54 protein-coding genes and 5 pseudogenes (1 of these 59 running past the window's edge) are annotated in these 56,564 nt (G+C 69.5%); 18 read left to right on the plus strand and 41 right to left on the minus strand.

Annotation, left to right across the window (positions count from 1 at the left end; translation table 11 throughout):
- The 3 genes and pseudogenes from SSP08S_RS55845 to SSP08S_RS64555 all read left to right on the plus strand — a co-directional run.
- Positions 1 to 372 (plus strand): annotated as a pseudogene (locus tag SSP08S_RS55845) (cation:proton antiporter); the annotation flags it as partial.
- Between the two features lie 252 nt (positions 373 to 624).
- A complete protein-coding gene (locus SSP08S_RS25735; RefSeq protein WP_019070513.1) occupies positions 625 to 888 on the plus strand; it encodes a hypothetical protein in 264 nt (87 codons plus the stop codon).
- Positions 889 to 1,052: 164 nt separating this feature from the next.
- A pseudogene (locus tag SSP08S_RS64555) lies at positions 1,053 to 1,253 on the plus strand (transposase family protein); the annotation flags it as partial.
- A gap of 641 nt (positions 1,254 to 1,894) precedes the next feature.
- Here SSP08S_RS64555 and SSP08S_RS55850 read toward each other — a convergent pair.
- Positions 1,895 to 2,128: pseudogene (locus SSP08S_RS55850) on the minus strand (nitroreductase family deazaflavin-dependent oxidoreductase); the annotation flags it as partial.
- Positions 2,129 to 2,252: 124 nt separating this feature from the next.
- Between SSP08S_RS55850 and SSP08S_RS25750 the strand changes: the two are divergent.
- Positions 2,253 to 2,789, plus strand: a complete 537-nt coding sequence (locus SSP08S_RS25750; RefSeq protein WP_026178824.1) for a MarR family winged helix-turn-helix transcriptional regulator — start codon at positions 2,253 to 2,255, stop codon at positions 2,787 to 2,789.
- A 917-nt stretch (positions 2,790 to 3,706) separates the two neighbouring features.
- On the opposite strand, the gene SSP08S_RS25755 is transcribed toward SSP08S_RS25750, so the two are convergent.
- The 3 genes from SSP08S_RS25755 to SSP08S_RS25765 form a co-directional block, all read right to left on the minus strand.
- Positions 3,707 to 4,447, minus strand: coding sequence for a DUF4142 domain-containing protein (locus tag SSP08S_RS25755; RefSeq protein WP_019070517.1), 741 nt, complete (start codon positions 4,445 to 4,447; stop codon positions 3,707 to 3,709).
- A 117-nt stretch (positions 4,448 to 4,564) separates the two neighbouring features.
- Entirely contained in the window at positions 4,565 to 5,338 is a 774-nt protein-coding gene (locus tag SSP08S_RS25760) for a DUF4142 domain-containing protein (RefSeq protein WP_019070518.1), read from the minus strand.
- 196 nt (positions 5,339 to 5,534) lie between these two features.
- Positions 5,535 to 7,226 (minus strand): chloride channel protein, encoded by a 1,692-nt coding sequence (locus SSP08S_RS25765; RefSeq protein ID WP_019070519.1) that lies wholly within the window; start codon positions 7,224 to 7,226, stop codon positions 5,535 to 5,537.
- 574 nt (positions 7,227 to 7,800) lie between these two features.
- On the opposite strand from SSP08S_RS25765, the gene SSP08S_RS25770 reads away from it, so the two are divergent.
- Positions 7,801 to 8,550: a DUF4118 domain-containing protein gene (locus SSP08S_RS25770; RefSeq protein ID WP_019070520.1), complete on the plus strand. Its 750-nt coding sequence runs from the start codon at positions 7,801 to 7,803 to the stop codon at positions 8,548 to 8,550.
- A gap of 520 nt (positions 8,551 to 9,070) precedes the next feature.
- Here the strand turns inward: SSP08S_RS25770 and SSP08S_RS55855 are convergent.
- Positions 9,071 to 10,269, minus strand: a pseudogene (locus SSP08S_RS55855) (IS110 family RNA-guided transposase).
- A 640-nt stretch (positions 10,270 to 10,909) separates the two neighbouring features.
- Between SSP08S_RS55855 and SSP08S_RS25780 the strand changes: the two are divergent.
- From SSP08S_RS25780 to SSP08S_RS25790, 3 genes are all read left to right on the plus strand, one after another.
- Complete coding sequence (locus SSP08S_RS25780; protein ID WP_019070521.1) at positions 10,910 to 11,179, plus strand: hypothetical protein; 270 nt, start codon at positions 10,910 to 10,912, stop codon at positions 11,177 to 11,179.
- A gap of 191 nt (positions 11,180 to 11,370) precedes the next feature.
- On the plus strand, positions 11,371 to 11,667 hold the full coding sequence (locus SSP08S_RS25785; RefSeq protein WP_019070522.1) for a hypothetical protein: 297 nt from the start codon (positions 11,371 to 11,373) through the stop codon (positions 11,665 to 11,667).
- Positions 11,664 to 11,897 carry a hypothetical protein gene (locus tag SSP08S_RS25790; RefSeq protein ID WP_019070523.1) on the plus strand — a complete coding sequence of 78 codons (234 nt, stop codon included), beginning with the start codon at positions 11,664 to 11,666 and terminating at the stop codon, positions 11,895 to 11,897. The genes SSP08S_RS25785 and SSP08S_RS25790 overlap by 4 nt, the downstream gene beginning before the upstream one ends.
- A gap of 173 nt (positions 11,898 to 12,070) precedes the next feature.
- Here the strand turns inward: SSP08S_RS25790 and SSP08S_RS63550 are convergent, their stop codons facing one another.
- Positions 12,071 to 13,633 (minus strand): hypothetical protein, encoded by a 1,563-nt coding sequence (locus tag SSP08S_RS63550; protein WP_019070524.1) that lies wholly within the window; start codon positions 13,631 to 13,633, stop codon positions 12,071 to 12,073.
- Between the two features lie 43 nt (positions 13,634 to 13,676).
- Here SSP08S_RS63550 and SSP08S_RS55865 point away from each other — a divergent pair, with 43 nt between their 5' ends.
- The 6 genes and pseudogenes from SSP08S_RS55865 to SSP08S_RS25815 all read left to right on the plus strand — a co-directional run bounded on the left by SSP08S_RS55865 (position 13,677) and on the right by SSP08S_RS25815 (position 23,015).
- Positions 13,677 to 14,231 (plus strand): SMI1/KNR4 family protein, encoded by a 555-nt coding sequence (locus SSP08S_RS55865; protein ID WP_026178825.1) that lies wholly within the window; start codon positions 13,677 to 13,679, stop codon positions 14,229 to 14,231.
- Between the two features lie 354 nt (positions 14,232 to 14,585).
- Positions 14,586 to 14,744, plus strand: a pseudogene (locus tag SSP08S_RS63555) (transposase); the annotation flags it as partial.
- Between the two features lie 315 nt (positions 14,745 to 15,059).
- Positions 15,060 to 15,191, plus strand: coding sequence for a hypothetical protein (locus tag SSP08S_RS64225; protein ID WP_281176152.1), 132 nt, complete (start codon positions 15,060 to 15,062; stop codon positions 15,189 to 15,191).
- A 403-nt stretch (positions 15,192 to 15,594) separates the two neighbouring features.
- Complete coding sequence (locus SSP08S_RS25805) at positions 15,595 to 21,810, plus strand: RHS repeat-associated core domain-containing protein (RefSeq protein ID WP_019070527.1); 6,216 nt, start codon at positions 15,595 to 15,597, stop codon at positions 21,808 to 21,810.
- A 103-nt stretch (positions 21,811 to 21,913) separates the two neighbouring features.
- Entirely contained in the window at positions 21,914 to 22,087 is a 174-nt protein-coding gene (locus SSP08S_RS62570; protein WP_019070528.1) for a hypothetical protein, read from the plus strand.
- 97 nt (positions 22,088 to 22,184) lie between these two features.
- The gene (locus tag SSP08S_RS25815; protein ID WP_019070529.1) at positions 22,185 to 23,015 is read left to right on the plus strand and encodes a glycoside hydrolase domain-containing protein; all 831 of its coding nucleotides are present in this window, start codon (positions 22,185 to 22,187) and stop codon (positions 23,013 to 23,015) included.
- A gap of 67 nt (positions 23,016 to 23,082) precedes the next feature.
- On the opposite strand, the gene SSP08S_RS63560 is transcribed toward SSP08S_RS25815, so the two are convergent.
- Positions 23,083 to 23,241 carry a hypothetical protein gene (locus SSP08S_RS63560; RefSeq protein ID WP_019070530.1) on the minus strand — a complete coding sequence of 53 codons (159 nt, stop codon included), beginning with the start codon at positions 23,239 to 23,241 and terminating at the stop codon, positions 23,083 to 23,085.
- Between the two features lie 15 nt (positions 23,242 to 23,256).
- Here SSP08S_RS63560 and SSP08S_RS63565 point away from each other — a divergent pair, with 15 nt between their 5' ends.
- Both SSP08S_RS63565 and SSP08S_RS25830 read left to right on the plus strand, forming a co-directional pair.
- Positions 23,257 to 23,619, plus strand: coding sequence for a hypothetical protein (locus SSP08S_RS63565; protein ID WP_245607949.1), 363 nt, complete (start codon positions 23,257 to 23,259; stop codon positions 23,617 to 23,619).
- Positions 23,620 to 24,204: 585 nt separating this feature from the next.
- Entirely contained in the window at positions 24,205 to 25,101 is an 897-nt protein-coding gene (locus SSP08S_RS25830; protein ID WP_019070532.1) for a DUF5655 domain-containing protein, read from the plus strand.
- An 815-nt stretch (positions 25,102 to 25,916) separates the two neighbouring features.
- On the opposite strand, the gene SSP08S_RS61840 is transcribed toward SSP08S_RS25830, so the two are convergent.
- Positions 25,917 to 26,183 (minus strand): hypothetical protein, encoded by a 267-nt coding sequence (locus SSP08S_RS61840; protein WP_158697201.1) that lies wholly within the window; start codon positions 26,181 to 26,183, stop codon positions 25,917 to 25,919.
- A 129-nt stretch (positions 26,184 to 26,312) separates the two neighbouring features.
- A complete protein-coding gene (locus SSP08S_RS61845; RefSeq protein WP_158697202.1) occupies positions 26,313 to 26,486 on the minus strand; it encodes a hypothetical protein in 174 nt (57 codons plus the stop codon).
- Positions 26,487 to 27,098: 612 nt separating this feature from the next.
- Between SSP08S_RS61845 and SSP08S_RS64230 the strand changes: the two genes are divergently transcribed.
- Entirely contained in the window at positions 27,099 to 27,332 is a 234-nt protein-coding gene (locus SSP08S_RS64230; RefSeq protein ID WP_051105980.1) for a DUF397 domain-containing protein, read from the plus strand.
- 251 nt (positions 27,333 to 27,583) lie between these two features.
- Positions 27,584 to 28,411 (plus strand): SAM-dependent methyltransferase, encoded by an 828-nt coding sequence (locus SSP08S_RS25850; RefSeq protein WP_019070536.1) that lies wholly within the window; start codon positions 27,584 to 27,586, stop codon positions 28,409 to 28,411.
- A 25-nt stretch (positions 28,412 to 28,436) separates the two neighbouring features.
- On the opposite strand, the gene SSP08S_RS25855 is transcribed toward SSP08S_RS25850, so the two are convergent.
- The 32 genes from SSP08S_RS25855 to SSP08S_RS55900 all read right to left on the minus strand — a co-directional run.
- On the minus strand, positions 28,437 to 29,420 hold the full coding sequence (locus SSP08S_RS25855) for a helix-turn-helix domain-containing protein (protein WP_245607950.1): 984 nt from the start codon (positions 29,418 to 29,420) through the stop codon (positions 28,437 to 28,439).
- Positions 29,421 to 29,834: 414 nt separating this feature from the next.
- Positions 29,835 to 31,199: an SPDY domain-containing protein gene (locus SSP08S_RS25860; RefSeq protein ID WP_019070538.1), complete on the minus strand. Its 1,365-nt coding sequence runs from the start codon at positions 31,197 to 31,199 to the stop codon at positions 29,835 to 29,837.
- A gap of 66 nt (positions 31,200 to 31,265) precedes the next feature.
- The gene (locus SSP08S_RS25865; RefSeq protein ID WP_019070539.1) at positions 31,266 to 32,375 is read right to left on the minus strand and encodes a DnaB-like helicase N-terminal domain-containing protein; all 1,110 of its coding nucleotides are present in this window, start codon (positions 32,373 to 32,375) and stop codon (positions 31,266 to 31,268) included.
- Positions 32,375 to 33,643, minus strand: coding sequence for a DNA cytosine methyltransferase (locus SSP08S_RS25870; protein ID WP_026178827.1), 1,269 nt, complete (start codon positions 33,641 to 33,643; stop codon positions 32,375 to 32,377). Before SSP08S_RS25870 ends, SSP08S_RS25865 begins: the two co-directional genes overlap by 1 nt.
- 5 nt (positions 33,644 to 33,648) lie before the next feature.
- Positions 33,649 to 34,530 (minus strand): adenine nucleotide alpha hydrolase family protein, encoded by an 882-nt coding sequence (locus tag SSP08S_RS55875; RefSeq protein WP_026178828.1) that lies wholly within the window; start codon positions 34,528 to 34,530, stop codon positions 33,649 to 33,651.
- A 110-nt stretch (positions 34,531 to 34,640) separates the two neighbouring features.
- The gene (locus SSP08S_RS59535) at positions 34,641 to 35,153 is read right to left on the minus strand and encodes a hypothetical protein (RefSeq protein ID WP_019070543.1); all 513 of its coding nucleotides are present in this window, start codon (positions 35,151 to 35,153) and stop codon (positions 34,641 to 34,643) included.
- Complete coding sequence (locus SSP08S_RS61850) at positions 35,150 to 35,311, minus strand: hypothetical protein (RefSeq protein ID WP_158697203.1); 162 nt, start codon at positions 35,309 to 35,311, stop codon at positions 35,150 to 35,152. Before SSP08S_RS61850 ends, SSP08S_RS59535 begins: the two co-directional genes overlap by 4 nt.
- A gap of 175 nt (positions 35,312 to 35,486) precedes the next feature.
- Positions 35,487 to 36,200, minus strand: coding sequence for an SPDY domain-containing protein (locus SSP08S_RS25890; RefSeq protein WP_102133420.1), 714 nt, complete (start codon positions 36,198 to 36,200; stop codon positions 35,487 to 35,489).
- Positions 36,197 to 36,916, minus strand: coding sequence for a hypothetical protein (locus tag SSP08S_RS25895; protein ID WP_019070546.1), 720 nt, complete (start codon positions 36,914 to 36,916; stop codon positions 36,197 to 36,199). The genes SSP08S_RS25890 and SSP08S_RS25895 overlap by 4 nt, the downstream gene beginning before the upstream one ends.
- Before the next feature lie 165 nt (positions 36,917 to 37,081).
- Entirely contained in the window at positions 37,082 to 37,846 is a 765-nt protein-coding gene (locus SSP08S_RS25900) for a hypothetical protein (protein WP_019070547.1), read from the minus strand.
- Complete coding sequence (locus tag SSP08S_RS55885) at positions 37,843 to 38,313, minus strand: hypothetical protein (protein ID WP_019070548.1); 471 nt, start codon at positions 38,311 to 38,313, stop codon at positions 37,843 to 37,845. Before SSP08S_RS55885 ends, SSP08S_RS25900 begins: the two co-directional genes overlap by 4 nt.
- Positions 38,314 to 38,555: 242 nt before the next feature.
- Entirely contained in the window at positions 38,556 to 39,161 is a 606-nt protein-coding gene (locus SSP08S_RS63575) for a hypothetical protein (protein ID WP_019070549.1), read from the minus strand.
- 60 nt (positions 39,162 to 39,221) lie between these two features.
- Complete coding sequence (locus SSP08S_RS25915) at positions 39,222 to 41,006, minus strand: type IV secretory system conjugative DNA transfer family protein (RefSeq protein ID WP_019070550.1); 1,785 nt, start codon at positions 41,004 to 41,006, stop codon at positions 39,222 to 39,224.
- A gap of 33 nt (positions 41,007 to 41,039) precedes the next feature.
- Positions 41,040 to 41,813 (minus strand): SPDY domain-containing protein, encoded by a 774-nt coding sequence (locus SSP08S_RS25920; protein ID WP_019070551.1) that lies wholly within the window; start codon positions 41,811 to 41,813, stop codon positions 41,040 to 41,042.
- A complete protein-coding gene (locus tag SSP08S_RS63580; protein ID WP_245607951.1) occupies positions 41,810 to 42,118 on the minus strand; it encodes a hypothetical protein in 309 nt (102 codons plus the stop codon). The genes SSP08S_RS25920 and SSP08S_RS63580 overlap by 4 nt, the downstream gene beginning before the upstream one ends.
- 286 nt (positions 42,119 to 42,404) lie before the next feature.
- Positions 42,405 to 43,232, minus strand: a complete 828-nt coding sequence (locus tag SSP08S_RS25930) for an SPDY domain-containing protein (RefSeq protein WP_019070553.1) — start codon at positions 43,230 to 43,232, stop codon at positions 42,405 to 42,407.
- 160 nt (positions 43,233 to 43,392) lie between these two features.
- Complete coding sequence (locus SSP08S_RS25940) at positions 43,393 to 44,193, minus strand: SPDY domain-containing protein (RefSeq protein ID WP_019070555.1); 801 nt, start codon at positions 44,191 to 44,193, stop codon at positions 43,393 to 43,395.
- Positions 44,190 to 44,573: a hypothetical protein gene (locus SSP08S_RS25945; RefSeq protein WP_019070556.1), complete on the minus strand. Its 384-nt coding sequence runs from the start codon at positions 44,571 to 44,573 to the stop codon at positions 44,190 to 44,192. The genes SSP08S_RS25940 and SSP08S_RS25945 overlap by 4 nt, the downstream gene beginning before the upstream one ends.
- A gap of 25 nt (positions 44,574 to 44,598) precedes the next feature.
- On the minus strand, positions 44,599 to 44,823 hold the full coding sequence (locus SSP08S_RS61155; RefSeq protein ID WP_019070557.1) for a hypothetical protein: 225 nt from the start codon (positions 44,821 to 44,823) through the stop codon (positions 44,599 to 44,601).
- The gene (locus SSP08S_RS25955; RefSeq protein WP_026178830.1) at positions 44,820 to 45,575 is read right to left on the minus strand and encodes a hypothetical protein; all 756 of its coding nucleotides are present in this window, start codon (positions 45,573 to 45,575) and stop codon (positions 44,820 to 44,822) included. Before SSP08S_RS25955 ends, SSP08S_RS61155 begins: the two co-directional genes overlap by 4 nt.
- Before the next feature lie 700 nt (positions 45,576 to 46,275).
- The gene (locus tag SSP08S_RS25960) at positions 46,276 to 47,136 is read right to left on the minus strand and encodes a hypothetical protein (RefSeq protein WP_019070558.1); all 861 of its coding nucleotides are present in this window, start codon (positions 47,134 to 47,136) and stop codon (positions 46,276 to 46,278) included.
- Positions 47,133 to 47,912, minus strand: a complete 780-nt coding sequence (locus tag SSP08S_RS25965) for a tetratricopeptide repeat protein (RefSeq protein WP_019070559.1) — start codon at positions 47,910 to 47,912, stop codon at positions 47,133 to 47,135. Before SSP08S_RS25965 ends, SSP08S_RS25960 begins: the two co-directional genes overlap by 4 nt.
- Positions 47,909 to 48,346, minus strand: coding sequence for a hypothetical protein (locus SSP08S_RS25970; RefSeq protein ID WP_019070560.1), 438 nt, complete (start codon positions 48,344 to 48,346; stop codon positions 47,909 to 47,911). The genes SSP08S_RS25965 and SSP08S_RS25970 overlap by 4 nt, the downstream gene beginning before the upstream one ends.
- Before the next feature lie 100 nt (positions 48,347 to 48,446).
- Positions 48,447 to 49,001, minus strand: coding sequence for a hypothetical protein (locus SSP08S_RS55895; RefSeq protein WP_245607954.1), 555 nt, complete (start codon positions 48,999 to 49,001; stop codon positions 48,447 to 48,449).
- Positions 49,002 to 49,144: 143 nt separating this feature from the next.
- Positions 49,145 to 50,944 carry a vWA domain-containing protein gene (locus SSP08S_RS25980; RefSeq protein ID WP_019070562.1) on the minus strand — a complete coding sequence of 600 codons (1,800 nt, stop codon included), beginning with the start codon at positions 50,942 to 50,944 and terminating at the stop codon, positions 49,145 to 49,147.
- Positions 50,941 to 52,083, minus strand: a complete 1,143-nt coding sequence (locus SSP08S_RS25985) for an AAA family ATPase (protein WP_019070563.1) — start codon at positions 52,081 to 52,083, stop codon at positions 50,941 to 50,943. The genes SSP08S_RS25980 and SSP08S_RS25985 overlap by 4 nt, the downstream gene beginning before the upstream one ends.
- A 194-nt stretch (positions 52,084 to 52,277) precedes the next feature.
- Positions 52,278 to 52,499, minus strand: a complete 222-nt coding sequence (locus SSP08S_RS25990) for a hypothetical protein (protein WP_019070564.1) — start codon at positions 52,497 to 52,499, stop codon at positions 52,278 to 52,280.
- Between the two features lie 242 nt (positions 52,500 to 52,741).
- Complete coding sequence (locus SSP08S_RS25995) at positions 52,742 to 53,932, minus strand: hypothetical protein (RefSeq protein WP_019070565.1); 1,191 nt, start codon at positions 53,930 to 53,932, stop codon at positions 52,742 to 52,744.
- Positions 53,929 to 54,390, minus strand: coding sequence for a hypothetical protein (locus SSP08S_RS26000; protein ID WP_019070566.1), 462 nt, complete (start codon positions 54,388 to 54,390; stop codon positions 53,929 to 53,931). Before SSP08S_RS26000 ends, SSP08S_RS25995 begins: the two co-directional genes overlap by 4 nt.
- 38 nt (positions 54,391 to 54,428) lie before the next feature.
- A complete protein-coding gene (locus tag SSP08S_RS26005; protein WP_019070567.1) occupies positions 54,429 to 55,535 on the minus strand; it encodes a hypothetical protein in 1,107 nt (368 codons plus the stop codon).
- On the minus strand, positions 55,528 to 56,271 hold the full coding sequence (locus tag SSP08S_RS26010) for a glycosyltransferase family 2 protein (RefSeq protein ID WP_026178831.1): 744 nt from the start codon (positions 56,269 to 56,271) through the stop codon (positions 55,528 to 55,530). The genes SSP08S_RS26005 and SSP08S_RS26010 overlap by 8 nt, the downstream gene beginning before the upstream one ends.
- 48 nt (positions 56,272 to 56,319) lie before the next feature.
- Positions 56,320 to 56,564, minus strand: the final stretch of a protein-coding gene (locus SSP08S_RS55900) for a hypothetical protein (RefSeq protein ID WP_019070569.1). 268 nt of this gene lie beyond the right edge of the window; the window shows 245 of its 513 coding nt (coding positions 269-513); its start codon lies beyond the right edge, outside the window — the gene reads right to left on this strand; its stop codon occupies positions 56,320 to 56,322.

Below are 56,564 nucleotides of genomic sequence, written 5' to 3' on the forward strand. Positions count from 1 at the left end.
CCGGTCCTGCTGCCCGCGCTGGCCCTTGCGGTCGTCACCGCCGGCACGAAGATCGCCACGGGGTACTGGGCGGCCCGACGCGCGGGGATCTCGGCGAAGGGCCGCTGGCGGACGGGCGGCACCCTGGTCGCCCGGGGCGAGTTCTCCATCGTCATCGCCGGACTCGCCGTCACCGCCGGCATCGAACCCTCCCTCGGCCCCCTGGCCACGGCGTACGTGCTGATCCTGGTCATCGTCGGCCCCCTCACCGCCCGCTACACCGAACCCCTGGCCACCCGCCTGACCGGACGCAGGCGCGACAAGATCGCCGTTGCGGCGGACACGGGAGGCACCAGGGAGAGCACTGCCGAGGAGCCGTACGAGGTGGGCTAGGACGCAAGGGGGCCAGCGCCCTGGCCCGGTACGAGTGCGATCCAGATCTCACTTGGGTCCGCGCGAGAGGGTGTGGCGGAGCCGCGTCTCGGATCGGGTCGGGGACTCGTCCCGGCTGTCCCGTGCGAAGGAGCCCGCGTGCGGTCCACCAGCATGGACGTAGAAGGCCACAAGACGGAGACCGTCGAGGTCGAGCCATCCGTTCCGCCCGCGCACTGACCTGACGGAGACGCCGGAGAAGAAGGGCACCGTATGAGCAGGCTGCTGGAAGCGGTGTGTGCGCTGACCGTCGGTGTCCTCGTTGCGCTCCTTGTATGGGGAGCTGACCCTGGCGCCGTGCGGGTGGCGTGGCGGGACGGCGAGCTGAGCGGTGTGACGGTCGTGTTCGTGGCGGCGTGTGCGCTGTGGCTGGTGCTGTGGCGCAGGCGTACCGGGCGCGGCTGGCCGGCATGGCCGCTTGTGGTGCTGCTGTGCGGTGCGGCTGTTGCGCTAGTCGTGGCGGCCATGGCCGGTTGACCGGCGCAGCAGGCAGGTGGGGCTTCCCATTCCTGTGGACGGGGAGCCCCGCTGGCGTTTACGGGCTCGGGCTACTGTTAAGGATCTTGGTAGGAGGGGCAAGGTGTCCCTGCGGCACGGCTGTTGGTCGCCGACCCGGTCCGATTCCGGGGCGCTGCGATGACAAGGCCGTCCGGAACCGGTCCCTGACGCGAGGTCAGAAGCTGTCCAACACGGTACTGGCGGCCGTCCGGGCACCCGTGGAGCACGGCTTCGCCCATCTCAAGAACTGGTGCGTCCTCGGCAAGGTACGCACCGACCCCGCCTGGGCGACTGCCCTGGTCCGGGCCCTGCTGGTCCTCACGAACCGCGAAGTCGCCCGATGACCGACGATCTTCACCGAAGTCACCTGCCGGCGACCAGCGCGAGCATCCCGATGCCCACGTACACCAACCCTGTGACCAGCGACTTCAGGCTGCACGGCTCCTCATTGTCGCCCCCACCCTCTGGGATTCCGCTTCTCGGTGCTTCATCGGCCGCTGCCCCTCGTCTCCTTCTGGAGGCGGCTCACTGGCTCACCGAGGGCCGGTCGCGGGTTCCGTGGAAGGCGATGTCCACGCCCTGCGCGGCTGCACGGCGGGGCCGCCGACGGTCGGTGTGCCACCCAAACCCCTGACAAATGCCGGTCACTCCTGGGCGCCGGGTGCTTGTCGGCCGTCGGCTCGGCCCCCGATATGAGTCTTGCGCAGTGCAAAATCTGTTCGCCAGCGCTTCGGGAAGGTCTCGGCCCGGCCGCGTTGCCGCCACTCTCCTGAAGGTGCCTGCGTCTTACGAGACTCTGACGTGGCGGGCGCATGCTGCCGCCCCGGCCGTGTCATGCGCGACTCTGGTCTTGTTCGGCACCCGAGAGGGTGCCGCCGCGGTATGGGAAGCGGCTGCCGTGGAACAGCGCCCCGGGCCGATCCCGGGGCGCTTGGCCGTGTCCGGTCTCCCGGCACGGCGATGAGCGCACCGTGGGTCGGGCCAGTCGGGGATCGGTGTCGGCGTCCAGGCGCACGAAGGGGATGCTCCCGCCGGCCTCTCGGAAGCCAGCCTCGCTGCCGTCGCTGGGCAACCCCATTAACGTGCACAGGCGTTGGGCGGTTCGGGGGTGCCGTTGCGCGTAGCCAGCCATGATCTCGGCGCCGTCGTCCGGCGTGAGGAAGTGTGCCGTGACGGCGCGGTGGCGGTTTCCGACCTGGATGACGGTCTTCGGCTCGGCGCAGCCGCCGGGCCACTGCACGACGACGCCGCGATGCTCTTGCTGCGCTACCACGGTCATGGGGAAGGAAAATCTGTTCCCATCACGTGAGTGAGCAGCGACTTCGGCACGGTAGAAAGGACACATGCCGGAGCGAGAGACCCCAGCGGGGGCCATGGATGATGTCGACGAGGTCACCCGGGCGGTGCTGACCGCATCCCGGCTGCTGGTGGCGGTCTCCGCCCGCTCGCTCGCCGCCGTCGAGGAAGGGGTGACCTTGCCCCAGTTCCGGATGCTGGTCGTGCTCTCCACCCGGGGTGCCACCAAACTGGTCGCGCTCGCCGAACTGCTCCAGGTGGCACCCTCGACCGCCATGCGCATGGTCGACCGGCTGATCGCCGCAGGTCTCGCCGACCGGCAGACCAACCCCGGCAACCGTCGCGAAACGATGTTGCAGCTCACCGAGGAGGGTCGGCGCACGGTCGAGGACGTCACCGCCCGGCGCCGTACCGAGATCGCCGCCGTCGTCGCACGGCTGCGGCCAACAGAGCGGCTGGCGCTCGTCGAGGCCCTCAACGCCTTCAACGAGGCGGGCGGAGAGCCCCCGGCCCCCGCCGCGGACGACCCGGAGCCGCACCCGCTTGGATGGGTCGTGGACGGCGCGATGGCGCACGACGTGTGACGGTTTGCGGCTGAGCCACCCGTTTTCGAGCGGTCGACCCTTCTCCGCGCCCGACATCTTTGCGTAATGCAAGGAAACGGCGCGCGAGGCGCTCGGCTGCCGGATTCTGGCAACGGGCGCCGGGCAGACGTGCCCGGTCAGAGGCACGGCGGTCGCGGCGCGGCGGCACCATAGGTGGTCGCCGACGGACCGGGAACGACGCAGGTTGTAGGGGGTATGCGCGGATGGCGCCGTCTCAGGACCCCTGCCGAGTCGCACCTCATGGCGCACCTGCGTATGTCGGTGTGGGGGCCCGCGGAGTTCGTCGAGACGCTGCCCCGCCGGCTTGTCGGCGAAGGGCTCCTTGCGGGAGTCCTCGGTGCCGCCACGATCATCGGTACGACGCTCTTCGGGGCCTGGACGGGGTCCTCTCTTGCCGGCGGTGAGTGCGTCCCGTGTGTGTCATGGCCCTCGCCCTGTACCTGCCCGTAGTGGGGGCCGGACGTGCACTGCTCGGCATCGTGGCGGTGCTCGGCATGTGCCTCGCCCTCCGGACGCCGCAGGCCGCCGCGGGCATCGTGCTGGCGGAACGCGGACGGGTGCAGCCTGTGGTGATGACGTCGGTCGAGAGCAGCCGGGCAGCGGATGGCGGACGCGACCGTTACCTCTGCTCGTGGCTCGCTGGGACGGTTCGCCGCTCACGGTGCGCATCTGGCGCGGGTGCGGGCAGGCGACCCGTCCAAGGGACGCACTCACAGTCGTCTACGACCCCCAGGGGCACGTGGCCCCGCACGGAATGGAAGCGGGCGCCGGGATGGCGGGAGCGTTGCATGACCTGGCCCGCCCGCGGGCCGTCGCCCGTCGTCTGCTCCTACCGGCTCTCCGTGCCTCCCATCGCCTTGGCGTCTCCCGGGCGGGGCGCCACCACGCATCGTTGATCATCCGGCCGTTGGGCTGGGTGTGGGCGAGGTGGTGTTGACGTTCAGGTCGGGGCGGGGGGTGAGGGCGACGAGGGGTGCGCCGGCCTGCGGCGGGGGCGGGGTGACCTGGTCCTTGGGGAGTTTGGGCGGGGTGCTCTGCTGGAAGTTGACCTGGTCGAAGTTGACCACGCCGGTCTTCTCCAGCACGGTGATGTGGTCCAGGACGGTGTCGTTGGCGAGGTCGGCGAGCGCGCGGACCATGGTGTTCGTGGTGGTGGCGCGGATCTTGGCGATGGCCGGGAAGATCTGGCCGTGGGTGACGCGCATGATGTTGGCGGCGGTGGAGTCGAACTGTGTGCCCGACTGGGCCGCCGAGGTTGCCACGAACTGCTGCTGCTGAGGGCTGGCCTGGTTGGGCAGGGTGATGTTCAGCTCGGGCGCGATCTTGCGGCACAGCTCGTCGAGGCCGGCGTGCCCGACGATCAGGTGCCGGCCGGCTTCCCGCATCTCCTCCGTGGAGCCCTTCTTCAGCGCCAGTTCGCCCAGGGGGTACTCCCACAGCCCTGCGGAGCGGACCTTGACGACGAAGTCGCGGTCGGCCTCGGTGAGCGGGCCGTAGCGGGTGTTGGCGATGATGCGTGAGGGGTTGCCGGAGGTGTTCTGCACGCCGAGCATCGCGGGGTAGGCGAGGGCACTGAGGGTCACGCCCAGGGCGCCGACCACGAAGACGGTTCCTGCCATGTTGCGGGAGAGGGGCATGCGGCCTCCAGGTGTGAGCGGCTCGTATGCCAGGGGGTACGGACAGGCCGGAGCATCCGATCATTGCTCTAGGTAAATTTTGCATGCTGCCGAGTGGTGTGCGTCACATGCGTGAGGTCATCCGCTGGTGGGGGAGGCGGACGGTGAGGGTGTCGCGGCAGGGTCCGCCGGGCCGGTCGGTACTCCGGCGGTCGGCAGTCCGGGAGGCACGGTGAGGGCGACCATGGGTGCCCCCGGTTGCGGCACCGGTGGTGTGACCTGGCTGGCGGGCAGCTTCGGCGGGGTCGTCTCCTGGAAGTTGACCTGGTCGAAGTTGACCAGCCCGGTCTTCTCCATCTGGGTGATGTGGTCCAGCACCACGTCGTTGGCCTGGTCGGCCAGCGCGCGCACGAGGGTGTTCTTGGTGGTGGAACGGATCTTGGCGATGGTGTTGAAGATCGAGCCGTGGGTGATGCGCAGGGTGTTGGCGAAGTCGGTGTCGAACTGCTTGCCCGTGTCCGACTGGAACGTCGCCAGGAAGCCCTGCTGTTGTGGGGTGGGCTGGTTGGGGATGGTGATGTTCAGCTCGGGGGCGATCTTCCGGCAGGAGGCGTCGAGTGCGGCGTGCCCGATGACCAGGTGCCGGCCGGCCTCGCGCACGGCCGCGGTCGTCCCCTTCTGTATGGCCAGGTCCCCGGAGGGCCCCTCCCACAGTCCGGCCGAGCGCACGAAGACCACGAAGTTGCGGTCGGCCTCGGTGAGCGGACCCCACTGGGTGTTGGCGATCACGCGCGCCGGGTTGGTCGACACGTTCTGGACGCCGAGCATGCTCGGGTAGGCCAGGGCGGCGAGCGTGACGCTCAGGGCGCCGCCCACGAAGACGGTTCCGAGCGTGCTGCGCGAGATGGGCATCGTGCCTCCTGGAGCGGACAGCGGGTACGTCGGCAGGTACGGGCCCGCAACGGAAAGAGAACCCTTGCTCCAGGTAAAGGTTGCACTATGCCAAGCTCTTGATGGGTCCGGGAGTCATGGATGCCCGACGCCGTGACCGAAAGCAATCACCGGAGTGCTGGGGCGGGCCGGGGAAACGGCAGCCGCGAGCGGTCGGCTACGCGGTGGCCGGTGCTGTCGAGTGCAGGGCGCGCAGCGCACTCTGGTGGCTGAGCCAGCCGACCGGTTCGCCCTTCTCCCCCTCCAGGACCGGCACGCCCGCGCCGCTCGCGGACACCAGGTGGTGCAGGGCCGTGGCCAACGGCTCGTCGGCCGTGACGGAGGCCGGCGGTTCGGCGAGTTCGCCGACCCGCGTGGGCGCTCCGTCCGGCTGCTCGGCCAACGCCTCGGCGACCGCCTGAGCGGTGACCATGCCGAGGTAGCGTCCCGAGGCGTCCCGCACGGGCAGTGCGCCATGGCCGGAGAAACTCAACAGGTCGGCCGCGTCGCCGAGTTCGATGGTGGCGGGCAGGGCCGAGGGCAGCGGTTCCATGACGTCGGCGACCCGCTGCCCACCGAGTCGGGCGCCGGATGCGGGGCCCGCCAGGTCGATGCCGCGACGGCGCAGCTTGAGCGTGTAGATCGTGTCGTGGGACAGCAGCCGGCTGGTGGCGGTGGCCAGCACGATCGCCAGCATCAGCGGCAGGATGATCGAATACTCGCCCGTCAGCTCGAAGAGGATCACCACGGCGGTGATCGGAGCCCGGGCCGCGCCGGCGAACACGGCACCCATGCCGACCAGTGCGTACGCGCCGACCGCGCCGGCGGAGTGGGGCAGCAGGTGGTGGACACCGATGCCGTACGCGGAGCCGAGCATCGCCCCGATGAACAGGCTGGGGGCGAAGACCCCGCCGGAGCCGCCGATCCCGATCGTGAGGCTGGTCGCGAGCATCTTGCCCGCCAGCAACAGGAACAGGAAGCCGACTGCGTAACCGCCCTCGGTCGCCTTCTGCAGCACGGGGTAGCCGACACCGTACATCTGCGGCAGGGCCAGCAGGAGCAGGCCGAGCGCGAGGCCGCCGACGGCCGGGCGCAGCCACTCAGGGCCGCGCCAGACCCAGTCGCAGACGTCCTCGATCAGATACAGGAACCGCGAGAAGCCCACCCCCACCACGGCGGCGCCGACGCCGAGCGCGGCGAACAGACCGTACTGGGCGAGGTGGTCGACGTGGAAGTCGGGGAGGCTCAGGAAGGCGGCGTTGCCGAACGCGGCCCGTCCGATGACGCTCGCGGTCACGCTGGCCAGCACGGTGGCACCGAACGCCTCCGCGGTGAAGGTGCCCAGGATCAGCTCCATGGCGAAGAACACGCCGGCCAGCGGTGCGTTGAAGGTGGCCGCGATGCCGCCCGCCGCACCACATGCGACCAGCAGCTTCATCCGGCCCTCGGTCACCTTCGTCACCCGGCCCAGGGTGGAGCCGAGCGCCGAGCCGATCTGCACGATCGGCCCCTCCCGGCCCACCGAACCACCCGAGCCGATGCACAGAGCGGAGGCGAGGGTCTTGACGACGGCGACCTTGGGGCTGATCCGCCCGCCACGCTGGGCGACCGCGAGCATCACCTCGGGCACCCCGTGCCCGCGGGCCTCCTTGGCGAACCGGTTCACCAGCGGCCCGTACAGCAGACCACCTACCACCGGCGCCAGGAGTACGAAGTACGGGCCCAGCCACGGCACGTGCGGATTGCTCGCGCCGGGGGCTGCCGCGTAGTCGCCATGGCCGGAGAACAGGCGGGTGAACGTCTTGATGCACCAGCGGAAGACCACCGAGCCCGCTCCGGCTCCGGCGCCCACCACGACGGCCAGGGCCATCAGACCCCAAGGGGCGGTACGCAGCCCCGCGATCCTCGGTGTTGGCGGGAGACCCCTCAGTGCGGTGCTGGGCACGTGCTGCTCGTCCCTTGCTGCCGGAATGGCACTCATCGCTTCCCCTTCCATACCTTTGCATTATGCAAAACGAGTCAAGGGTGCACGTCACAGGGGTGAGCCGGGTGGTGCTCTGCCGGGGAACGCCGAGCGTGTGGCGCCGTCCTCTCTGTGGGCGGTCAGCCCGCGTCGGCGCGGGTGGGTCGGACCGTCGCCCCGCACCGGAGCTGTCGGCGGCAGCCGTGTGAGGTCGCAGCGCATGGCGCGGCCTCTTCCTGGCACGCCACTCGCGTTGTCACCTCAAAATGCCCGTCGTTCAAGGGGTAGGGGCGCGTCAGGATTCCCGGTCGCCTGATGGCCTCGGGCGAGCGGCGTCAGAAGTCCGTCAAGATCGTGCGCGGTGCTGGCCGGGAGAGAGCGGCAGAGGGATTCTTGCCTCGTCGGCGCAGTGACGCGTCGCGCCCGTATGGGCGGCCTCTTCGGGCATGGGCCGCCCCTTGCTTCCGTGAGGTGGTGGATCATGCGGATCACCCTGCGCGACCGGATCGCCCTGGCAGCCGCCCTGCTGGCTCCGTTCGTCGTCGCCCTCGCTCTGGCTCCGGTCCGCTCCCGTATGACGTCCGCGAACCTGGCGCTGATCCTCGTGGTGGTCGTCGTCGCGGTCGCCGCGCTGGGCAGCCGGACGGCCGGGGTGGTGACCGCGCTGTCGGCGGCTGCGTGGTTCGACTTCTTCCTCACCCGTCCCTACCAGCGGTTCACCATCGCCGACAGCGACGACATCATCACCACGCTCCTGCTGCTGGCGGTGGGCGTGGCCGTCTCCCAACTGGCCGCCCACGCCCGCACCCTGAAGCTGGTCACCATCACCGACGCGGCTCATCTGGCGCGGATCCACGAGACGGCGAGCATGGTCCAGGCCGGAGCCTCGCCGTATGCCGTCGTGGACCAGGTACGGCTGCAACTCGTCGAGATCCTGGGGCTGAGCGGCTGCCGCTTCGAACACGGGACGCTGCTGGGCAGGCACCCCCGTCTGGAACAGGACGGCATGTTGACCGTCGCCCGGGCCCACTGGGACCTGGACAAGGACGGCTGGCCCGGTGAGGAGATCGAACTGCGCGCCTCGGTCGGAGGCCGCTACATCGGCCGGTTCATGATGCAGCCGGAGCCAGGCACGCCGCCGCCACCTCTGCAGGCACGTCTCGTGGCCGTGAGCCTGGCCGACCATGTCGGCGCCGCGCTGGACACCGCAGGACCGGTGCTCGACCGCTGACCACCTGCACGCCCCGGCCGCCGGCAGGGTACGGCCGACGCGAGCCCGCTGTCTGTACCTGGTGCTTCATCCTGGGTCTCTCGGGCAGCCTTCGAGCCGTGCTGCGGCGTGACGATCACGACCCGTCAGGCCGTCCGACCGGCGCGAGGCACCTGCCTCATGGTCCCCGTGGGCCCCAGCCCCAGGCTCCCTGTTCCGATACCGCAGAGCGGTCGGTGGCGGGCGCGGGCTGGGCACGAAGGGCTGCCGGCGATAGTGTGCAAAGAACGCGTCAAGTGATGCGAGGTGTGCCGGGAAGTCTGCTCGGCGTGAAGGGGCCGTGTGCCCGATGTCGCCGATGTCCCGGAGGCTTTGCTGCCATGGCCACTGCGCGTTCGTGCCCGCTGTTGCTGGGCGTTGTCGTCTTCCCGCGAGCGGCTGGCCGTCTCTCGCGCCTCGCGTACGGACAGAGCCGGCGGCCTGGTGCTGCCGGTCGCCGTAGCGACGGCTCGGGTACGGGGGGGTGCCCCTATGACTTTGGTCAAGGGGTTGTCGGGGTTGGTGGTTGGTAGAAGGTGCCGTCGCGGAGCATCGCGAAGAGCACATCCGCTCGGCGTCGGGCGAGGCAGAGGATGGCCTGGGTGTGGTGCTTTCCCTGAGCGATCTTCTTGTCGTAGTAGATGCGGGAGGCCGGGTCGGCCAGCGCGGCGAACGCCGAGAGGAAGAAGGCTCGCTTGAGCTGCTTGTTTCCTCTCCGCGAAGGCTGTTCGCCGCGCTGGCCGACCCGGAACTTCGGGTCGCCGGGGCGAGGCCGGCATAGGCGGCGAGGTGGGCGGCGGACGGGAAGGCGGTGCCGTCGCCGACCTCGATGAGGATGCGGGCTCCGGTCCTGATGCCGATGCCGGGCATGGACGTCAGGACCTTGGAAAGAGGGTGGGCCTCCAGTAGTTCCTCGATCCGGTGGGCGAGGATTTTGCGCTGGTCGAGCACCGTCTGGAGTGAGTTGGCGAGGCTCGGGACGATCAGCGCGGCAGCGTCCGTGCCCGGAACGACGACGGTCTGCTCGTCCAGTGCGGTGAAGACGTCGTTGATCAGGCGCTCGGCCATGCGGGGTGCTTTTGGGCGGATCAGAGTGACCAGTCGTCGGCGTCCGGCCTTGCGGATCTGTGCCGGCGAGCCGAACTGGTCCAGCAGCCTGAGCACGGCCGGGTGCTGCATGCGCGGGCCGATGACTCGTTCCAGGTGCGGGTGGATCTGGGTGAACAGGCCGCGCAGCCGGTTGGAGAGGCGGTTCGCCTCGGCAGCGAGGTCGTCGTCGAACCCGACGATCATCTGGAGCTCGGCGATCGTCTCGTCGTCGAGGTCGACCGAGCGAAGCGTGTGCGGCATCGCCCGGGCCGCGTCAGCGATGATGAACGCGTCTTTCGCGTCGGTCTTGGCCTCGCCGGGATAGAGGTCGGCGATCCGCCGCATCGTCAATCCGGGCAGGTAGGCGACGTGGCAGCCCAGGTCCCGGGCGACTGCCAGCGGCAGGGCCCCGATCGATGCCACCTGGTCAACGACCACGAGGACGGTGCCGTGTTTGGCCTGCAGCCTGGCAAAGACCTCGCGGAGCTTGGGTTCGCTGTTGGGCAGCCGCTTGTCGAAGGTCTTCTTCCCGGCCGGGGTGAGCGCGGTGGCGTGGTGTTCGCCCTTGCCGACGTCCAGTCCGAGGTAGACGTCGATGTCGCTGGTATCGATCACGTCGTGGTTCCTTCGGTGCTGTTCACCCGGCCTGCCACGGCACTGATCGCCACATCCACATTACGAAGAGCCTCCCGACCTACGAAGAAGCCGGTGCTCATGCCCCTAATCAGCGGTCTGTCAGTGCCTTCGGAGCTGGTGACACCACCCCCCGGGCCATGCACTCGACAAGGGGAGGTAGTCATGCCAACTCCGAAGGCCGGTAACCCCGTTGCGGGGCTACGAAGACGGTAATGGGGGGGGGAACAGGTCCTTGCGCAGTGCGGATGAGCCGATACGCGACGTCCGCTTCGGTGTATCGGGCTTCGGGCTCGGCCTGGCTGCGATCATCGGCCGGCGGGCGGGTTGCTGGCCGCGTTCTTTCCGGTCGCCGGAGTCGAGTTCAAACGAGAACTCGTCCTCGGGGAACCGGCCTGCCCCAGGCCGCGTGGGGTGAGCACGGCAAGGCCACTGTTCTCCTCGCCTCTCTGGCCTCCGCCCTCCTTTCGGCGCCGCTCCTGTGGGGACACGCCCGCCTCTACCAGCGCGGGCACGAGGAGGAGTACACCCACGCGGAAGCTGACGGCATACCGGATGCATACGAGCAGGTACCTCCAACCTCCGCGCGGGCGGACCGGTATGACGGGAGGTCCGGCTGATGGCCGCCGACACCTCCCTCCTGGCACCCGCGATCTTGGCTGCCGCACTGGTGATCAGAGCAGCGCTCGGCGAGCTGCAGCGCCCGGGCAGCGCCCGCGAACAGTGGGCCTGTGTCGCCAACCGCCAGGCTGTGGTCGCCGGAACGACGGTGTTGGGTGCCGTCATCCTGCTCGGTTGGCACCAGGCCGGCCTTGCTTCTCTCGCCTGGGGCCTGCTCATCGGGGCGCTCACCGCTCATCTGGTCCACGGCGGCAGGCGTCGCCCATGACCATGACCATGACTAGGACCCTGGGCCTGCGCCGTCGGTGCGCGGTGGTCTCGGGCAGTCCCGACGCGTCGTTCGGACGAGGCGTCGCGTGGCCTGTCCCGGCCACGCCACGTCGGCTGCGGACGCCCTTGTGGCCTGCACCGTACGCCTTGCCTGACCCTGTCCCGCCCACCACAGGAGCCCTCGCACCCATGAATTGGCACTGGACCGGTCTCGTCTTCTTCTCGCTCACGTTGCTCCCGGCCGGGCTGGCCCTGGTCACTGGCCGGATACCCCGTCGTCTGCGGTACTGGCTGGCTCCCATGCGCCCGCGTGGCTGGGCCCTTCTCGCTCTTTACTCCGTCGCCCCCCTCAACGCGATCCCGCGCCTGGCCGACGCTCCGTCGTTGATCATCCTGGTCGCTACGGCAGCCGCAGGTGTCGTGGCTGCGGTGGGCTGCACGTACGCAGCCCTTGCCCCACGCCGAACCAGGAACGCCACCACGTGACCGGCCGGCAAAGCCTGCGGCGCCTCGCCGTCTCGCTCGTCGTCTGGTGGATGCTGATCGCCGTCATCCTCTGGTCCCTGGGTGCGATGCTCGACCAACCCGCCTCACTCGCCCAGTGCACGGCCTCGTCCGCCTTTCTCGTCGCCATCGGGGAAGTCGGCGACTGGCTGCGGCGGCGTCGGCGGGCCGACTCAGCGGCATCGCCGCACGACACCAGCCGCCCGACGTGAGGACGCCGACCACGGATCCATGACGACGCCACCCACCACAGGCGTTACTGCTCGACTCCCAGGGCCCGTACGCCTGCCAGGGGCGGTCGGCTGAGTCACCGGTGACGAGGGGTGGAGTGGTGAAGCGCGCGACGACCACCCTGCACAGCCTGCCGAGCTTGCCCGGTTCACTGTCACCAGCCCGTCAGCAGCAGGTGGTTGATGAGCAGGGCCAGAACGGCCTGTGCGGCGAGCCAGGCGCGGGGCCGGGGGAGGAACGCGCAGGCGGGGAGCAGCCACATCGCGAACGGCAGCCAGATGCGTTCCGTCTCCGCCTTGCTCATGCCGGAGAGGTCGGCGATGAGGAGGGCGAGCAGTGCGGCGAACACGAGGAGGGCGAGCCGGTGTTCGGGAGCGGTGGTACGGAGACCGCCCCGGAGGTCCCGGAGTTCGGGACGTGCGGAAGCGGTGCCCGCGCGTCGCAGCCCCGCCGCTGTCGCCGGGCCCACGAGCAGCGCGGTGCAGGACAGGTTCGCCCACACCCAGTAGCTGTACGGCCGGGTCCCGCCGACGCCTTCGTAGTAGCGGGTGATCAACTGGTGGTACGCGTCCCACCAGTTGAAGCCGAGAAGCGTGAACACCAGTGGTACGACGGTGAGGCCGGCGACGACGTAGGGGAGAGGGGTGAGCCGTCGGTGGCCGAGCAGCAGTGCGGCGCCCGCGATGACCGCGAAGAGCGTCAGCCCGTAGGAGAGATACGTGGTGAGGCCGAAGAGGAGACCGGCGGCGAGGCCGGCCGTGCGCGGCCGGTGTCCGGTGACCGCGAGGGCGAGGAAGGCGACGGACCAGGCGGCGACCGCCGCGAAGTAGCCGTCGGCCGAGGTGCCCATCCAGACAGCGGCCGGGGCCAGGACCATGAACGGCGCGGCACGGCGGGCGAGTTGCTCACCGGCGAGCACGCGCACGGTGACGAGTTTGCTGTCGGTCTCGGCGACTCCGAGTTCCAGACCGAGCCGGGCGTTCTCGGTCGGTATCATGGACTTGACCTCCACGAGCAGCACGAGGTCGTCGAAGACAACGATCCAGTCGACGCTCTGCAGTTCGTTCCGCTTCACCCGGTACGTGATCTCCGAGATGACATCGGCGTCAGGTATCAGGCGGAGCTGTCGGCCGACGTACTCCTCGAAGAGGTAGCCGGTCTCCTGCAGGAAGTCGGGACCGAAGTGCTCGCGTCCTGTGTGGTAAATGCCGGACGGGGTCGCTTTGCGCCAGACCAACTGGGGGGAAGGGCACAGCAGGCCGGGCCCGAAGCCGGTGACCGCGGGCCGGCCGAGCAGCGGACTGTATGTGAAGCGCCGCAACTGGGCCGCGTTGCCGCCGACCACCCTCGCCAGGTTCTGCGTGGTCTGCTTCTCGATCGCTTTGACCGAGGCCACGTCGGTGGCGAAGTGCCGTTCGACGACCCGCAGCACCGTGTCCCGGCTGACCATGCGGCTGAACTTCTCGCCGTCCGGGCTGTCGAAGATCGCGGGATCGAAACGCCCGGCGTTGAACAGCGCACATCCCCACAGCAGCTGAGCGGTGCCCACGTAGTCGGGCAGCGAGCAGCCGAATACCTCGGTGTCCCAGCCGGGGACCATGCAGCGGGGTTGCCGGCGTGCGGGAAACGGTGTGTGCAGGTACAGCGCCGCGGTACGGGCGAGAGCGGCGAACTCCGGGGCCTGGAAGGCCATCTGCTCGCCGCCCAGGCGCATCATGTGAGCGCCACCCCGGCGTCTCGGCCAGGAGGCAGGAGGACCTATGAAGTTGCGCCCCATCAGCGAATCATGGCATCGCATCGAAAGATGGCTACAAGATCGTGAACGTATCCGGGAACTGGCTCCTCCGGCCGCCGGTCAGGACATCGCCCGGATTGCTGAACGCCTCGGCGTGAACCTCCACCCGGACCATATGCAGCTCCTGCTCGGTCACAACGGCAGTGGCAGTTTCACCCTCCCTCCGTACTACGAGATCCTCAGCACCAACGAGGTCGTGGACGCCTGGCGGATCAAGACGAATGTCTGGGCCGATCACCCCCACTCCCCCTACCGCACTCACTGGGTGCCGTTCGCATCCGACCGGGCCGGCGGCGTGCTCTATCTCGATGTCTCCCGACCCGACGAACACATCGGCGCTCACGACCGGGAGGGCAGCTCTCTCTTGTCGTCGCACTCCATGTGGGCGTCGCTTCCGTCACTCATGCACTACACCGCTGATGCACTGGAATCCGGACATGTGCTGGACCGCTACCGCCGCCCCTGCGACGAGGACGACTTTTTGTTGTGGGAGGTGTTCCCGGACACGGCCGACAACTGACCACACAACGCTCATGAGCGCACGTCGTCAGAGATGGCTTGTCGGACGGGCTGCAAGGGGCCTCGCGCCCACACTTTTCGTGAACATGGCATTGCAACCCTGGATCCCGCCCGCCGTGATTGCCGCAGTCGCTGTGTTCGCGAGTGGTTGCGGAATTCAACACGCCACCGGCAGCACCCCGTTGACCTCCGACGCGACACCCGATCCATACGTCAGCGTCATCCCCGCACCGACGGCCACGGATACCAGCGGACTTCGCAGCATCGTTACCGTTGGCCCGATCCCCTCGCCGGCTCCGGCCAAGGGTGCCGCATGTCATCGTGAAGGAGCGCGCGGCTCTGACGCGAGCGGAAATACGTGCTCCACAACGACATGGCCTGGCAACTGCTGCCGCTGGAGCTGGGGTTCGGCTCCGGACAGACCTGCTGGCGGCGTTTGGACCGGTGGCAGCAGGCCGGGGTCTTCGACCGGCTGCACCGCATTCTGCTCGCCGAACTGAATGCGGCCGGAGAGCCTTGCCGGTGCGCGTCTGGCGACCATCGGTTGGGACCGAAAGCTGCGTCTGTGGGATCTGGAGACTCGGACTCTGCTTCGTGAGTTCGCGCTCCAGGAACGGCCGGATGTCGTGGCCGCAGCAGGCGGCATCGTCGTACTTGGTACGGAGCAGGGAACGGTGTCGGCCTGGCGTGCTGATAAGCCGGGTCGAGTTGGCTGCTGGACTGCTTCAGCACCGATCACGACCCTTGCGGCCAGGGGGGCTCCCAACGGCGAGGCGTCGGTCATAGCCGGCGATGCCGGTGGCGCTGTCCACCAGCTGCGGATCCGTGCATGACCACCGAAACAGCGAACTCAGTCACCCGCACCATCACCAACACCTACAACACAGCGGAGCGCACCAAGACGACATCGATCAGCGGCGTGGGCACCGGGGTGGCGAGTACGACGCTTACTCCGAGTTAGGAGCTGGGTGGACGGATGCCCTCCGCCGACTCCCTCCACGGCATCGGTGAAGCGCGGTCGCATGTCTCGGATTCGCGGACGGCCTGCTGAAGAGGGGTGTAGGTCGCCGGGGCGGCTGCCTCTGGCGGCAATCTGGGAGGGCAGGCGGCATGGTGCCGCCTCACAGGGGAGAGTGGCGTAGATCACTCTGGAGAGTGGAACCTGTGCTGACGCTTTACGTGTGCTTTGTTGTTTCTTTGCCGTTTTTTCCTTCGATACGTTCGCACCAGCACCATGAAACGGTGTGTCAGTTACGCATGAGACGGGGGAAATCGTGGCAACTCACAGCTCTGCGCCGGGGAGGCGCAGACGGTTGGGGGCCGGGGGGAGAGCGCGCTTCATAGCGAGTGGTCTCGCCCTGGCCATGGCCGTCACCGTGCTGGACGGCGCTGGTTCCGCTCTTGCCCAGCCGCTCCAGGCGCCTGCGGCCGTACCGCAGAAGAAGGCGGTGACACAGGCCGCTGACATCGCTTCGGCCCGTATCGCCGCGAAGTTGTCCGGTAAGAGGGTCGAGGCCCTTTCCGAGCGCACCGAGACGTCGACCACCTGGGTCAATAAGGACGGGTCGCTCACCACCGAGCTGACCGCCGGGCCTGTGCGCTTCAAGGACCCCGCCACGGGTGTCTGGCGCGATGTGGATGTCGACCTGGCCGCTCAGGCCGACGGTTCCGTTGCCGCCAAGGCGCACCCGGCTGGGTTGAAGCTGTCAGGGAAGACGGGCGCCAGGCCGTCTTCCCTGACAGCGGCCCAGTCCGCTCCGGCCGCCGATCTGGTCACGCTCGGCCAGGGGGACGAGCAGATCACCCTGCAGTGGCGCGGTGGGCTGCCGGCGCCTCAGCTGGACGGTACTCGCGCCACCTATGTCAACGCGGTGCCCGGCGCGGATGTGGTGGTGGAAGCCACCCGTACCGGCTTCGAGCAGTTCGTCGAGGTCAAAGCTAGGCCGGAGACCGGCTTCTCCTACACCCTGCCGCTTCGGACCAAGGGCCTGAAAGTCGAGCAGCAAGCCGACGGCAGCGTGCTGTTCACCGACAAGAAGTCGAAGAAGACCGCTGTCATGCCCGCCCCGGTCATGTGGGACGCAACGGTCGACCCGGTCTCCGGCGAACACACGCGCCAGGTCCGCGTTGCCATGAAGGTCGTCAAGGTCAAGGGCGGTGTCGATCTCGTCATCACCCCCGACGCCAACTTCCTGGCCGATCCGGCCACGAAGTATCCCGTCACGGTGGACCCTTCCACCTCGGCGCTCTCCAATGTCTTCGACACCTACGTCCAGCAGGGCACCACGGTCGACTGGTCCACGGATGTCGAGCTGGACCTGGGTAACCCCGGGACGCAGAACGCTGACGGGACCTTCCGGACCGCCCGGTCGTTCGTCTCGTGGAACACCGCGCCGATCGCCGACGCGCTGGTGACGGACGCGAAGCTCTCGCTGTGGAACTTCCACTCCGGCAACTACACCGGATCGTCATGTCCGACCCAGCCGTGGGAGGTGTGGTCCACCGGCGCTACGACGACATCGTCGCGGTGGACGGCCCAGCCGTCATGGACCGCGAAGAAGGCCACTTCCTCGGAGACCCTGGGCAACGCTTCGTGTTCCACGCAGCCGGACGGCTGGATCAACGCCAACGTCACGACCATGGTGCAGGAATGGGCCTCGGCCAAGGCGGCCAAGTCGCACATGGGTCTGCGTGCCACAGATGAGGCTGTCACGGGGCAGTGGAAACGTGTCAACTCCGCTAACGCAGCCTCGAACCCGCCGAAGCTGACTGTCACGTACAACTACCGGCCGCGCACGGGCACGAAGCAGGAGGCGGGTGCGCCGTTCTTCTCCTACGGGGGCGCCTATGTGGTCAACACCGCCACCCCGACCCTGCGGGACACCTTCGTCGACCCCAACGGGGACAAGGTCAACGGCACCTTCCAGATCTTCGACTCCGCCACCAACGCCCAGGTCGGCAACGTCATCGTCTCGCCCTGGGTGAACTCCGGACAGGCCGCCTCCGTGACCGTCCCGGCCGGAGTCCTGACCAACGGCAAGACGTACAAATTCCGCACCTCGCCGTACGACGGGGCGCACTACAACACGGGCTGGTCGGAGTGGAAGACCTTCACGGTCGACGCCACCGCCCCCTCGGCCCCGACCGGTGTGACGTCGACGGACTATCCGTCCACCGCGTGGGTCAAGGGCGCCGGACAGGCCGGCACTTTCACGGTCACGCCCCGGGGCACCGATCACAACTGGCTCGAATGGTCCTTGGACGGCCTGACGTGGACCAAGGTCACCACCGGCGGGTCCACCGCGGCCAAGGGCATCAGCATCACCCCGCCCAAGGACGGCACTCACACCCTCCAGGTACGGCAGGTCGACAAGGCGGACAACAAGTCCGAGTCTCTGGACTACACCTTCCACGCAGGGCCTGGCGGCTTCGTCCAGCCGAGCGAGGGTGAGAGCACCGCGCGCCGGCTGCCGCTTCTCGCCGAGGCCGAAGCGGGCAAGTACGACTCCGTCTCCTTCTCCTGGCGTCGTTCCGACGCCGACACCTGGACGAAGATCCCGGTCGCGGACGTCGGCAAGGACGGCCAAGCGCTCACATCGTGGCCGGTCCCGCTGGTGAACGGCAAAAACGCCGCCCTCGCCTGGAACGCCACCAGCACCGTCGACCCCGATGGAAGCGTCCAGATCAAGGCCGACTTCACCGGGCCGAACGGCGCGGCGGGCAGTACGCAGCCACTTCCGGTGGTGGTTGACCGCAACGCGGACGGTGCCGCCGGTTCCCAGGTGGGCCCGGGCTCGGTGAACCTGCTCAACGGTGACTACTCGCTCGGGGCCTCGGACGCCGAGGTGCTGGGCCTGTCGGTGAGCCGTACGGCCTCCTCACGAGTGCCGGACAAGGGCACCAAGCAGACGGGCCAGGCGCCGATCTTCGGCAAGGAGTGGGTCTCCGGCACCACCGCCCCCGAGGTGGACTCGGGGTACTCCCACATCGAGAAGACCTCCAACACCTCGCTCAACCTCGTCTCGACCGACGGCGCGTCCGTGTACTTCACGGCCAACCAGGCCCAGAACGGCTGGATCCCCGAGCCCGGCTTCGAAGAACTCGCCCTGACCGGCGGTTTCTCATCCTCCTTCACCCTGAAGGAGGATGACGGCTCGGTGACCACCTTCAAGAAGGCTGCCGCCGACGCCCCGACCTGGCAGCTGTCCAGCTCGGTCAAGTCAGGTATCGACGGCGGGGAAAGCCTGGTCGTATCCGAAGCCGTCACCATCGACGGCAAGCGGGTCAGCCGCCCCAAGCGCATCATCGGCGCTACGAGCGCGGCCACGGCCACGACGTGTGAGGCCACCCCGTCGACCCGCGGCTGCAAGGTCCTGGACTTCGTCTACGCGACCACGACCACCGCCACCGCCAGTACCTTGGGCGACATCGCAGGCCAGGTTTCCGAGCTCAAGGTGTGGGCCTCCGAACCCGGCGCCGCCAATTCCACCGCGGTCGGCGTGGCCCGCTACGCCTATGACGAGCAGGGCCGTCTGCGGCAGGTGTGGGACCCGCGGAGCAGCCCCGCTCTGAAGACCACGTACACCTATGACCCCGCCGGTCGCGTCAGCACCCTGACACCACCGGGACAACTGCCGTGGACGTTCAACTACGGCAAGGTCGCCGCGGTGACGGGTGCCTCGGACGGCATGCTGCTGTCCGTGCAGAGGCCCACCCTGGCGGCCGGCACGAAGGACCAGGTCTCTGGCACGGCGACCTCCACGGTCGTCTACAACGTTCCGCTCACCGGGACGACGGCCCCGGCCGCGATGGGCTCGGCCGATGCCGCCAAGTGGGGACAGAACGAGGCTCCCGTCGACGCCACCGCGGTCTTCCCCGCGGACAAGGTGCCCTCCTCCTCCGACGGTGCGCAGTTGTCGAAGGACGACTACGCCCGGGCCATGGTGCTCTACATGAACGCCTCCGGCCGCCAGGTCAACCAGCGCAACCCTGGCGACCACATCACCACCACCCAGTACGACCGGTACGGCAACACGGTGATGGAGCTGTCGGCCGCGAACCGCGCCCTCGCTCTCGGGCTGACCGCCAAGGACAAGGCCAACCTCGCCGAGCTCGGACTGGGCTCCGACGCGGCCGGATCCGCAGCGCGGGCCCGTCTGCTGGCCACGGAGACCACTTTCGCCGCCGACGGCTCCCGCTCGACCGACTCCCGTGGTCCACTGCGCATGCTGACATTGGGGAAGGACCTCGAGGCCGCCGACGGCACGGTCCTGCTCGCAGCGGGCACCGCGGCTCCCGGTCGTACGTGGACGACCACGTCCTACGACGCCGGTCGTCCCACCGACGGCTCGGCCAGCGTGGTCAACCAGCCCACCAAGGAGACCGTCGGCGCCGAACTGCTGACCTATCCCGGTCAGATGGCCGACGGGCGTGTCACCACCACCGAGTACGACTGGGCCAAGGGCCTGGCCACGAAGAACGTGCAGGACCCCGGCGGCCTGGCGATCACCCGGATCACCGAGTTCGACGACAAAGGCCGTGCCGTCAAGTCGCTCATGCCCAAGTCGAACGGAACCGACCCCGGAACCCAGCTGACCACCTATTGGTCCGCCACCGGCACCGGAACCTGCGCGGGTCGTCCTGAGTGGGCCGACCAGGTCTGCGAGGTGCGCTACGCGGGTGCCGCAGCCGGCACCAATGGCGCCCTGCCGGTGATCTACAACGAGTACAACGTCTACGGCCAGCCGGCGAAGGTCGTGGAGAGCGCCAACGGCGCCACCCGCACCCTGGTCACCACCTACGACGCAGCAGGCCGGCAGTCGACGGTGACCACCGGCGGCACCGCCGGCACCGCCATCCCGGACCAGACCTTCACCTACGACGTGGAGGCAGGACACCTCACCAAGACCTCCTCGACCACCGGGGGCGCCATTACCCGTACCTTCGACGTGCTCGGACGTCAGATGAGCTACACGGACGCCGACACCAACACCACCTCGGTGCAGTACGACCAGCTCAACCGGCCGGTCAAGAGCACCGACGGCGCCCCCTCCACGGTCACCTACACCTACGACACCTCGGCAGAGCCGCGCGGACTGCTCGTCTCGCTCACCGACTCCGTCGCGGGATCCTTCCGCACCTCGTACGACGCGGACGGCAACGTGGCCACCGAGAAACTGCCCGGCGGCTACACGATGACCCAGTCCAACGACCCGGCCGGCAAGCCGACGGAGCGCGCCTACACCCGTGACTCTGACGGCGCCCTGCTGCTCAGCGACGCCGCCACGGTCACGGCTCACGACCAGTGGGCCACCCGGGCCGGAGGCGCAGGACAGAACACCAACCGCGCCTACGGCTACGACACGGCCGGCCGACTGACGTCGGTGGAGGACACCGCCGACAGCGTCTGCACCCGCCGCTCGTACGTCTGGGACAAGCATTCCAACCGCACCTCCGTCACAACGGCCGCCGCAGCCCCCGGTCTGGACTGCCCGACGACCGGCGGTACGACCGTCACCAGCACCTACGACACGGCAGATCGGCGGACCGACAGCGGCTACGTCTACGACGCGTTCGGCCGCGCTACCACCGTTCCCGGTGAGGGCACGCTCGGCTACTACCTCAACGACCTCGTGAGGCAGCAGCAGTTGGGCGACCAGCGTCAGACCTGGGCTCTCGACGCCACCCGCCGGATCCGTTCCTGGACCGTCGAGTCGAACGCCTCGGGCAGCTGGACCACGACCGCGACCAAGGTCAACCACTACAGCAGCGACAGCGACAAGCCGACCTGGATCGTCGAGAGCACCACCACCGGGGCCATCACCCGCAACGTGGAATCCGCCGGACGCAGCCTCGGTGCCACCACCAGCAAGACCGGTGACGTCGTCCTGCAACTCGTCGACCTGCACAACGACGTCTCCCTCGCACTCCCGCTCGACACCTCCAAGGCCCCCACGGCCCTGACCACGGACGAGTTCGGCAAGCGCACCAGCACCGAGCAGGCCCGCTACGGGTTCTTCGGCGGCGAACAGCGCTCCGCCGACACCCTCGGCAACCTCGTCCTCATGGGCGTACGCCTGTACGACCCGGCCTCCGGCCGGTTCCTGCAGACCGATCCGGTCGCCGGCGGCAGCTGCAGCAACTACGACTACGTCTGCGCCGACCCGGTCAACGCAGAGGACGTCTCCGGCTGCCTGCCCTGCAAGATCCCGTGGTACGCGTGGACCGGCTGGCGAAGCGACATCAAGATCACCTGGTCCGGCAAGTGGTCCTACACCAGCTGGCGCACCAAGAAGTACTCCTGGATGTGGGACGCGCTCGCCGACTGGACGCCCCTGGCGATCGTGGGCTGGAAGGAGCGGTGGCGCTGGCGCACCCAGCGCGGTGTCCGCTGCACCCTCCTGTCGTGGAGCCGCGAAAAGGTTCTGGCCGAATGGGTGTCCGTCTACACCACGCAGTACCAGGACCGGATCACCTACCGGAAGACGTACACCAACTTCCGGTTCTCCGAGACGTCGTCCTGGTGGACCACTTACCGGCGAACCTACGTCTACTCGTCGAAGATCTACTGGGGATACTGACCCCCGGTACATTCCAGGCTGCCCGGGCCGTTTCTCAGCGGCCCGGGCAGCCGCCCTGACTTCTCGAGCACCTCTCAACAGTGAAAACCAAGGAGCAATAAGCATGTCCCAGTCCCGCGTCGGCGTCCTGGTGATGTCGATCGGCGTCGCTCTCACAGCGGCCGGAGCAGCGATGTACGTTCTTCCCGGCCCGGGCCTTCCTGTCCTGCTGTTGGGCCTCGCCGCTGTCGTCGCAGGAGCGGCCGTATGGTTCATCGGCCGCAACTCCGCAAGCTGAACGCTGATCGGCCGTCATAAAGCGCACCGATTTCTCTTTTCGTTATCGGCCTGGGCTGCAACAACCCTGGCCGGTTGAATACTTGTGAGGTGGGGAAATGCCGAAGCATCGGCTGTCCAGAAAGGGCCGCTACATCGCCCTGGCGACGACCGGCATCGTCGTCGTGTCCGGCGCCGGGATCGCGGCGCAGACCTCGATGGCCGCCACAACGTGGCCCGCGCAGAGGACCTTCACCGGCCGGGCCTTCGACGCCTGCACGGCGCCCTCGCTCACCGCGATGAATGCGTGGAAGAAGGACGCCTACTACAGCGGCGTCGCCGTCTACATCGGCGGCAAGAACCGGGGTTGCGCCCAGCCCAACCTCACCAAGTCCTGGGTGAAGTCGGTCGACACCCTCGGCTGGCGGATCATCCCCTTGTACGTCGGCGCACAGCCGCCCTGCCAGAAGAGCCTCAACAAGGAGAGGTTCACCGCGGCCACCGCCGCCTCGGTAGGCGCTGCCAATGCCAACGACGCGGTAGCCAAGGCGTCGGCGCTCGGCATGAAGCCCGGCAGTCCGATCTACCTCAACATGGAGTCGTACGACATCGCCGACAAGGCATGCAACGACGCCACCCTCACCTACGTGCGGTCCTTCACCAAAACCCTGCGCGCCAGGACCTACCGCGCGGGCCTCTACGGCTTCAGCAGCTCCGGTGCCAAGGCGATCGCCACCGCCAAGAACCGCACGGACCTGCCCGGCAACCTCTGGTACGCCCTGTGGAACGGCCAGGAGACCACCACCAAGGACTGGCCCTGGGACCCGAAGCTGTACACCGACCACAGCCGCGGCCACCAGTACAAGGCCAACAGCAAGGAGACCCGCGGCGGCTACACCATCAACGTCGACCGCAATGCCTGGGACGCCCCGGTCGCCATCATCGGCTGACTTGCGTGCCGCCGTGCAGCGCCGCCGGCCCGCCGCTTTCCCCCGTAGCGGCGGGCCGGCGGCGTCCTCAGCGGGCGAGGGTGACGGTGATCGGCAGGTCGGGGCAGTCGGCGAGCTGCTGGGTGAGCTGCTGGGTGAGCGCGTCGCGCTCGGCGGCGTCGATGCTCAGGCCCCAACGGGTCTTGTCGGCGATCCAGTCGGTGTTCTGGAGAGTGACAGTGCGCAAGACTTCATTGACCAGGTGAAGGGCTTGCCCCTTGAGGAGCGGTTGGCCTCCGTGGAGGATGTTCTGGCCAAGGTCGCAGCGGATGCATCAGTCATTAACCGAGATTTTCTCCCGGAGGAAGTAGTTGCAGCTGTAGCGATCATTGCGGCAGCGGCCACCGAATCGCGTGATTACGTGTGGATGAATGACGAGAATTTTCTGGATGCAATCCAGGGAATCCGCCGCCAGGGTCAACTCCATAACGTAGCCCTTGCTGCCTTGAGTGAGGTTGCCGATGGAGATGATGCATTCCTGTTGGCGGGATGGAAGGATGATGGCGACCGCGCCGCTGTGGTTCGACAGGTTGACGAAATTAGGGCGGTACTTTCCGGAGTTTAGGGAATTCAGCCTATACTCCAGCAGCATTTCGCTATCTGGCTTGGTCAGGAGGCGTCGCCGGGAGTGTAGTTGGCTGATGGCGTGTCAGGGCAGTCTTGGCGCACGGCTCCTCCGAGGAATGGACTCGTCGTCGGTAGTCGCAGTGGCGGGCAACGGCCTGGCGCCTGCGTCGCCACTGATTCGTTGTGGAGCAGGCTGTCGGCCGAGGCACGAGCGGAAGTGGACGGGCTTGTCGCCGCTGGGTGCAGTGTGCAAGCCGTCGTGGTGATGCGTGAATGCGCCGACTTGCCGCGGCTTGGTCTTCAGAGCTACTGGGGTAAGAATTTACAGCAGGCGCTTAGAAGGCACCTGCTCTAACCACTGAGCTACGGGGGCTGACCTGCGTAAACGCAGCTTCTGAGCGTTGTCCCCAGGGCCGCGGGGGACGTATGGGGGAATCGCGGACTCTTGGTGACCGGGGGACACGAGCGCTCCCCGGTCGAGCCGTATGTAGGGTCTCACACCATCTTCACGCCTCCGAAGCCTCTCGCGGAAACAATTCCGCACCTCCTCGGCGTTGGTGATCTCCGAGCCGAGGAGGGGAAGGTGTCGGGCCTGAAACTGTTCCGCACGGACACGACGTGTAGCGGCATGACCGAGGTCGTGCCGCGTCTTGCTGAGATCGAGGCCGATGTGCAGGGTCTCGTCGAGGCACACATGAAGACGCTGCTGGGCGTCCGGTTCCTGGCGAGCGAGTACAGCACCGGGCCCGTCCACGGGGGCCGGATCGACTCGCTTGGGCTGGACGAGAATGGCTCGCCGGTCATCGTCGAGTACAAGCGCGGTGTCGATGCCGGCGTCATTAACCAGGGCCTGTTCTACCTGGCATGGCTGATGGACCACCGGTCCGAGTTCGAGCACCTGGTTCGCGATCGGCTCGGGGTGACGGCCGCGTCCCACGTCCTGTGGAGCGGACCGCGCCTGATCTGTATCGCCGGCGACTTCACCCGCTACGACGTGCATGCTGTGCGCGAGCACCGACGCTCGATCGACCTGGTCCGCTACCGACTCTTCGGCAGCGATCTGCTCGGTCTTGAGGCTGTGGCCTCCGTGAGCGGCGGCATGCAGCTGGCCCGTCGGACGCGGCGCCAGGCGGTTGCTCGGGCGGCGGCCGACGTCCAGGGCGCGTCGATGGTGGAGTTGGCGGGCGCGGTCGACGAGGCGCTGCTGGGGCTCGGGGACGGCGTGAACCGTGTCGAGCGTAAGCAGTATCGGGCGTACCAGCGGCTGTGGAACTTCGCCTGTCTCTGTCCGCCGCAGCGCAGCAAGCTGTTGGTCTATCTGAAGGTCGACCCGAAGGACGTCGACCTCGTTCCGGGCTTCACCCGGGACGTGTCCGGGCTCGGCCACCATGGGACGGGCGATCTGGAGGTTCAGCTCCGTACGCCGAAGGACGTGGAGCGGGCGCAGGAGCTGTTCCGGGCGAGCTACGCGGCGGCGTGATCGCCTGTGGGCCTCTTGGGCATACTTGCTGCGTGGCTGCTTTGTGGTCGTGGAGCGGTGCCTTTCGACGTGCGGGCAGGGTGTGGCGGTGGACTATTAATGGTGCGCGGGATCGCCGGTTTGGCTAACCGGCGATCCCGCGCTATGTTGCCCCGCTCTCGTGGGCTGGTCGGCAGCAGGAGTGGCTAGAGCTGAGGCTGGCCGGGGTCCTAGGGGTGGCTGACGGGCCGGTGACGAGGCTTGTTCTGCGTCCGGGACCTGCGGGCGGCGAGGGTCCGCTTCGTGGGCGAAGGTCTCGTGAGACCGAGCCGGAGAACGCCCGGGACTTGGCCATTCACCGGGAGGCCGTTGCAATCCCATGTTTCGCCATGCAATGTAGTGCCTTAAGAGTCAAGTTATGCGCGTCCGCGCCGGCGGGGCCCACAGTGAACGTGGCCCGCGCCCTGAAGCGCGGGCCACGTGTGTGATCGGCAGCCGCGATCCTCTGGCCGCCCCTTCCCGGACCTACCGGATTCGGGAAGGGGTCAGAGGAGGCCGAGGAACTTGGTAGTCAGCGAAGTCACGACGGCGGTAGCCGCGGCCATGCATATCGCCTGGAACCAGGGGTTGCGGCCGACGCTCACAATCCGTCGGCGTAACCAATCCGTCCACCCTCCATGGTCTGCCTGATCCTGTTGGCTTTCCGTCATATCTTCCTCTCTCCTTGTCTTGTGTGGAGTCCCGGCCGTGTGGCCGAAACGCATGGGGGAGAGAGCACCGATATACCGGCACGCCACCGGTCAGCATAGGAATCGTGCTGCCTTACGGCAGCCGTTTCACGGGAATTGATGGTAGGCGGGGGCGGAATGTGGCTGCTGTGTCTGCTGGTGTTCGACCGGGTGGTGACGTCGTCCGTGTTCGTCTTCCCACACCTTCAGCAGAACGTGGTGGTCGGCGCCGCAGGCGCGCGCGTACCGGATGGTGAAGCGTCGGCTGGGGAACCGGCTGCCGGAGAATACGGCCGCGATGTACGCGAACCCTGCTCCGGTCTGGGAAGCGAGCCCCTCGGCGGGTAAACCGCTCTGGCGCCAGACCGATTTCATGACCAGGCCGATGTGTGTCGCCTCGGTGAGCGAGGGGCGTGGTGCTCGATGCATGTGGAGACCCAGGGGTGGAGGGGAGCCGACGGCCGGACCGTGGGGCGCCGCGCCGGGCGGCGCCCCCGGCGGACGTCAGTGGAACTGCTTGGCGGAGTGGTGTCCGGCCCGGTGGCCGGCGAGGCGCAGGCCGAGCAGGGCAAGCGATCCTGCGGTCATCAGCCAGTGCCCATGCGGCTGAAGGAACGTCAGGTGGCTGGCCGGTCCGAGCGCGAGCTGCAGGTACTCACCGAGACATGGCTCGCACACACGGGCGAGGAGAGTGGCGCGGGGTCGGGCATGGCGCGGTTTGCGGCGTCGTCGCCAAGGGGAAAGGCCCACTGCGGTCTCCTGAAGGGAGTCGTGGACACGGGCCCCGGCGGAGGATCCCAAATCACTACTGCCGGGGCCTGGTGCCGCCCGGCTTCTGTAGCCGAGCGCGAACGACGCTAAGCGGAACGTAATCGGACGTCTTGCGATTCTCCGTTCTGGCGTGCGCACTCGCCTGCCCCCACCGTTCTGGAATCTGTCTCTTGCGGCGGCGGTGTCGGTGTGGGTGTTCGACCGCGGAGGGAAGGCCGGAGGTCGCAGGCTCCCGCGTCTGTGCAGATGGGGATCGCTTAGGTCTCGAAGGCGGCGGACGTGGGCGGGGGCGTGTTCGGATATGCCGTTCACGACCGGGGCGCGCTCGCGAGGTGGTCCGACTGTGAGATAAACGCGCCGACTACTTCCACGCATTTGCACACGCCCCAACGCCCGAAACAAGACATTGTCGCCTCAAGCGTGCATACGTGGCGCGACGGCGGCGATCCTCCTGACGTCGGCCCGAAATGCAATTGCATTCGGGCAACGGGGTGTTCGTTCACCGCAGGAGGTCGTTCGGTGGAGAAACCGACGAACGGGTTCAGTCCCCTCGCAGGCAGCGCCGGACGGGTCGGAACCCAGTGGCGGAAGAGTTCGTACAGCAATCCGCAAGGGACGTGTGTGGAAGTGGCGGAGCCGCGCGGCCCACAGGTCTGGTTCCGTGACTCGAAGACGGGCGACGGGCCGGTGATCACGGTGTCCAGGCGGTCGGCGGCCGTTTTCACCTCTGCCGTGGCGTGCGGCGAGGTGTGATCCGCTGACCGAAAAGATCCCCGTCCGCTGATGTGTGCATCCGCAAGGAAGCACATGCGGCGGCGGTTGACCCTTACCTGCCTGCGGAATACATGGTTCCGTGGGCAGGGTCGGTACCGGAGATGACCCTCAGACGAAAAAGGTCATTCAGTGCTGGACATCTCCGGTGACCGGTCAGTAAGTATGAGCACAATGCAAGTGCATCCCGCCGTTGACGTGGGCGGACGGGTTCTGGATGTCGGGAGGGGTCTATGGGGGAGCAGTCCGAGCCCGGGCAGGGCAAGGACATGGATTTAGGGCAGGACGCGCCGCACAGTGCGCGGATGTACGACTACTTCCTCGGCGGGAAGACCAACTACGCCGTGGATCGCGAAGCGGCTGAGGCCGTGACCCGTCTCTTTCCGGCGGTGGGGACTGCGGCCCGGGTCAACCGGGCCTTCATGCACCGCGCGGTGCGCACTCTCGCGGAGCTGGGGGTGCGGCAGTTCATCGATGTGGGGACCGGGATACCGACGTCTCCGAACCTGCACGAGGTGGTCCAGGCGGTCGCCCCGGAGAGCCGCGTGGCGTATGTGGACAATGACCCGATCGTGCTCGTGTACGCCGACGAACTCCTCGACGGGAGTGCCGAGGGCGAGACCTGCTATGTGCAGGGAGACGCCGCCAGACCCGACGAGGTCATCGCTGCGGTGAAGAGCAGGGACGTCATCGACTTCGAGGAGCCAGTGGCGCTCAGCCTGAATGCCCTGCTGCACTTCATGCCGGGCGAAGAAGAGCCCTACCGGATCGTCGGTCGGCTTCTCGGTGAACTCGTCCCGGGCTCCTATCTGAGCGTGTCGCACGCCACGGGCGATTTCGCGCCGGAGACCATGCAGGCCATCGTCGACACCTACACAGCGCGCGGGACCCCCGTCCAGGTGCGCACCAGGGCGGACGTCGAGCGGCTCTTCGACGGGTTGGAGATGGTCGATCCAGGGCTGGTCGTCGCACACCGGTGGCGGCCCGAGCCCGGGAGCGGGCCAGGGGTGGTCAGCGACGCCCAGGCAAACCTGTACGCCGGCGTGGGCCGCAAGCTGTAGAAGTGAGCCGGCGGCCCGTCCGGACTCAGCGACGGTAGCTGTGCACAAGGATGTCGCTGATCTTGCGGGCCGTCTGGCGGGGAACCAGCGAGGCGACCCGCAGGGCGTCGAACGCCTTGACCCGGATGTCCACGTCCTTCTCGTCCTGGATGATCAGACCCCCGTCGAACCCCTCGGCGTAGACGAGGGTGGGCAGGATGCCCTCGAAGTCGAAGATCGTCGTCGGTCCCAGATCGACCGGCAGGTCGTAGCGACCAAGTTCGGCGAGTCGGAACACGAAGCGCGGGTCGTCGGACAGGTTGAGCAGATGCTCCAACTGCTCGCACATGACGGCCTTGGAGCCGACGGGCCGCCGCAGGCTGACCTCATCGATGATCACGATCAGGCGCTTGCCCTCGGTGACAGCAGAGAAACGCGCCTTGCGCTCCTCACGCAGTTCCGCGAGGGCGTCGCGTTCCTTCAGAGTGCCTGGGCCGCGGTCGATGACCGCTCGCGAGTAAGCCCGCGTCTGCAGCAGCCCGTGGAGCTGAAGCGGTTCGTACGCCCTGATCCTGGACGCCATGTCCTCGAAACTGACCACGGCCTGCACGAATTGGGGGGCCGCCCACGACCACGGCTGCCACCACGTCGGCTCGTTGGCCGCTGCTGCCACCTCCAGCATCCGCTCCTGCTCGGCCGGATCGGTGATGTTGTACAGCCTGAAGAAATTCGCCAGATCGTGTGCTTTGAACTGGTGATGCCCGCTCTCGATCCGGCTGACCTTCGATGAAGAGCCGGGCAGACCACAGGCCGCCTCCTGCTGGTTGATCCCGAGGCCGGTCCGCTGCCGGCGCAGTGTATTGCCCAAGATCATCCGCTGTGCGGACGGTGCGGCCTCATTGCGCAGGTACCGCACCCTGCGGCCGGCTCCCAGGGAGTCCCCGGCGCCCGGTTCCCCGGCCGATGCCAACTGCTGGACCACTTTTGCTCCTCGACCACTGTGAACGGAGGTGATGCTGTCGGCGCCCATGCTGCACGAGCAGGCCGATTCCGTAGACGGAATCGTAAAAAAGTCCAATATCGTTGGTGTGTGTGGCTGGACCACCACCTTTGGTGCCGGTCTCGTAAGAGGTAGTGGAGGATGCTGCGGGCGCACAACGTGGCACGGTATGGCGCGCGGTGGCGTTCTGAAGTAGGGCCCGCGCATCTCGCCAGTTCTGATCAACGGCCGGCCACGATCCGGCGGAGAGGCACTGAACCGTCCTGTACCGAGAGAACGGCTCTGTCCTGCAAGCGGGTACATGGTGGGAGCGCCTCTGGAGTCGTCGCCGACAGGTTCGTTTCGCGGTCGCTCACTAGGGTTCGGTCGAGGTGCCGCGCACGGCGCAAGCCTGGTTGCCTCTCCTGCCCGCGAGCACGCGCGGCGTCCGGGTCGGTTGCGGTCTCAACGGCCGGGTGCGCGCGTGCTGTTGGCCGCGAGAGCCGGGTTGACGGTACCGATGTCGCGTGCGGCGTGACGCTGCGGGTGAGGCTGACGTGCTCCCACTCCGTTGGCGAGGGTCTCGGAGATGTCGGCCAGGAGCGAACTCGGGGTGTGGTGGGATGCGGTGAGGGTCCAGGCGGGTCGGTCGGGGCCGGGGCCAGCCCAGATGGTCCAGGTGGCCAGGTTCTGGGTGGGGTGCTGGGCGGTGAAGGCGTCGAACTGGACGCCCGCGTCGCCGGCGGGGGACGTCCAGCGGATCCATCGGCCGTCCACGGTGTGCTTCCACCAGGCGTCGCTGAGGGGCTGCGTGGCGGAGGTCACCGTTTTCTCGTCCACCGACGTGCCGATACTCGTGTCCCAGCCGCCGCCGTCTGCGAGGTGGTCCAGCAGCTCCTGCACCACCGGGGCGGGGGTGGCGCCGGTCGCGGTGAGGACCCACATCCGGTCGGAGACGGGCGTCTCGTAGGCGGCCACGGTCCACGCAGTCTCGTGGGCGGGGGTCTCGTGGATGCGCTCGATGCGCAGGGTCTGGGACTCGTGGATGACGTGCGTGGTCTCGTCGGACCAGGTGCGCCACTTCTCCCACTCGCCGTCTGCGTCGAGGAACGCGTCGAGGAGAGCGTCGTGGTCGCCGGCGTCGGCTGCGTAAGCCGGAACGGTCTCCGGCTCCTGGCGAGCCGATTCAGGCTTGGCTTCGGTGACGGCGAGGGGGGTGCGGGCTTCAGCGGCAGAGCGTTCGGTGTCGGTCAGGGGTGCCGGGCCGGGGCGCATGTCGGCGGCGTGGACTTTCTCGAAGGCGACCAGGGCTTGGGCGGGTGAGTCAAAGGTGTCGGCGATCTGGCGCAGGTGGTCCTCGCCGTGGAAGTAGACGGACTTGCCGTTGCGGCCGAGGTAGGTGCCGACCGCGACGGTGGTGTGGCCGTCGTGGGCGTGGGCGTGGATGAGGAGTTGGCCGTGGCGGATGTCGTCGTGGATCTTCTGTGCCTCGTTGGAGACCTCGCGGATCTCGCTGCGGGTGCACCAGGGCATCGGGTAGCTGGCCCAGGTCCATTCCTCGTCTATGGCTTCCTGGAGTCGAGGGGCGATCTCGACGCTTGTGCCCTCGGCGGCCAGGTGCGTGGCTGCGTCCTTGGCCCAGTAGGGCTCCTCATGGTCGATGCGGACTAGGACCAGGACGTTCTCGGCGACGACGGTCCAGTCGGCCGCCTCCAGGCCCATGTGGGCGATGCGGGCCTGGGAACCCGTCAGAACGGCAATGACAGCGCTGGGATGAGTGGGGTGGGTGTCGAGGCGGACATGAGCGTCGATGGGCGGTACGGGGGTCACGTTGCGGTGTCGTCTCCTGTGCCGGTGGCCGCGCTCTGGGGTCTGGCCACCGGTGCATGCGGGGTGCTATCGGGTTGTCCGTGCGGCGGGTGATGCCGTGGTGGTCGGCGGGCCGGCGCGGGTGGTGGGTGCGGGACGCGGTCGCGGCGGCGGGAGCGGTGCGGTGGCGTGCTGCCAGCGGGTGCGGACGGCGCCGATGTCGGCGAGGGATCGGCGGGCGCCGACGACGAGTTGGAAGGGTGTGTTCGCCGGGTCGTCGGCGTACGCCTCGATCTGGCGGCCGGCGTGGTCGGCGGTGGCCAGGAGGGCGCGCTGCAGGGCGCGTTCGCCCCAGTGCTCGACGGAAGCGGCTGGTTCGGCCAGCAGACGGAGGACTTCGCCCGGTTCGCTGCCGCTGTCCAGCAGACCGCGCTGCTGGGCTTCCCACAGGACGGTGACGGGGTCGACGGGCTCCTGGCGGCGAGTGAGGGCGGTGAGGCATTGCCACAGTCCGGCGTGGAGGGGCTGGGTGAAGTCCTCGGGGATCAGCCACCGGGCGGACTCGATGGCGGCGGGGTGGGCGGTGGCGGTTGCGAGCAGCACCTGCTCCTCCTCCAACGCCTCGGCGTAGTCGGGTGCGGGAGGAGACGGCGGTGCCGGGGTACGCGGCAGGACACCCCCGCGTGGAGGGAACCGGGCCGCGATGTCGTCCACGACTCTGGCGAGTGCCTCGGCCTCGTCGAGCACTGTCCGGACGGGGTGCGGGAGCGAGGCGTCGTGGACGGTCTGGACGAGGTGTTCGGCGGCTCCGTGCAGTCGGCGGCGGGCGTGCTCCGCCTCGACCATCCGCGCGTAGGCCGGTGCGTGGCGGGACCAGGGGCAGACCTGAATGAGCGTGTGGAGGTACGAGGCGGTCAGCGCGCGTGCCTCCTTGCGGCTCGCGGCGAGCACGCGGTCGAGCCATTTGGTGTTCTTCGCGTGCTGGGCCGGATCGGGCGGGGGCAGGGTGCTGATGGCGGCGAACAGGGCGGCGTGCGCGGCGGTGGAGAACGAGTCGGCGGAGATGCCGCTCACGTCGCCAAGACGGTGCGGATCGAGGAGGAGGGCGCCGAGGAGGGCCTGCTCGATGTGGAACACCGGCTGCGGTGGTGGGATTGCGTCGAGATCGTCTTCGTCGGATTCGGGGGCGCGGGACATCAGGCGGTCAGAGTGAAGTCGTTGGGGTTGAAGGGCCTGTCGTCGAGCTGGGGGGCCAGCAGGCGCGCGGCCAGCAGTGGCGGGACGGCGTTGCCGATCTGGGAGAACTGCTGGCCTTTGTTGCCCTGCCATGGGTAGTCGGCGGGGAAGGTCTGCAGCATGCCGGCCTCGCGCGCGGTGATCCTGATCGGCGGCGGCGCCGTACCCGACTCCCCGTCCTTGGCACCGTCAGAGGGTTCGGCGACCCAGGTGCACTCGTTGGCCCGGTGGCCGAAGAACAGGGTGCCGGCGGGCTCGTCGGCCCGCCGCACGGTGGCGTTGGTCTGGTTGTTGCTGCGCAGCGACCACGACCAGCGGTGCGCCTCGGCGGTGAACGTGGGGGCCGGAGCATCTGCGGGGCGGTTTTTACCGGGCCGGTCGGCCCAGCCGGAGCCCTCCCGGCGGGAGGCCAGGACGAGTTCGGCGCTGGGGTGGGGTGTCCAGGTGCCGCGGTCGCGGGCGTCGGTCAGGGTCTTGCGCGAGCCGGAGGGGAAAGGCTCGGGACCGCCTCCCGGTCCGCCGCCCGCGCACACGGTGGGCACGGGACGGTCGGTGGCACCCCAGCCCAGGGCTTCGGCCATGGACACCCACCGTTCACGCCCGGGGCCGAACAGCGACTCCGGCTCGGCGGACTGCGCGTTGGTGGGCGGCGGGGGTTCGGCGGTGCGGGTGCGGGAGGCGAGCAGGATCGCCCGCTTCCTCGTCTGGGGGACGCCGTAGTCGGCGGCGTTGAGGATGCCGGTCCACACGGAGAATCCCCAGGTCCTCAGGATCGCCGCGTACTGCCGCCACAGGGGCAGGACGTCGGGGACTTCCTCCATGAGCACCCATTCGGGCTCGCCCGCCAGGTTCAGGGCGTGCAGGTAGCGCATGGGCTCGGCGGCGAGGAGCGAGCGTGCGTCCGCGCACGCGCCGAGCAGCCGCTCACGGGTGTCGCGTCCGGCGGCGAGGTCGGCGACGGCCTGATGGACGAGGGGCTGGTCGACCAGGCCGAGGCGCTTGCCCGCCATGCTCCATGCCTGACATGGAGGAGAGGCGATCAGCCCGAGGATCCGGCCGGAGAAGATCCGTGCCGGATAGGCGGCGACGTCGGTCCGGATCGTCAACTGCCCGGCCCGGGCACGGGTCTTGCAGGCCCACTCGTCCCACTCCAGGCCGACATCCCGCGCGCCGAGGACGCTGAGCGCGTGACTCCAGCCGCCGGGCCCGGCGAACAGGTCGAGGATGATCCGCCTCACGAGGCCAGTCCGAAGCCGTCCCGCACCGGCTCGGCCTCCGGCTGGGCGCCGCGGCAGGCCCACGGGGAGCAGCCGTCCACCACCCCGTCCTCCAGCTCTTGGATCGCGGGAGCCTGGTCACCGAGTTCCTGCTGGCGGGCGGCCCACTCGGCGGCCGTGACGTGGTCGATGGGGGCCTGGTCGAGCGGGACGCGAGAGCGGTGCAGGAACGCCTGCCCCAGCAGGGGGTTCCCGGACGCGTTCGCGCGGGCGTTGCCCTGGCGGATGGCCGCGTCGAAGGCGACCACGTCCTGCCATTCCTGCGGACTCGTGTCCCGGATGGTGCGCCACTGCGCGTTGCCGTGAAAGGGACAGCCCAGGCAGGAAGATTTCGGCGTGTCCGCCAGACCGATGGACGTGAGATACCGGATGCAGTCCGAGCGCGACCAGTCGAGGTCTATCAGGGGATGACGGTTGCGCATGTACCGGACGTCGGCGTCCTTGGCCCGATGGAATTCATCAGTAGAGATACCTACCCACTGCTCGACGAAGATGCTCTTCGGGATGCGCTGCGGATAGGGATATCCGAGAAGTTCCCGGACCTTCTTCTTGATCGGCTTTATCTTGTATTCCCCGGTGCACTGTCGCCTGGTCATGCCTTGTTTCCCGTCCTCGTTGAGGACGTAGAGAGGCATGGATGCGAACCGATGGCCGGGGTCGAGAGCATCGTCTCGGATATTCCCGGAGGTGACACGCAGAACGGGTATCCCGGCGGGAGTGGCGATTTCTCGTACGAGGCGGTCGAGATGTGAGTAGACCGCGCGGGGCTCCCAGCCGGTATCGGCGAAAATGGCGTAGTCGGCCTTCGGGAGAATTCCTTGCGCGGACAGGGCGAGCAGGGTGCTGGATTGGACTCCGGCACCTAGCGAGAGGATTTTCAGGGTGGGGGCGGTCATGGAATTCCGTGGGTGAGGGCGTGGTGATGCCGCGCGGGGTGTGGGTTGCGGGGTCAGCGGGATCGGCCGGCGGTGGCTTTGGGCAGGGCCGCTGCCGGCCGCGCCGTGGTGAGTGCGGGGGCCTTCGGCCAGCCGAATGAGGCGGCGAGATCGCTGCAGCCTTCGGGGGTGAGGTGGACCCGCTCGTTGTGGAGCCACTGCGGGAATTTCTCGCGGTCCACAAGGCGGCGGGCTTCCAGGGCGCGAATGGTGCTGATGCTCACGCGGAGGTTCTCGTGGCGGACGAAGGGCTTGTTGCGGTCGATCGTCACGTCGCCCCGCGCGACGGCGCGCAGCGCGACATCCTGAGCGGCGGTGAGGACAGGTGGCTGGTAGAGCGGCGGGAAGCCCCGGCGAGAGCGCTCGGTGACGAACAGCTCAGCGGTCGCCAGCGCGTCGTCGGCCCCGAGCGCGGTCAGATGCGTGACGAGGGTGACGCGCCTGCCGGCCTCCCACCGGGCCTGGTGGTCGGTCAGTGCGACCAGCCGCGAACCGTCGATCTCGACGGGAAGTCCGGCGCGCGTCATGTCGAGGATTTCGGCGCCGTCCAGGAGAGGTCGGCTGCGCCTGCGGCCAGTTGGGCCATCTGGCGGACGCGCGCGTACACGGAGCGGATCGCGGGGCTGTGGTACATCATCCGCTGGGCGTTGAGGGTGTCCACGATGTCCAGCGCCGATCGGGCCAACTGCCTTGCGGAGGCGGCCTGTTGGGTGAGGCCGGCTGCGGTGCGGGTGCCGCCCAGCGGGTGCCGTAGGAGTGTGTCGTTGTGCCGGGTGAAGTCGGCGCCCAGGAGCAGGAGTTGTTCGGCGGGGGCGGTGGATGCGGTGTTCGGGGTCAGCGCGGAGCCGTTTCGGTCGGGGTCAGCGGCGGCGTGCGGCGCGGTCGAGCTGGGCGAGGGCGTGATGGACGTGTGGATTCACCGGGGCGTCGCGGACGGGGGTGATCAGGGCGCTGTTCGCGTGCCGCGTGATGACGGGCACATCGGCGTACGCCCGCTCCACGGCCAAGGGCGTGGCCAGAGCGTCGAAGAAATTGCGGACGAGCGCCTCGGGTGCGTCCTGCGTGAACGTGGCCAGCGGCGCGTCTTCGCAGTAGAGGTGCTCGACCCGCCAGGAGATGTCCTCGCCGGGTGTGTGGTGCAGTCGGCAGTACCGGTCGGGTGAGGTGAGGACGTCACCGTGGGCGGACCAGTCGTGCAGCGCGGCGAGTTGGTCCAGGGGCATGTCCGTGATCGGGATGCGGTCGGCGTGACGGGCATCGCCGAGCAGCTGGGGCAGCGCCTGGGTGACGGCGGCGACGGCCTCCAGGGGCGCGTCCCTGCTGAACATCACTTCCCAGAACGGCTCATGGTGGGCGACGGTGACCCACCGGCCAAGGGGGTGCAGCGGGTTGAAGTCGAGGAACAGACTGGCGTCGGGACTGTCGATCCTGATGTGCCCGGTGTCGGCGTCGTGTTCGTGGCGCCAGCCGAAGAGGTGGATGAGCGGTCCGATCACGTCGGCGATCCGGTCACCGGCGCCGGCCATGTACCGGGGCGACACCATGACCCGGTCGTCGGGTATATACGGGTTCACCGGCTTACCCCCTGCCTCGCCGCGGACTTGGGCGGCGTTGCCGCTGTGGCTGCCGGCGCGGCGTGCGGGCGTGGGTGGGCCACGGTGCGCTGGCCCAGCTCGGTGACGGTGATCTTCTGGCCGTTGTACAGCGACGTGCTGGTGTCGGCGGTGACCATTCCGTGCCTGGCCAGGGCCCGGTAGGTGGCGATGGACACGCGGACGCCGTCGCTGGTCGCTACGCGTGTGACGCCCGCCCCGCGCTGGAGACTCTCATACAGTCGGCCGCCGCCCACGAGAGACGCGAGGGCGTCGTACTGGGGGTGGGTGAGAGCGGGCGCGGTTGTCTGCTGAGCGGATGCCGCCTGGTGGTTCTGTGCGGATGCCAGGTCATCGGTGATGCCGTGGGCCAGGTAGCGGCATCCGATCGCGCTCAGGTCGAGTTGGTGAGTGGCATCGTCGAGGTGACCGGTCATCTGCGGAGTCGCCTCGGCATGCCGTGCGGCCCGTACCGCCTGGTCGTCGGCCGGAGTGGGACCGTCGGCGTCCTGCTGGCCCTCGTAGGGGTTGGCGAGTAGTGCGTGGGCGATGTCGGTGCCGGCGAGCGACGAGGAGGACACGATCGAGGCCAGCAGATTCAGGCTGGCGCGGCTGCCGGCGATGTCGGTGTACGCGCTGTTGTCGAGCGTGGTCAGTCGGGCTACGGCGGTGGCCGTGAGGTCCTGCGCCTTGATCAAGAGGGGGCTGATGCGACATAGCGCGTCCGTGCCGGGGGTGTAGGAGACGTCGCGTACGCGTGCGCGGAGGGCTTCGAAGTCACCTGCGAGGGCGCGGAGTTGGCGGACGAATTCCTTGAGGTCGAGTGGGGGTGCGGAGATGGGGTGGGCTCCTGGGGCGGCGGTTCAGTGGCTTCGGGCTGTTGCCTGCGTGGCGGTGGGGCTCGGGCGGGGCGTCGTACGGGGGGCGCTGCCGGGCTCGGTCAGGGGTAGTCCGAGGACGGAGGCGAGGGCGGTGATGCCTGCCGGTGTGAGGCGCACGCGGTCCTGGGCCGGGCCGCCGGCGTAGGCGGCGCGCGCGGAGTGCGGGGTCCGTTCGGCGAGGTCCTTCGACTCCAGGGCCCGCAGCGTGCTCATGAGGACCTTGGGCTCCCGGGAACGCGTGAAGTCCCGGCCCAGGGAGCTGCTGGCCACGACGTGACCGCAGGCGATCTGCGCCAGGGCGGTGCGCTGGGCGGCGGTGAGCCGTTCATCCGGTGCCAGGGCGGTCGACCCGTGACGTCGCCTGCTCTCTGCGGCGAGAGCCGCGGCGCAGCCGACCGCGGCTTCGGGAGCCAGCGCGGTCAGTTCACGGGCAGCCTGGATGCCGTGGTCGGCGGACGCGGTGCTGAGGAAGGCGAGCTGCTTCAGCCGCACCACGGTCTCCGTCAACTCCGTGCTCTCGTAGAGCCGTTCACCCTGGATGGCCTTGACGGCGACGCGAGTCTCAGACGCCAGGCGCTGTGCGGAGACGACGTGGACCTCCGGCTCGGGCGCGGTCGCGGTGAGCAGGACGATGTCGAGCGAGTCGTTGTGCCGGGTGTAGAGATCGGCGAGGTGGAGCAGCCGCTCGACGGGCGTCAGCGGTGGCGGCACGTCGAACAACAGGGTGTCGGCGGGCAGCGTGCTCATGCGCTGCGCCTCACGGTCGCAGCGCGTCGGGGTACGGCGGCGGCCGTGCTCGGCGTTGGGGGACGGCGCGGTCCGTCAAGGCAGGCGCGGGCCGCTTCCAGGGCTTGGCCGGCGTCGTCGAGATGGACACGCAGTCGACGGTGAAGGTCGATCGCGTCGAGCTGCCCCTGGAGGGAGGCTGGCGCGGGCCGGGCGAACGAGACGAGCGGGGCGAGGGCCTGTGTGTAGTGGGCGACGGCACGTCCGAGGTGACCGGCCGTCAGGCCCAGCACCTCGGCCGACGGACGGGCCGGCGCATCGGGATTCGCGGGCAGGAGGCGGTACTCGGAGTCGGCTGCCGTACGGGCGACGAGGTGACACAGCAGGTCGACGTGCCGGATCGCGGTGAACAGGCCATGACCGTCCGGGGTGATGCGGTGATCGGGGATGTCGGCGGCGACGGAGTCCAGTGCCTCGCTCAGCTCCATGTCGTCCAGGTCGACGGGCTCATAGGTGTGAATGGGCGCCTCCGTAGGCGAGTTGAGTCGGGAGAGGGACGCGTGAGCTGGATCTGTGTCTCGGGTCCCCAGGGGTATTTGGAGCACGACGTGTCGGCGGCTGGTGGTACTGGCCTGCCCGGTCGCCGGCGAGATGGAGCTGTGGGCCCGGCGTGGTGCCGGGGGCGACGGTGATCAGTGCGGGACTGCCGTACGGCACGGGATGGGAGACGTCAGTGCCGGGCGTGGGGCGTGCTGGCCGTGGCGGGTGGAGGAGGGGTACTCGGTGGGATGGTGAGCGGTGGGCCCGCGATCACGGTGCTGGGGTGGGCGGCGACGGGGGCGGCGAGAGAGCGGTCGATGTGCTGCTGGTCCTCGTTGCGGACGGCGGCGGAGGCCAGACGCCGCGAGAGCCGCTGGGCCAGTGCCTGGTAGGTCGTGGCCGCACGATCCATTTCGACGCAGGCCCGTCGAAGGTGGTTGCGGCTGGTGCTGGGGGTGGGGTCGGCGCCCCCGTACAGCAGGATTTCCGTGCGGCTGCTGATGGCGATGGTGCACAGGGCGGAGGCGAGGGACACCTGCGCGCAGGCTTCCGCGAGATGGGCGACGTTCTCCCGGCCGTACGTCATGGCGGCGTACTGGCTGCTGGACAGGTCGTGGAGCTGCCTCGTGCACGTGATCGCCAGCTCGTGCAGACGCAGGACAGGGGGCGCGAGTTGATCGATGGGGGCGAGGATCTCCTCCTCCCGGACCCGTTCCACTTCCTCGGTCAGGGTCTCCAGTGTGCGAGCCACCTGGCCGAGGAGGCGGGTCTGCTCGGCCAGGTCGACTATCTGCAATGCGAACTCCAATAGAAGCGAGGGGACACCACGCGCTCTCGACGAGTGCGCGGGCGGGTGTTAGGCGGCCGTGCCGTAGTCGCCCTGGCGGGGGGTGTGCTTGGCGACGGCACGGGCGGTGATGGCCTGGGAGGCACGGGCGGAGGCGGCGGCGAGTTCGTCGGCGCCGGGCTCCGCGTACCAGGGGCGCAGGTCGAGCATCGCGGCGCGCAGGCCGGTGGCGAAGACGAGGGCGGTGCCCTTGGGCAGGGCGCGGATCGCGTCCGCGGGCAGGATCCGTTCCTGCCGCATCGACACGGAGGTCGACTTCCCCGACTCGGAGGTGGAGGTCGAGGTGGTTTCCACGTCGTGGTCGCCGATGAGGCGGGAGAGCTTGTCGGCGAAATCGGGGTCGTCGATGCCGGAGCCGATCACCTTGACGGTCGAGGCGGACCACAGGGCGTCCATGCCCGTGTCGCCCCAGACCTTCTGGCCCTGCCGGTAGGACTGCAGGATCGTGATCGGGATGATCCCGCGCGAGCCCAAGTGGCTGTACAGGTCGGGGAGATCGGAGATCTTGCAGACGTTGGCGGCCTCGTCGAGGATCGCGAGCATCGGCGGGTCGAGGCGCCCGCCGGCGCGTTCGGCCTGGGCGGTCGCGGCCCGCATCACGGAGTCCGCGCACGCGGCGATCAGCGCCGAGGCGCCGCCTCCGCCGTCCTTCGACAGCAGATACAGGGTGTCGGTGGAGGTGACGAACTGCGTGGGCCGGAACTCCGGGACGTCCTTCTGCGGCGTGATCCAGGCGGCGATCTCGGAGTTGAGGAGGGCCGCGGCGTACTGGCGGGCGGTCTCGTAGATCCCGTCGCGGGTTTCGGGCGGCCCTTCGACGGTGCCCTTGAGCTGCGCGGCAACCGCGGTGAAACCGTGGTCGCGCAGGATGTCCAGCGGGGTGCGGTCGGCGGGGAACGCCAGCCACTGCATCACGTCGATGATCGGGCGTTCGTCGAGCGCGGCGGCGAGAAAAAGCTGGCTGAGGATGTTGGATCCGGCCTTGGACCAGAAATCGCCCTGCTGACTCGCGTCCACCGAGGCGGCGAGGAAGTGGCCGGCCAGTCTTCCGGCTCCGTCGAGGGTTTTGGCGTCGGCCAAGGGGTTCCACCACATCGCGCGTGCGACATGCGCGATCTGCTGCGGGTCCATCGACCACACCTGTCCGACGCGGGAGCGGGCGTCATGGCTGGCGGTGAAGGCATCCCCGGCGGCCTTGTTCGAGGTCAGCAGGACCGGACCGGGGGCGTTGAGGATGGATGGGATCGCGAGGCTGGTGGTCTTCCCGGACCGGGGAGCCATGATCGCGACGGCGACGTCCTCGTATCCCATCCTCACCTCATGGCGAGTGCCCTGGAGGGTGCCGAGGAGGATGCCGGTGTCGGCGGCGTCGATGTGCTTGGTGTTCTTCAGGCTCGGGCGCAGGGAGCGGGCCTTGGCGGTGATCGCCTTGGCCATCAGGGGTTCGACGTCCCTGGCCTTGGCCATACCGGTGATCTTCTTACGGTTGCCGCCGCGGTTCTTGTGCCGGGCCCACAGGAGGCCGGCTGTGGCGCCGAGGGTGAGGAGGACGGTGGCCGGGACGATGCGCGTGCCGATCAGGAGGGATGTTTCTCCGGCCGCGGGCCAGAGCTGATCGGGGTGCAGGAGGGCGGCGGCCGGCTGGTAGGGCGCCCAGGTGCCTCCGGTGAGGCGGGCGGTGATGTTGCCGGACAGCCAGGCGAGGTGGGAGAGGGGGACGACGACGGCCAGGACACCCAGCAGGAGCCGGAAGGCGAGATCGTAGCCGTCGTTGTTGCTGGAGGAAGGAGTCAAGGGCGCGGTGTGCTTCGGTGCGGGGACGGGGGGTCAGCGGCTGCGGCCGGGGCCGGGTGGCTGCCCGGGCGGGGCGCTCGGCGGTGAGGCGGGCGGAGCGTGGCGGGCGCTGAGTGTGTGCACACGGTCGTCCAGGGCGAAGGCGACCAGAGCTGCGCGCATGCCGACCTGGGTGCGGGTGACGAGGCGGGGGTTGAGCGTTGGCGGGCGCCATGTGTCGATGACGCGCGCGACCGGAGTGGGGTCGGTCAGCGACGCGGTGAACGCGGCGATCAGGCGGGAGGGCGTGTGTTCGCTGAAGTGGGCGTGCCACACGATCCGGGAGCCGTTGACCATGACGGTGGCGAACCAGACACTGGCCTCGTCGGGGCGTTGGAGGAACGCGGTGCCGTCCGGCGAGACCAGCCCGTTGCGAGTACCGGCGGGGGTCCAGTTGGCCTGCCGGAGTACGTCGTAGGGGTCCGGCGCCGTAGCCGTGTCCGCTGCTGGGTCGGTGAGTGCGTCGGTGACGGCTGCGATGAACTCAACGGGGGTACGGGCTCCGAAACTCGCATACCAGGCCGGTGTTGCCGGTTCGGGGGCGTGGTGGAGGGTCCACCACTGGGCGTCGGGGTCGGGCTCCAGGCGCAGCAGCGCTGTCTGGTCGGGGCTGGTGAGCACGACGTCGGGTGTCAGCGGTTCGTGTTCCAGGCTCCAGCCGCAGGCGCGGTGGAGGGGAACGGTGATCCACGTGGGATCGCCGCCGCCGGCCAGGTGGCGCGGCGCGACATAGTCGACCACGATCCTCTCGTCGGGGAACCTGCTCACCTGCGCACCTCGACCGTCCGGCCGGCGGCAGGCGCCGGTGTACGCGGCGGGGGTGCCAGAGGCGAAGGGGCGTGCCGGGCGGCGGAGTTGATGTCGCCGATGACGTGGCCGTGGGTGGCCCAGTCGTCGAGATAGCTCCAGCACTCGGCGTGGTGCTCGGCGAGGGCGTCATCGAAAGCCGGTGTGCCGGGCGTGGCGTCGGCGGCGAGGGCGTCGCGGGTGCGCAGCCATTGTTCGTGCAGGGCGTCGAGTTGATCGAGCGCGGTGTGCAGGACGCCGAGCCGGTAGCCCCAGTGAGACTGCACCGAGCCAGGCGGCAGGCGGGGCAACTGCACGCCGGCGGTGGCCAACAGATGGCGGGCGCCGGCGCCTAGGGTCTCGAACGCGGCGGCGGTGTCGGCGTCGCGCTGACTCTGGCGCAGCCCGTAGGCGTGGTCGTCGTGGGGCCAGCCGTCGAGGTCGGTGTGCTCGTCGGAGTAGAGGTCCCAGGCGTCGTGGATCTTCTCGCTGTCGCGGAGGAAGACATCGAGGTGGTGCAGGAAGTCGCGGTGAACGAGATGGTCGAAGGAGATCGGGTGGATCCTTTCGGGATCAGCGGCGCGGGGCCGGAAGAGGGGCCGGAGCCGGTGGCGGGGCTGCCGCTGTCCTGGGGGCCGGTTGCTGTCGGCGTGCGGCGCGTGCTTGTACGCGGATCGCGTCGAGTCGGCTGGTGTGCGCCGCGACGACCTGCTGCGGCGTGAGCTGGCTGGGCTGTTTGACGGCGCTGTAATGGGCGGTGCGGTCGTACATGCCGCGCTGGAGCGGGGCCGGGTCGGCGAGGACGGCGACGAACGCGTCGACCAGGTGGAGGGGCGTGTGGCTGCCGAACGAGGCACGCCAGAGGTGGCGGCCCCAGTGAGTGCCGTGTCCGGGCTCGCACACCTCGATGGTCCAGAACCTGACGCTGTGACCGTCGACGAATTGGCGTTCGGCGTGACACATGCCGTCGGGCGAGTGCGCCGTGTCCACCGTGTCGGTGGTCCAGTTCGCCGAGTGCAGCGTACGGAAGGGGTCGCTCTCCTCGGTCGGCTGTGGGGCGAGAAGGGCGTCGGTCATTGCGGTGAGGAGTTCGGCGGGCACGAGTTCGCCGAATGCCGCGTTCCAGCCGGGCTCGGTGCCGGTGGGTTTGGCCCGCAGCGTCCACCAGGTGGAGGTGGCGGACTGCGGGTCGAACTGGAGGTTGTAGCGGTGGTCGGGGCTGGTGAGGATGATCTCGGGGCTGAGCACATCGGAGGTGCGCTGCCATCCGGCGGCGGCCAGGCCGTGGGTGACGTGGCGTCCGTCGCCGGGACCGGCGAGGTGGCGGGGGCTGGTGTCGAAGGGGAGCCGCCAGAGGTGAGTGTCGGCGAAGGCCGCGAGCTGCTTCTCGCTTACCGGCATCGGCCGTCCTTCCGGGCGCTCGGCGACGTGTCCAGGTACAGAGGGTGCGCGGGGCTCTCGCGCACGGCATCGGCGCGACGGAAGAGGTTGTCGCCGGCGGTGTGGACGGCCTCGGGGGTGCGTGCGGGCACAGGACTCCTGAGAGGTCGGCGGGGGAGGGTCAGCGGCGGGCGCGGTTGCCGCCGGCTGGGGTGTAGGAGCGTGTTGCGGTCCGTGGTCGGCCGGTGTTCCAGGTGCGCGCCCAGGTCGCGGCGCGGGCGGCGGTGATCCGGGTCTGCTGCCAGGCACTGAGCTGGGAGGGCAGCACGGACACGGACGTGGTCCGGATCTTGGGGTGGTGGGGGACCCGTCCGCGCGGGCGCATCACCGGTTGTGGGCTGGCCAGTTCGGCGGCGAAGGCTTGGACGAGATGCATCGGGGTGGTGGGAGCGAGCTGGGCGCTCCAGCCGATGCCGCGGGGGTCGCCTCCGCCGGCCCACCACAGCGCGTCGCCCGTCGCGTCCTGGCGAAAGTGCATCCACGCCGATCCGTCGGTGCTCGTGGCGGTGTAGTGCCGGCCCTCGGGCTGCAGATGCCAGTGCTGTTCCATCAGCGGTGCCCACACGTTGGGGGCGTGGGCGGAAGGCGGCTGGGTCAGCAGGTCGGTGAGCCCGGCAACGATTTCCACGGGGGTCTGTTGGCCGAGTGTGGCCCACCATTCGTCCTGGTGACCTCGTGCTGCGCCGTGGATGGCCCATCCGCCCGGCTGGACGTAGGGGTCGTAGGAGACGCGGACCGTGCGGTCCGGGCTCTCCAGCACCAGCGGGCCGTCCTTCTTGGACCGGTCACGCCACCCGGAGGCGCGCAGGTACTCCGAGACGTGCCGGATGTCGCCGCCGCCGGCGAGAGCACGCGGCTCGATGAGGTAGTGCTGTTCAGGCTGTTCGCCCGGGCCCCAGCCGGCCCACCGCTTGGTCTTCACCGGTGCCGCCGCACGACGAGCGGGGCGGGAGCGGGCGGCTTCGCCGCCGGGGTTGTGGGCTGTTGGCTGACGTGGTGCAGGGTTGCGCGGTGTTCGTCGAGGTCGAGGCCGATGTCGTTGAGCTCGTTCGCCGCGCGGCCCAGATCGAGGCAGATCTCTGCGGGCAGCCGCCCGTACTCGGCCTGGGCCTTGGCGAACTGACTGCCGGCGATCATGAGGCTGGTGATGCCGCCGAGGACGCCCTCGTCGGGATCGAGGATGCGGGCGAGGACGAACGTGGCTTCGTCGGACGGTAGTTGGGCGAGGCGTTCGGTGAGCCGGCCGAGCTGACGGGTGATCTCGTCGGCCAACCGAACCGGATCCGGGGCGGGGTGGGTCATGCTCCTCCAGAGCGCGGTGACGGGCTCAGTCGTGATGGCGGTGGCCGGTTCGGCGGGCCTCGGCGAGCACGGTCTCGGGCCGTGCGCCGGCCAGGGGCACGGTGTGGCCGGAGTCGAGGGGGATGCAGGCGCGCTGGAGGATGCCGGCCGCCTCCCGGGTGCCGCCGAGGGCGAGGACCAGCCCGGTGCGCAGGTCCTTGGTGATGGTGATGTACTCCAGCACCGAGAAGTCGGGCTCGCTCTGTCTCATCGCGTCCTGGCCGCCGAGGCCCGGGGTACGGCTGGGGCAGGCGCGGTGGGCTGTGTGGCGGCGGGGGCGATCCGGCCCGAGGGATGCTGGAGTGCGAGGGCGATGCCGTGGGCCTCCAGCTGCTGGCCTGCCGCGCGGACGGCGCGGGCCTGGACGGTGGTGTCGTCGCCGCTGAGACGGTAGATCCCGGTCTGCTGGTCGGCGACGAAGCCGTGGGTGGCCAGGACGTCCGCGGCGGTGGTGCCCGCAGGGACGGCGGCAAGGCTGCCGTCGCTCTGCCAGGTCAGCACGACCCGGTCGGGCTGGGACGGCTCGATCTGGGCTGCGGCGTTGTGGCGGACCTGGGCGAGCGCGGTCTCGTATCGGGCCAGCAGGTCACCGGCGACCTGCTCGGCCCCCAGGAACGGATCGTCCGTCAGAGCGATGCCATTGGGTTCGCGCACGCCGTGGTACGCCTGGTCGGGCAGATCATGTGGGGCGACGGCGGCGATGAGGAAGCCCTCGCGTTCGCCCGGCCGGTCCAGGACGGCGAGCTGGGCGCCGTCCGGGCGGGACAGGACCGCCGCCTGCCGCAGTGGCTGCTCGGCCAGAGCGGCGGCGACGAGGTCCAAGTCCCATACGCGGTCGGTGAGTTCGGCGAGGTCGTCCTTGTCGTCGGACGGGTGATAGGTGCTGCTCCAGTCGCCGGGGAGTTCGCCGGCGAGGACGTCGGCGTACGAGGCGAGGCGCTCGGGGTCGTGGTGGGGGTGCATGGTGTCCTTGGCGGGGGTGGTGGTCAGCGGCGGAGGCCGGTCGCCACCGGAGGCGGTGGCGGCACCGGCACCGCTGCACGCGGCGGGGGCGGGCAGGCGCACACGGCGGAGCGTTCGCGTTCGTCGGCGGGCACCTCTGCGGTGCAGGTGCTGCGGCCGGGGTGCGGGGCGTGCCGGTCGGCGAGGCCGTTGCGGGTGTGGATGAGGTCGGTGCGGATGACGTGCAGATGCTCGTCGGCGAGATGGCGCAGCCGGCGGGCGGTGTATGAGTCGGCTCGGTCGCCGCTCGATCGCGGCGAGGATCCCGTCGTACGGGGCGGTCAGTTCGGTGAGGGCGTCGGCGGCGTCCTCGGTGGTGGTGGCCTGCTGCAGGCGCTCGGCAAGGTGGGCGACCGGTGCCCCCAGCGGCGGGTAACGGGCCGGGCGGGCGTCGGTGTCGAAGTCCTCGGCGCAGTCGACGTGGTAGCCGGCGGACTTGAGCTGCGCGACGGCTAGGGTGGCGAGCTGCTTCTCGGTGTCCCAGTCCCGGCCGGTGGGAGCACGATGGTAGGTCTCGTGGAGGCGGACCACGGGTACGAAGCCCGCACGCTCCAGGATGCTGTGGGCCTCACTGTCGCCGCCGCGGGCAAGGATCTCCTCGGAGTGCGGATCGCGGTGGACGGTCAGGAAGCGGTCGGCCGACGGCAAAGAAGCGTTTCTCCTACGGTGCGTGGCGGACGGAGGGCCGGACGGCGGGCGGTGCAGGGGCGACAGTCGTCCGCAGGCCCGGCTGTGTGGCGAGTCGGCCGGCCATCGTGTCGAGGTCCTCCTGGACCGTGCGGAGGCGGTCGGCGATCAGCTCCAGCCGGTGCGAGTTGTCCGCGTCAACCGGGCTCGTCGCCTGGCAGGCGAGGCGGTGTGCGGAGTTCTCGATCAGCCCCCGTACGGTGGCCAGCGGTCCCACCCGTTCATCAGCCAACTGCGCAAGGAGCATGGCGAGTTGGGTCGACGCGGTCGGCGGACGGCGGGCGCGGTCGGGGCCGTCGGACGTTGCTACCGGGATGAGGCGCAGGTCCTGCTCGATGCGCCGGGCCTCGTCGTTCAGACGTCGCGGGAGATCGGCGGCCAGGTGCTGCCACTCCCCGTCGAGACGGATGAGGTTGGCGATCAGATCGAGGCGGCCGGGCTTGGCCTGGACGGCGATCCAGCGGCAGCTGTTCGCGTCCCCCGGGATCTCGATCCCGGCGGCGCGGACGAAACGGTGAGCGATCTCGGCCCACTCCGCACCACTGAGGTCACGGTCGCCCGGGTGGAGCCGGACATCGAGGTGGGCGATCGCATGCCGGTCGCCGCGCGGGCTCGCGGCAAACGGGTTCTCGAAGATCGGGTCTTCGAGGTGGTCGGCCCACTCGACGGAGCTCCACGTCGCAGACTCCTCGTCCAGGGTGTAGGAGTCCAGGGCCGGCCAGTAGGCGACGATCGTGTACTCGGTCAGGCCCTCCTCCGGCCTCACGGCTCTGCCGAGGGCCTCGCTGAGCGCGTCTTTCGCGCTCATGGTGCGTTCGTTGACGCGGGGAATCACGTAGGTGTCCCTCCGGGGATGAGGGAGTGGTGGTGAAGGTCGCGGGCGGTCGCGGTCAGGGACCGCTCGCGTACGAGATCGGCGTGGACTGCGGTGTCGCCCGGCGGCAGAAGGTCCAGGGCGCGGTCGATGGCCGCGAGTGACGCGTCGTAGCGGCCGAGGCGGCGCAGCGCGCCGGCCCGGCGGAAGGCGACGATCGGGTCCGTGCCGGAGTCGAAGGGCGGCCGGGTGCTGAGGTCGAGGAGCCGCTGCGCACCCTGGTCCAGGTCGAGGCCGAGCCACAGTCCGTGCAGCAGAGCGTGGAGGGTCTTGGCGTGATCGCCGGCCTCGTCGAGGACCTCGTCCATCACGGCCAGTCCCTCGGGGCGGGACTGGCCCAGCAGAGAGAAGGCGTACAGGGCCCGGCTGTAGCAGTCCAGCGACTGGCGATCTCGCTCCAGGAGCCGCTCGGCGACCGAGTGGAGGGTGGCGCAGCGGAGGTCGTAGCGAAGAGCGCTCAGGTACAGATGTCGGTAGGTGCGGGCGGTGACCGGGTCGGGTTCAGCAATGGTGACCTGGCCGGGATGCAGCAGGACCAGGACGCTGTTCCCGGTGGCGCGCGCGGTCCATGCGGCGTCGGCGCACATGGCGGCCGACTCCCGCCAGTCGGCGTCGAGTTCGCGTAGGTCGCTCGCCAGCCGCATCGGCCACAGCGGGTCCGAGATGTTCTCGGTGGCACGGGTGCGAGCCCGCAGCAGGGCGAGGGCTCGGCCGGGGCGGCGGATGGGCAGACTCACCGGCCGCCCCTCGCGTCGGCGACGTGGACGAGCTGGCCCAGGGCGGTGATGGTGTACCAGCCGCAGTCGATGAGCGCGTCGGCTCCGGCGTGCTTGGGCAGGAGGTGGTCCTCCATGGCGCGCAGGTGGATCAGGCAGTCCGGGCAGTGGCGCGCGAGGTGCACGAGATAGCGGGGGTGGGCCGTGATGTAGCTCTGGGCGCCGCCGGTTGCGTCGCGCAGCCGCCATCCGTCCTCGTCGGTCGGGGTGTGCCACGAGGGGGCGACGACGCGCATCGCATCCCCCCACAGTTCACTGCCGGCCACGCCTTTGAGGATGACGACCTGGTCACCGGCCCGGAAGTGGGCGTGGGTGATGTCCCGGACGTGGGTGAGCGGGTCGGGCGTTGGGGCGAAGGCCGGCGTCGGCCGAGGAGTTGAGGAGGACGGGAACATGCAGGACCTTCCACACGGGCGGGGTGGCGGCGGGAAGATCAATGGTCCGCAGGATCGCCGGTTTGGCTAACCGGCGATGTTCGGCTATGTTCCGGGCCGGTCAGCGGAACGGGTTCTCCGTCCCGCGATCCTGCTCCGCTACGGCGTCGAGGAGTTCGAGCAGGTCAGCGCCTTCTGCATCGCGCTGATCGATCCACCATCCCGTACGTGTCACGGTCCGGGCCTTGTCCTCCAGCGCCGCCCAGTCGGCCTCGTCCCAGGTGCCCTCGACGACCAGCGTGGTGTGCGCGGCGGTCATCAGCTGGTGACGGGACCGTTCGCCCCAGTCAAGGGCCCGCTCGGGGCCTTCCAGCGGTGGCATGTCGAAACGGGCCGCCCACTCCGCGGCTGCCTGCTGCTCCTCGGCCCGCCTGGCGGCGAGCCATTGCTCCTTCGAGCCGGAATCGGTGTCGCGGGCGGCCTTCCAGCAGTCCGTGCAGTCCCTCTCCGCGAGCCAGCGCGCGAACCCGGCCCGCCGGTCGGCGGCCCGGCCGGACAGGTCATGAACGACCTCGTGGCCGCAGGGGTGTGTGACGGTCCACTCCGTAGGAACCCCCGGGGAATTCCGTTTGATGGGCGTTACGTTCGAGGTCGGGCTGCTGGTCTGGGGCTTCAAATCGTGTGCCTTTCGTTGGCGGTTGGGGTGGTGGCCTGCGTCGTTGCGGAGGTCGTGCATCAGATGCACGATTCATGCGGCGGACGGAGGTGGTCTGGAGTGCTTGGCGGTGGTCTCGGGGACGCTTGCGCCTTCGCGTTGTCTCAGCGTGTCCTGCGGATGGCGTCTGTGGCCGCCGTGGCGATGGCGACGGGAGCGCTGGAGGGCTGGGGCAGGTGCAGCAAGGTGGTCCCCGGCAAGTGGCGGGACTCCGCGGTGAGGGTGAGCTGGAGTACGGCGCAGCCGGCGGTCGTGAGCTGCTTGACGCGGGTGACGGCCTGGGCGGTTTCGTCGCTGCGGTACCGGGCGTCGGTGACGATCACGAGGAGGCGGCCGGCGCCGGGGCGGCTGAGTTCGAGGCCGTGGTCGAGTGCGTCGATGGCGTCGCCGAGGTTGTGGTGGCCGCCGTTGGCATCGAACGTCGTCACGCGCTCTGGTGCTCGGTGGGTGGGCCGGGTCAATGCGGTCAGGTGACTGTCGTAGGCGATGGTGGCGGTAAGGGAGTCGGGGTCGGTCAGGGCTGCCGCGCGTGCCACGATCCAGGCAGCGGACGCGACGGGCGCGCAGGCGGCACGCATGGAGCCGGAGACGTCGACGGCGATACCCACACGCAGCGGTGGGGTGGGGGAGTTCCGGCGGCGGGTGTGGGTGAACGGTTGTGCGGTGGGGACCGACCCGGCCGCGCGCTGAGCGTCGCGGGCGAGGGCCGCGCGCATGTTGAGGCGGCCGGGCGGGGTGGGGCTGGTGGTCCGCTCCTCGGTCCGCTCGCGGTAGGCGGCGGCACGCAGGGCGCGGCTCAGGCGCGCGGCGGCACTCTGCTCGGCGGCGGTGGGCCTGCGGGTGCCGGTGACCGGGTTGCCGTAGGGCGCCGGTGTGCCGTCGGGGGTGACGGTGGTGCCACGGGCGTTGAAGACCGACTTGGCGGTGGCGGCGGCTTTGCGTCGCTGGCCGGCCCGCTGGGCGCGGTCCTGAGCCTGCGCCTTGGACTGCGCGGCCATGGCGTTGGCCGCTGCGGCCTGTGCCGCGAGGTCGGCGGCGTCGGTGGCTGCCGTGCTGTCCATGACGACCCCCACGGCGCCGGACAGCAGATCGGTGAGGTTCTCCGGCACGGGCAGGGCGGGGGCCGCGGTGTCCAGAGCGTCGCACCATTTTTGAGCGTGCGCGAGCATGGTCGTGGCGTCGTGGTCGGCGCACTGGTGGGCTGCGGTCCAGATGCGGGTGAGGGTGGCCAGCAGGTTTGCGCCCAGCACCTTTTCGCACAGATCGGCGACGGCCCGGGTCTCGCCGGCGTCCAGGATGCCGACGTCACGGCGGCCGAGGACCAGGGCCGCCACGGCGGCGGCGTGCTCGATGCCCTGGAGGGTGGGGTGGGCGATGTCGGGCATGACCAGGGTTTTGGCACTGGTGCGCAGGTACGTGCGGTCCGTGGGCCGCCGGTTCAGGTGTGCGCCTTCGACGCGGCTCTCCTCCAGCAGGAGCGCGGCCTCGACGACACGGGGGTTCGCTCCGGCAGGCTTCGTCCAGATGGAGTGGGCCGCGTGCGCGGCCTCGTGGACGAACACTCCCCAGGCGGCGGGATACCGCTCCTCGTCGCCCACGATCCGCGGATGGATCTCGTGGGGCTTAAGCGGGGCGAACAGGCCGGCGTCGAACTCGACCTCGCCCAGAGTGGGGAAGAACGCGGCCGGTGCGCCGCTGCGCGTGCCGGGGCGGCAGGTGACGAGGAGGTCTGGGCGGCCGGAGAGGGCGACCAGCCGATCGCCGAGTTCGGCTCCCACGCGCAGCCACAAGTGCGGGGAGGATCGGGGTTGCGCGGGCGGGGCGCCGTCGTCGTCCCATCGCGCGAGGTCGGCGTCGTCGTCCGGCGTGGTGGCGGGGGACTGGACGTGGTGGTGGGCGCTCATCGCGAGCGGCCCCGGTGTGCGGAGCCGGTGCTGCCCGGGGGCTGCCGGACGGCCGAGGCGGCAAGCTGCTTGCCGAGGGTGAGGGGACGGATCTCCTTGACGCCGGCAGCCTTGATGACGGCGGCGGCGACGGCGTCGCGATCCTCCAGAGGGGCGATGCCGACCAGGTTCGCGAGCGCGGCTTTGGTGCCGAGGACGGCCTCGGTCTTCTGGTAGCTGAGCAGCTCTCGCAGTTGGGGGGCCCAGCCCAGTTCGCCGAGTTCGACTTGGCGGGAGAGGTGTCGGGCGACCCGGACCACTCGGGCATCGATCCTCAAGGCCAGGGCGAGGTCATAGTCCGTGCCGATCTGGATCTGCACGCTGAACCGGCTCGCGAGCGCCTCCGTCAACACCGCGCCGTGGACGCCGGGATTGTGGCCCGCCACCACGTAGAAGCCCGGCTCGGCCTTGATGGTCTCGCCCTTGTGGGCCTTGACCTGGATCTGCCTGCGCCCGTCCATCGCGGGATACAGCGCCGCCAGGACCTTCGGTGAGATCAGAGTGGCATCGTCGATCAGCAGGGCGCGGCCCTCGGTCATCGCGGTGACCAGCGGACCGTACTGGAAGACGTAGGCTCCCGCGTCGTCCTGTGTGTACTCGCCGATCAAGTCGCCGACCGTGGTGTCGCCGTCACCGGCGACGGTGAGCAGGTCCTCGAACGCCGCCTCGACCAGACTCGTCTTGCCGGTGCCCGGAGGGCCGTAGAGCAGCACCGGCACGTCGGCGTCGCGCAATCGATTCAACGCCTCGACGTCGGGCAGATCGGCCAGCTCCCGGGGGTGGTAGACCTGGCCCCCCGCGCGGCGGATCGGGCCCGTCTGCCTGGGCGTGGCTGCTGCGGGAATGGTCGTGCGGGCCGTGGCCGCCTGGGCGCGGGGAGCGTGGGTGCCCGGTGGGCTGATCACAGCGGTCTGCGCGGCTGCGGCGGTTTTCGCGTTCGCGCGGAACTCCGGTTGTCCCCTTCCACCTTGGTCGGCCTCGCCGCGTCGCACCAGGGTGAGGGCGGCGTTGCGGACGGCGCCGTGAGAGTGGCCCAGCTGCCTGGCCATGTCCCCGATGGTGAGCGTGTCCACCGGCCGGTCGGCCAGCAGCCGGGCCACCTTGGCCCGTAGCTCGCCGCCCTTGGTGCGCGCTGGACTGGTCGGCGTTCCGGGTGTGGTCAAAACGAGGCCCCTTCAACAGGTGCGGGTGCGGGCGGGGTTGGCGATGAGCTGGAGAGGCCGGCCGCTCTCGGAGCGGATCACGGACTGTGCCGACAACGGCGACCGGGCCAACCGGGGCGTACCGTCGGCGCTCACCGGCCGACCGGGAGCTCGGTCCACGTGCACGGGATGGCCGGCGACGAGCAGCTCGCCGGCTGCCGAGCAGGCCCGTGCGTCCGCTCCGTACCGGGTTCCGTCGCTCGGCAGGCGCAGCCTGGCGTCTCTTCGAAGCCGGCCTGGAGCAGGATCCGCCGGGCGGCGGCGTTGTAGCCGGTGGTGGTGATCTCGCCGGTGATGGTGTGCCGGATCGTCATGAACGGCTCTGCTGGTGCTTCGGGCAAGGCGGATCTCCTATCGGTGGTGGCGGGAAAGCGGTGGGGTGTTGGGCGAAGGCGAGGCGGGCCCGGAGCTTCCAGCACATCAACGGTGCGTGGCTCGACCACGAACGATGGGCAATGACTGCCGACATGCTCCAGGGCGAGGAAGACGAGCCGACAGCGGTGCGCAGTCGGGACCGGGGCCAAGGGCGTTGTGCCCGGGTGTCTGCGGCAAGACCCTAGAGGCGGCGTGTGGTGACTGGAGCCACGGGTGGCGCCGCTGGTGGTGTGGTGTCCACGGCTGGACGCGGGCGGACGCGCAGCACGGGGGTGCGGTGCGGCGGCAGGACGGCGACGGTCGCGCCGAGGTCCTGGGCCGCCGCCTCGACTTCGTGGGTGAGGAATTCGATCTGTCGGCCCAGCGCCGAGAGGCGGACGGCGATCTGGCGGCCCTGCACGATCTCCAGGGCGCTGGCGAACTGGCCGCTTGTTTCCAGGAGTTCTTGGAGACGGACCATCGGGCCCGCGTCATAGCCGCGCTGGACGGCGCTGAGGAGAGCGTCGGATGCGTCTGCAGCGGTCCGGCCTTCGACGACGTCGCGGATGAGTTCCTGCAGCGACAACTCCGGGACCGGTGCTGGGCGGTTGTAACGGGAGACGTCTGCACGCAGTACGCCGGGCGGAACCGGGGCGGGCAGTACCTTCCCCGCCTCGTACTCGTGGGCGTAGTGCCCGATCACCTGCCAGCCCGGTGCGTCCGGGTCGCCTCGCAGCGCGACCACCGTCGAGTCGTCGTCTTCGATCAGATGGGCCAGGGTGATCGGCTGCCCGTCGGCGGCGTACCACGACTCGGTCAACTCCAGCTCGCCTCGCCTCTGAGCAGCCTTGGCCATCTCGGTCCACATTTGCTGTTCTTCGTCGGTCAACGGGGCTTTGTGGCGCTGGTGTTGGTTCTGGTCGGCGAGGTCGCTGGCGATGACGCTGTGATCCGCCCAGGCGGTGAGGTGCGGCCACAGCGCTGAGTGCTGCGCGCGTTCGGCCGGGGAGCCGGGGGCGGCGGGTTGGTCCAGGGTCCGGCGGATCTCGGCGGCGGAGATGGCCAGGCCGTCCAGCACGGCCCGCCACCCGGCAAGGTGCCGTGCGGGTGGCAGCTCGTGGAGTGCACGACGGGCGGCATCGAGCAGAGCGTCGGCGTACGGGGCGAGGTAGGAGGTGTACGCCTCGACCGCCGCCTTGTCACGGTGGGCTCGTGCGGCTGCCGCGGCGTCTGCCTGGACGGTGCGGCCGTAGCGGTCGCGTGTCATGTCGAGCGCGGTTTCGGTCTCCCGGTCGATGACCGCCATCCGCAGCCGGAAGCCGCGTGCACCGTTGGCGAGTTCGGGTGCCACCGGCAGGGGGCCTTCGGGCGGCGGGCTGATCGCCGGGGTCATCGGGAGCGTCCATGGTCCGACGCGGTCAGGTGGACGGTCGGTGCGTAGGTGGGCTTCGGCGGGATCGGCCGGGCGCCTGGCGCGGAGGTGGTGGGCGGTGTGGCGCGCTGTGTCGTTCGGCCGGCGGCGGCCTGGGCGAGACGGCTGCGGTGTTCCTGGAGTCCGCCTGGCCGGACGACCGGGCGTGGCGGGCTGGCGGTGAGGGCTGGGTCGAGCGGGATGTCGGCCTGCACGGTGTAGCCCTGGAGGCGCAGATCGTCGACGGCCTGGCGGGTCCGGCGGGGACCGTCGCGCTCGGGCTCGCTGAGCCGGTACAGCCCGGGTTCGCCGGGGACGGGCTCGAACTGCTCGCGCTCCAGGTACCACGCGCCGAGGTGCGCGGGCATGGCAGAGGTGAAGGAGGCGACGATGCCGTGCGTGTCGTGGGTGCCGAAGGCGAAGTGGGTGCCGGGTTGCAAGGGGGCGGGGTTCTCCTCACGTTGTCGGGGTGGAGCGGTCAGTGGCTGCGGTGCGCGGGAGGGACTGCGGTAAGGGGGTGGACCCGCGTGGAGAGGGGGAGAGAGGGGCGGCGGTGGGGTCCGCTCACGCGGGCCTGGCGCAGGAAGATCTCGCCGTCGGTGAGCCAGGTCTGGATGGCAGGCCACGCGCGGGCGTTGCGTTCCTGCGAGGGCACGGAACTGCCGTCGACCACCTCACCGAGGAGGGTCTCGGTATCACTCAGGACGTCGGTCAGGCGGGTAAGGGTGGCGGCGTCGTCGGGCCATGGGCTGCTGGCGGGACGGCACCGGGCGATCAGCGTGGGGGCGTGGTCGACGACAGTGAGGAAGCGGCGCCAGGAGTGGTCGAGGAATTCCTCGGTCGCGGCGCCGAGTGCGGCAGCGTTCTGCGGGGTGGCGTCGCTGGAGCGGCCGGAGGCGGCCATGGCCCGCCAGCTGTTGTGCTCGCAGCGGATGCCCCCGAGTACGGCGGCGATGGCCGCAGTTCGGCGGGCGTGGACGGCCTGCTCATAGGAGGGCAGGTACCGGTCGGCGACGGCCCGGGCCGCCAGTCCGGGGAACGGCGGCAGGACGATACTGCGCGGCGCGTGCGGATCGCCGTAGCCTTCTGCGAGCCCTTCCGGGCCGAAGGCGCCGACCAGATAGTCGAGTTGACTGCCGGGGCGCTCGACAAGCAGCAGCATGGTGCCCTGCACCGTGTCGGTGAGCGTGGCGGCGTAGGGAATGCGCTCGCTCTGGAGGGCGCGGCCTAGTTCGCCGCTGTCCCAGATCCAGGGCACGAGGTCTTCCTGCCAGGCGGGGTGGGAGTAGATCTCGACCGACGTGTTCCACTGGCCGGGCAGTTGGCGCGCGAGGTCGCGGGCGGCATCGCCGATGAAGCGCCGGCTGCTCATGTGCACGGTGGTGCGATGCCGTTTAGCGCAGCGGACCAGGTCGACCACCATGGTCCCGCTGCCGTCCACCGGCAGGTGGTAGACGCCCTCGTCGTCCCGCCGGAAGCCGCTCTCCGCGAGGGCGCTGTGCGCCCACGGGTACTGCTCGCCGGAGGCGATGGCGACGATGCCCGACTCCCGGCTGTGCGACAGGATGATCTGCGCCTCAGCCACGAACCTGGTCCTCGCCGCAGCGCAGGACGGCGCGCAGGCTGCGGCCGTACTGCCAGGCGTGTTCCCGGGCCGCCGCCTCCAACTGGTCGTATCCCACCTGGGCCGTCATCTGCCCGTTCCACTTGCGGTACCTGTACACGGGGACCGGCAGCAGGATTCCGGGTGAGAGAGCGGTGACACCGAGGGCCGCGCAGTAGTCCTCGCCCTGGACGAGGCCGCCCATCGGGGCGGCGCGCACGAGGTCGGTGCGGGCGAGGATCGTGGTCGGCCCGATGGGGATGGTGCCCGCCGGGGACTTCCAGTACGTCCACACGCCGCCGGCCTCATGCCGGCCGGGCGGGGTGGGACATCGCCACAGCGTGGTCGAGCCGTCAGGGTGCTGGTCCTCGCTCCATCCCGCACACCAGCCCACCCCGGTCGATTCCAGGGTGTCCAGCCGTACGGACATGGCGTCGTCGGTGAACTCGTCATCGTCGTCAGCCCAGTTGGTGTACCGGGTGCGGACGTGGGCGAGGGCCATGTTCCGTGCGCAGGCGGCGCCGACCGGTCGGGGCAGAGCAAGCGTGCGGACACGGGGGTCGTGCGCGAGCGGGGCCGGGAGGAGGTCGGGCGGGGCGCCGTCGAGCGCGATCACGGCCTCCCACGGCACGGACTGTCGGGTGAGGCTGGCGTGCATGGCGGTCAGGTAGTCGAGCCGCTCTTCGCGCAGGCGGCTGGCGATGACGACGGTGATCAGGGGGGTGGAGTACGGGGGCAGGGAAGGCTCCGGGAAGACGAGGGGGGACTAACTGCGCGCGGCGGGGCGCGGGGTGCCGGCCTTCGCGGGGGATGCGGCGGGAGCGCTCGGCGGCGTGCTGCGCGATACCCGGATGGCCGGTGCGGGAGCGGAGGAGGACCAGTGCGCCGGGTGGTCGCTGAAGACGGTGCGCGGGTCGGTGGCCCAGTCGACGAGCGGTCCGATGTCCTCGTGCAGGAGGCTGATCACCTCGATCCCCTCATGGCGCAGGACGTAGCCCCACTGCATGTCCT

Source organism: Streptomyces hokutonensis, assembly GCF_000376565.1.
Lineage (GTDB): Bacteria > Actinomycetota > Actinomycetes > Streptomycetales > Streptomycetaceae > Streptomyces > Streptomyces hokutonensis.

Coding starts and splice junctions, on each gene's coding strand:
- SSP08S_RS25735 (WP_019070513.1), top strand. CDS start 625: ATGAGCAGGCTGCTGGAAGCGGTGTGTGCGCTGACCGTCGGTGTCCTC.
- SSP08S_RS25750 (WP_026178824.1), top strand. CDS start 2,253: ATGCCGGAGCGAGAGACCCCAGCGGGGGCCATGGATGATGTCGACGAG.
- SSP08S_RS25755 (WP_019070517.1), bottom strand. CDS start 4,447: ATGCCCCTCTCCCGCAACATGGCAGGAACCGTCTTCGTGGTCGGCGCC.
- SSP08S_RS25760 (WP_019070518.1), bottom strand. CDS start 5,338: ATGCCCATCTCGCGCAGCACGCTCGGAACCGTCTTCGTGGGCGGCGCC.
- SSP08S_RS25765 (WP_019070519.1), bottom strand. CDS start 7,226: ATGGCCCTGGCCGTCGTGGTGGGCGCCGGAGCCGGAGCGGGCTCGGTG.
- SSP08S_RS25770 (WP_019070520.1), top strand. CDS start 7,801: ATGCGGATCACCCTGCGCGACCGGATCGCCCTGGCAGCCGCCCTGCTG.
- SSP08S_RS25780 (WP_019070521.1), top strand. CDS start 10,910: ATGGCCGCCGACACCTCCCTCCTGGCACCCGCGATCTTGGCTGCCGCA.
- SSP08S_RS25785 (WP_019070522.1), top strand. CDS start 11,371: ATGAATTGGCACTGGACCGGTCTCGTCTTCTTCTCGCTCACGTTGCTC.
- SSP08S_RS63550 (WP_019070524.1), bottom strand. CDS start 13,633: ATGATGCGCCTGGGCGGCGAGCAGATGGCCTTCCAGGCCCCGGAGTTC.
- SSP08S_RS55865 (WP_026178825.1), top strand. CDS start 13,677: ATGAAGTTGCGCCCCATCAGCGAATCATGGCATCGCATCGAAAGATGG.
- SSP08S_RS64225 (WP_281176152.1), top strand. CDS start 15,060: ATGACCACCGAAACAGCGAACTCAGTCACCCGCACCATCACCAACACC.
- SSP08S_RS25805 (WP_019070527.1), top strand. CDS start 15,595: ATGGCCGTCACCGTGCTGGACGGCGCTGGTTCCGCTCTTGCCCAGCCG.
- SSP08S_RS62570 (WP_019070528.1), top strand. CDS start 21,914: ATGTCCCAGTCCCGCGTCGGCGTCCTGGTGATGTCGATCGGCGTCGCT.
- SSP08S_RS25815 (WP_019070529.1), top strand. CDS start 22,185: ATGCCGAAGCATCGGCTGTCCAGAAAGGGCCGCTACATCGCCCTGGCG.
- SSP08S_RS61840 (WP_158697201.1), bottom strand. CDS start 26,183: ATGAAATCGGTCTGGCGCCAGAGCGGTTTACCCGCCGAGGGGCTCGCT.
- SSP08S_RS25850 (WP_019070536.1), top strand. CDS start 27,584: ATGGGGGAGCAGTCCGAGCCCGGGCAGGGCAAGGACATGGATTTAGGG.
- SSP08S_RS25855 (WP_245607950.1), bottom strand. CDS start 29,420: ATGGGCGCCGACAGCATCACCTCCGTTCACAGTGGTCGAGGAGCAAAA.
- SSP08S_RS25865 (WP_019070539.1), bottom strand. CDS start 32,375: ATGTCCCGCGCCCCCGAATCCGACGAAGACGATCTCGACGCAATCCCA.
- SSP08S_RS59535 (WP_019070543.1), bottom strand. CDS start 35,153: ATGACGCGCGCCGGACTTCCCGTCGAGATCGACGGTTCGCGGCTGGTC.
- SSP08S_RS25900 (WP_019070547.1), bottom strand. CDS start 37,846: ATGAGCACGCTGCCCGCCGACACCCTGTTGTTCGACGTGCCGCCACCG.
- SSP08S_RS55885 (WP_019070548.1), bottom strand. CDS start 38,313: ATGGAGCTGAGCGAGGCACTGGACTCCGTCGCCGCCGACATCCCCGAT.
- SSP08S_RS25930 (WP_019070553.1), bottom strand. CDS start 43,232: ATGCCGGTAAGCGAGAAGCAGCTCGCGGCCTTCGCCGACACTCACCTC.
- SSP08S_RS25945 (WP_019070556.1), bottom strand. CDS start 44,573: ATGACCCACCCCGCCCCGGATCCGGTTCGGTTGGCCGACGAGATCACC.
- SSP08S_RS61155 (WP_019070557.1), bottom strand. CDS start 44,823: ATGAGACAGAGCGAGCCCGACTTCTCGGTGCTGGAGTACATCACCATC.
- SSP08S_RS25955 (WP_026178830.1), bottom strand. CDS start 45,575: ATGCACCCCCACCACGACCCCGAGCGCCTCGCCTCGTACGCCGACGTC.
- SSP08S_RS25970 (WP_019070560.1), bottom strand. CDS start 48,346: ATGTTCCCGTCCTCCTCAACTCCTCGGCCGACGCCGGCCTTCGCCCCA.
- SSP08S_RS25980 (WP_019070562.1), bottom strand. CDS start 50,944: ATGAGCGCCCACCACCACGTCCAGTCCCCCGCCACCACGCCGGACGAC.
- SSP08S_RS25990 (WP_019070564.1), bottom strand. CDS start 52,499: ATGACGATCCGGCACACCATCACCGGCGAGATCACCACCACCGGCTAC.
- SSP08S_RS25995 (WP_019070565.1), bottom strand. CDS start 53,932: ATGACCCCGGCGATCAGCCCGCCGCCCGAAGGCCCCCTGCCGGTGGCA.